The sequence below is a fragment of the Caldicellulosiruptor acetigenus genome (assembly GCF_026914305.1).
In the GTDB taxonomy this organism is placed as follows: domain Bacteria; phylum Bacillota; class Thermoanaerobacteria; order Caldicellulosiruptorales; family Caldicellulosiruptoraceae; genus Caldicellulosiruptor; species Caldicellulosiruptor acetigenus.
This window is the reverse complement of record NZ_CP113866.1, coordinates 2153256-2210926: the sequence shown is the minus strand read 5'-3', so window position 1 is coordinate 2210926 and position 57671 is coordinate 2153256. Positions and strand designations below refer to the sequence as shown.

The 57671-nt window shown below is 36.7% G+C and carries 53 protein-coding genes, 1 tRNA gene, 1 other RNA gene and 1 pseudogene (2 of these 56 cut by a window edge); 38 read left to right on the top strand and 18 right to left on the bottom strand.

Translation table 11 applies throughout. The features are described 5' to 3' along the window. From OTK01_RS10875 to OTK01_RS10765, 23 genes are all read left to right on the top strand, one after another. A protein-coding gene (locus OTK01_RS10875; RefSeq protein ID WP_029228595.1) for an ammonium transporter crosses the window boundary here: on the top strand, positions 1 to 552 show its end. The gene continues 795 nt to the left of window position 1, outside the view; 552 of the gene's 1347 nt are visible here — the last part of the coding sequence; its start codon lies off the left edge, out of view; the stop codon is at positions 550 to 552. 44 nt (positions 553 to 596) lie between these two features. Then, positions 597 to 935 carry a P-II family nitrogen regulator gene (locus tag OTK01_RS10870; protein ID WP_013433019.1) on the top strand — a complete coding sequence of 113 codons (339 nt, stop codon included), beginning with the start codon at positions 597 to 599 and terminating at the stop codon, positions 933 to 935. 394 nt (positions 936 to 1329) lie between these two features. Beyond that, complete coding sequence (gene nifH / locus OTK01_RS10865; protein ID WP_174256039.1) at positions 1330 to 2154, top strand: nitrogenase iron protein; 825 nt, start codon at positions 1330 to 1332, stop codon at positions 2152 to 2154. A 24-nt stretch (positions 2155 to 2178) separates the two neighbouring features. After that, positions 2179 to 2496: a P-II family nitrogen regulator gene (locus OTK01_RS10860; protein WP_013431037.1), complete on the top strand. Its 318-nt coding sequence runs from the start codon at positions 2179 to 2181 to the stop codon at positions 2494 to 2496. 23 nt (positions 2497 to 2519) lie between these two features. Continuing rightward, complete coding sequence (locus tag OTK01_RS10855; protein ID WP_013403995.1) at positions 2520 to 2894, top strand: P-II family nitrogen regulator; 375 nt, start codon at positions 2520 to 2522, stop codon at positions 2892 to 2894. A 36-nt stretch (positions 2895 to 2930) separates the two neighbouring features. Next, positions 2931 to 4325 carry a nitrogenase component I subunit alpha gene (locus OTK01_RS10850; protein WP_029228637.1) on the top strand — a complete coding sequence of 465 codons (1395 nt, stop codon included), beginning with the start codon at positions 2931 to 2933 and terminating at the stop codon, positions 4323 to 4325. After that, the gene (locus tag OTK01_RS10845) at positions 4298 to 5677 is read left to right on the top strand and encodes a nitrogenase component 1 (protein WP_029228596.1); all 1380 of its coding nucleotides are present in this window, start codon (positions 4298 to 4300) and stop codon (positions 5675 to 5677) included. Before OTK01_RS10850 ends, OTK01_RS10845 begins: the two co-directional genes overlap by 28 nt. A gap of 25 nt (positions 5678 to 5702) precedes the next feature. Beyond that, a complete protein-coding gene (locus tag OTK01_RS10840; protein WP_029228597.1) occupies positions 5703 to 6992 on the top strand; it encodes a nitrogenase component 1 in 1290 nt (429 codons plus the stop codon). Between the two features lies 1 nt (position 6993). Then, the gene (locus OTK01_RS10835; RefSeq protein WP_013433014.1) at positions 6994 to 7794 is read left to right on the top strand and encodes a radical SAM protein; all 801 of its coding nucleotides are present in this window, start codon (positions 6994 to 6996) and stop codon (positions 7792 to 7794) included. A 21-nt stretch (positions 7795 to 7815) separates the two neighbouring features. Next, complete coding sequence (locus OTK01_RS10830; protein WP_014042545.1) at positions 7816 to 8142, top strand: NifB/NifX family molybdenum-iron cluster-binding protein; 327 nt, start codon at positions 7816 to 7818, stop codon at positions 8140 to 8142. 46 nt (positions 8143 to 8188) lie between these two features. Then, a complete protein-coding gene (gene modA / locus OTK01_RS10825) occupies positions 8189 to 8974 on the top strand; it encodes a molybdate ABC transporter substrate-binding protein (RefSeq protein WP_029228598.1) in 786 nt (261 codons plus the stop codon). 40 nt (positions 8975 to 9014) lie between these two features. Further along, complete coding sequence (locus OTK01_RS10820) at positions 9015 to 9779, top strand: molybdate ABC transporter permease subunit (protein ID WP_029228599.1); 765 nt, start codon at positions 9015 to 9017, stop codon at positions 9777 to 9779. 29 nt (positions 9780 to 9808) lie between these two features. Next, a complete protein-coding gene (locus OTK01_RS10815) occupies positions 9809 to 10798 on the top strand; it encodes a beta/alpha barrel domain-containing protein (RefSeq protein WP_029228600.1) in 990 nt (329 codons plus the stop codon). Between the two features lie 146 nt (positions 10799 to 10944). Beyond that, positions 10945 to 12117, top strand: coding sequence for an ABC transporter substrate-binding protein (locus tag OTK01_RS10810; RefSeq protein ID WP_029228601.1), 1173 nt, complete (start codon positions 10945 to 10947; stop codon positions 12115 to 12117). 141 nt (positions 12118 to 12258) lie between these two features. Further along, the gene (locus OTK01_RS10805; RefSeq protein WP_029228602.1) at positions 12259 to 14190 is read left to right on the top strand and encodes an aconitate hydratase; all 1932 of its coding nucleotides are present in this window, start codon (positions 12259 to 12261) and stop codon (positions 14188 to 14190) included. Between the two features lie 71 nt (positions 14191 to 14261). Further along, positions 14262 to 15269: an isocitrate/isopropylmalate dehydrogenase family protein gene (locus tag OTK01_RS10800; RefSeq protein ID WP_029228603.1), complete on the top strand. Its 1008-nt coding sequence runs from the start codon at positions 14262 to 14264 to the stop codon at positions 15267 to 15269. A gap of 28 nt (positions 15270 to 15297) precedes the next feature. Then, positions 15298 to 15993 (top strand): GntR family transcriptional regulator, encoded by a 696-nt coding sequence (locus OTK01_RS10795; protein WP_013433006.1) that lies wholly within the window; start codon positions 15298 to 15300, stop codon positions 15991 to 15993. Between the two features lie 96 nt (positions 15994 to 16089). Next, positions 16090 to 18315: a Mur ligase gene (locus OTK01_RS10790; protein ID WP_013433005.1), complete on the top strand. Its 2226-nt coding sequence runs from the start codon at positions 16090 to 16092 to the stop codon at positions 18313 to 18315. 77 nt (positions 18316 to 18392) lie between these two features. After that, positions 18393 to 18680 carry a hypothetical protein gene (locus OTK01_RS10785; RefSeq protein WP_013433004.1) on the top strand — a complete coding sequence of 96 codons (288 nt, stop codon included), beginning with the start codon at positions 18393 to 18395 and terminating at the stop codon, positions 18678 to 18680. Positions 18681 to 18727: 47 nt separating this feature from the next. Beyond that, positions 18728 to 18998: signal recognition particle sRNA large type (gene ffs, locus OTK01_RS10780), an RNA gene on the top strand. Between the two features lie 130 nt (positions 18999 to 19128). Then, the gene (locus OTK01_RS10775) at positions 19129 to 19536 is read left to right on the top strand and encodes a hypothetical protein (RefSeq protein WP_029228604.1); all 408 of its coding nucleotides are present in this window, start codon (positions 19129 to 19131) and stop codon (positions 19534 to 19536) included. Between the two features lie 150 nt (positions 19537 to 19686). Further along, complete coding sequence (locus OTK01_RS10770) at positions 19687 to 21363, top strand: GGDEF domain-containing protein (RefSeq protein WP_029228605.1); 1677 nt, start codon at positions 19687 to 19689, stop codon at positions 21361 to 21363. Beyond that, the gene (locus tag OTK01_RS10765) at positions 21347 to 23011 is read left to right on the top strand and encodes a nucleoside kinase (RefSeq protein ID WP_029228606.1); all 1665 of its coding nucleotides are present in this window, start codon (positions 21347 to 21349) and stop codon (positions 23009 to 23011) included. Before OTK01_RS10770 ends, OTK01_RS10765 begins: the two co-directional genes overlap by 17 nt. A gap of 51 nt (positions 23012 to 23062) precedes the next feature. Here OTK01_RS10765 and OTK01_RS10760 read toward each other — a convergent pair whose 3' ends face one another. Next, the gene (locus OTK01_RS10760; protein WP_029228607.1) at positions 23063 to 23941 is read right to left on the bottom strand and encodes a hypothetical protein; all 879 of its coding nucleotides are present in this window, start codon (positions 23939 to 23941) and stop codon (positions 23063 to 23065) included. A gap of 191 nt (positions 23942 to 24132) precedes the next feature. Here OTK01_RS10760 and OTK01_RS10755 point away from each other — a divergent pair, with 191 nt between their 5' ends. Beyond that, positions 24133 to 25821 (top strand): FAD-dependent oxidoreductase, encoded by a 1689-nt coding sequence (locus OTK01_RS10755; RefSeq protein WP_029228608.1) that lies wholly within the window; start codon positions 24133 to 24135, stop codon positions 25819 to 25821. On the opposite strand, the gene OTK01_RS10750 is transcribed toward OTK01_RS10755, so the two are convergent. Next, positions 25795 to 26400 carry a DedA family protein gene (locus OTK01_RS10750; protein ID WP_029228609.1) on the bottom strand — a complete coding sequence of 202 codons (606 nt, stop codon included), beginning with the start codon at positions 26398 to 26400 and terminating at the stop codon, positions 25795 to 25797. The two genes, OTK01_RS10755 and OTK01_RS10750, sit on opposite strands and share 27 nt — an antisense overlap. Before the next feature lie 312 nt (positions 26401 to 26712). On the opposite strand from OTK01_RS10750, the gene OTK01_RS10745 reads away from it, so the two are divergent. The 4 genes from OTK01_RS10745 (at position 26713) to OTK01_RS10730 (ending at position 30039) form a co-directional block, all read left to right on the top strand. Then, complete coding sequence (locus tag OTK01_RS10745) at positions 26713 to 27741, top strand: ubiquitin-like domain-containing protein (RefSeq protein WP_029228610.1); 1029 nt, start codon at positions 26713 to 26715, stop codon at positions 27739 to 27741. A 210-nt stretch (positions 27742 to 27951) separates the two neighbouring features. Next, positions 27952 to 28845 (top strand): beta-1,2-mannobiose phosphorylase, encoded by an 894-nt coding sequence (locus OTK01_RS10740; RefSeq protein WP_013431928.1) that lies wholly within the window; start codon positions 27952 to 27954, stop codon positions 28843 to 28845. Between the two features lie 74 nt (positions 28846 to 28919). Then, positions 28920 to 29897, top strand: coding sequence for a zinc-dependent alcohol dehydrogenase family protein (locus OTK01_RS10735; RefSeq protein WP_029228611.1), 978 nt, complete (start codon positions 28920 to 28922; stop codon positions 29895 to 29897). 50 nt (positions 29898 to 29947) lie between these two features. Next, a tRNA-Ser gene (locus tag OTK01_RS10730) sits at positions 29948 to 30039 on the top strand. Positions 30040 to 30103: 64 nt separating this feature from the next. Here the strand turns inward: OTK01_RS10730 and OTK01_RS10725 are convergent. Continuing rightward, on the bottom strand, positions 30104 to 30976 hold the full coding sequence (locus tag OTK01_RS10725) for a sensor histidine kinase (RefSeq protein ID WP_014042959.1): 873 nt from the start codon (positions 30974 to 30976) through the stop codon (positions 30104 to 30106). Beyond that, complete coding sequence (locus tag OTK01_RS10720; RefSeq protein WP_029228612.1) at positions 30963 to 31469, bottom strand: hypothetical protein; 507 nt, start codon at positions 31467 to 31469, stop codon at positions 30963 to 30965. The genes OTK01_RS10725 and OTK01_RS10720 overlap by 14 nt, the downstream gene beginning before the upstream one ends. Before the next feature lie 107 nt (positions 31470 to 31576). On the opposite strand from OTK01_RS10720, the gene OTK01_RS10715 reads away from it, so the two are divergent. Genes OTK01_RS10715 through OTK01_RS10700 form a run of 4 tightly spaced genes read left to right on the top strand, consistent with a single transcriptional unit; the run spans position 31577 to position 35529 of the window. Beyond that, positions 31577 to 32473, top strand: a complete 897-nt coding sequence (locus OTK01_RS10715; RefSeq protein WP_029228613.1) for a DUF2156 domain-containing protein — start codon at positions 31577 to 31579, stop codon at positions 32471 to 32473. A 56-nt stretch (positions 32474 to 32529) separates the two neighbouring features. Then, complete coding sequence (locus tag OTK01_RS10710; RefSeq protein WP_029228614.1) at positions 32530 to 33531, top strand: CotS family spore coat protein; 1002 nt, start codon at positions 32530 to 32532, stop codon at positions 33529 to 33531. Further along, positions 33522 to 34490 (top strand): protein kinase family protein, encoded by a 969-nt coding sequence (locus OTK01_RS10705; protein WP_029228615.1) that lies wholly within the window; start codon positions 33522 to 33524, stop codon positions 34488 to 34490. The genes OTK01_RS10710 and OTK01_RS10705 overlap by 10 nt, the downstream gene beginning before the upstream one ends. 46 nt (positions 34491 to 34536) lie before the next feature. Further along, on the top strand, positions 34537 to 35529 hold the full coding sequence (locus tag OTK01_RS10700) for a CotS family spore coat protein (protein ID WP_013431935.1): 993 nt from the start codon (positions 34537 to 34539) through the stop codon (positions 35527 to 35529). 66 nt (positions 35530 to 35595) lie between these two features. Here OTK01_RS10700 and OTK01_RS10695 read toward each other — a convergent pair whose 3' ends face one another. Genes OTK01_RS10695 through OTK01_RS10685 form a run of 3 tightly spaced genes read right to left on the bottom strand, consistent with a single transcriptional unit; the run spans position 35596 to position 37976 of the window. After that, positions 35596 to 36384: a type III pantothenate kinase gene (locus OTK01_RS10695; RefSeq protein ID WP_029228616.1), complete on the bottom strand. Its 789-nt coding sequence runs from the start codon at positions 36382 to 36384 to the stop codon at positions 35596 to 35598. Between the two features lie 24 nt (positions 36385 to 36408). Then, a complete protein-coding gene (locus OTK01_RS10690) occupies positions 36409 to 36729 on the bottom strand; it encodes a heavy metal-binding domain-containing protein (RefSeq protein WP_013431937.1) in 321 nt (106 codons plus the stop codon). 11 nt (positions 36730 to 36740) lie between these two features. Further along, the gene (locus tag OTK01_RS10685; protein WP_029228617.1) at positions 36741 to 37976 is read right to left on the bottom strand and encodes an LL-diaminopimelate aminotransferase; all 1236 of its coding nucleotides are present in this window, start codon (positions 37974 to 37976) and stop codon (positions 36741 to 36743) included. A 329-nt stretch (positions 37977 to 38305) separates the two neighbouring features. On the opposite strand from OTK01_RS10685, the gene OTK01_RS10680 reads away from it, so the two are divergent. Together OTK01_RS10680 and OTK01_RS10675 are read left to right on the top strand one after the other, a co-directional pair. Continuing rightward, a complete protein-coding gene (locus OTK01_RS10680) occupies positions 38306 to 38980 on the top strand; it encodes a 4Fe-4S binding protein (protein ID WP_029228618.1) in 675 nt (224 codons plus the stop codon). 216 nt (positions 38981 to 39196) lie between these two features. After that, positions 39197 to 41284, top strand: a complete 2088-nt coding sequence (locus tag OTK01_RS10675) for a ribonucleoside triphosphate reductase (protein WP_029228619.1) — start codon at positions 39197 to 39199, stop codon at positions 41282 to 41284. 231 nt (positions 41285 to 41515) lie between these two features. Here OTK01_RS10675 and OTK01_RS10670 read toward each other — a convergent pair whose 3' ends face one another. Further along, positions 41516 to 43246, bottom strand: a complete 1731-nt coding sequence (locus OTK01_RS10670) for an IS1634 family transposase (protein ID WP_029228620.1) — start codon at positions 43244 to 43246, stop codon at positions 41516 to 41518. A gap of 314 nt (positions 43247 to 43560) precedes the next feature. On the opposite strand from OTK01_RS10670, the gene OTK01_RS10665 reads away from it, so the two are divergent. Continuing rightward, positions 43561 to 44445, top strand: a complete 885-nt coding sequence (locus OTK01_RS10665; protein WP_029228621.1) for a hypothetical protein — start codon at positions 43561 to 43563, stop codon at positions 44443 to 44445. Positions 44446 to 44459: 14 nt separating this feature from the next. After that, a complete protein-coding gene (locus OTK01_RS10660) occupies positions 44460 to 45692 on the top strand; it encodes a WG repeat-containing protein (RefSeq protein WP_029228622.1) in 1233 nt (410 codons plus the stop codon). Positions 45693 to 45873: 181 nt separating this feature from the next. On the opposite strand, the pseudogene OTK01_RS10655 reads toward OTK01_RS10660, so the two are convergent. The 4 genes and pseudogenes from OTK01_RS10655 to OTK01_RS10640 form a co-directional block, all read right to left on the bottom strand. Further along, positions 45874 to 46260, bottom strand: a pseudogene (locus OTK01_RS10655) (ISL3 family transposase). Beyond that, the gene (locus tag OTK01_RS10650) at positions 46244 to 46318 is read right to left on the bottom strand and encodes a hypothetical protein (protein ID WP_232841693.1); all 75 of its coding nucleotides are present in this window, start codon (positions 46316 to 46318) and stop codon (positions 46244 to 46246) included. Before OTK01_RS10650 ends, OTK01_RS10655 begins: the two are co-directional and overlap by 17 nt. Before the next feature lie 281 nt (positions 46319 to 46599). Beyond that, positions 46600 to 46902, bottom strand: coding sequence for a hypothetical protein (locus tag OTK01_RS10645; protein ID WP_029228624.1), 303 nt, complete (start codon positions 46900 to 46902; stop codon positions 46600 to 46602). 39 nt (positions 46903 to 46941) lie between these two features. Further along, positions 46942 to 47136 carry a hypothetical protein gene (locus OTK01_RS10640; RefSeq protein ID WP_029228625.1) on the bottom strand — a complete coding sequence of 65 codons (195 nt, stop codon included), beginning with the start codon at positions 47134 to 47136 and terminating at the stop codon, positions 46942 to 46944. Positions 47137 to 47534: 398 nt separating this feature from the next. On the opposite strand from OTK01_RS10640, the gene OTK01_RS10635 reads away from it, so the two are divergent. After that, entirely contained in the window at positions 47535 to 48485 is a 951-nt protein-coding gene (locus OTK01_RS10635; protein WP_029228626.1) for an ROK family protein, read from the top strand. A gap of 26 nt (positions 48486 to 48511) precedes the next feature. Then, positions 48512 to 49156, top strand: a complete 645-nt coding sequence (locus OTK01_RS10630) for an SGNH/GDSL hydrolase family protein (protein ID WP_013433239.1) — start codon at positions 48512 to 48514, stop codon at positions 49154 to 49156. A gap of 71 nt (positions 49157 to 49227) precedes the next feature. Here the strand turns inward: OTK01_RS10630 and OTK01_RS10625 are convergent, their stop codons facing one another. The 6 genes from OTK01_RS10625 to glgB form a co-directional block, all read right to left on the bottom strand. Further along, positions 49228 to 49947: a hypothetical protein gene (locus OTK01_RS10625; RefSeq protein ID WP_029228627.1), complete on the bottom strand. Its 720-nt coding sequence runs from the start codon at positions 49945 to 49947 to the stop codon at positions 49228 to 49230. 148 nt (positions 49948 to 50095) lie between these two features. After that, on the bottom strand, positions 50096 to 52558 hold the full coding sequence (locus OTK01_RS10620; RefSeq protein ID WP_029228628.1) for a glycogen/starch/alpha-glucan phosphorylase: 2463 nt from the start codon (positions 52556 to 52558) through the stop codon (positions 50096 to 50098). Between the two features lie 26 nt (positions 52559 to 52584). Beyond that, a complete protein-coding gene (glgA, locus tag OTK01_RS10615; RefSeq protein ID WP_029228629.1) occupies positions 52585 to 54021 on the bottom strand; it encodes a glycogen synthase GlgA in 1437 nt (478 codons plus the stop codon). Next, entirely contained in the window at positions 54018 to 55160 is a 1143-nt protein-coding gene (gene glgD, locus OTK01_RS10610) for a glucose-1-phosphate adenylyltransferase subunit GlgD (RefSeq protein WP_029228630.1), read from the bottom strand. The genes glgA and glgD overlap by 4 nt, the downstream gene beginning before the upstream one ends. Positions 55161 to 55181: 21 nt before the next feature. Further along, positions 55182 to 56360 carry a glucose-1-phosphate adenylyltransferase gene (locus tag OTK01_RS10605; RefSeq protein ID WP_029228631.1) on the bottom strand — a complete coding sequence of 393 codons (1179 nt, stop codon included), beginning with the start codon at positions 56358 to 56360 and terminating at the stop codon, positions 55182 to 55184. A gap of 13 nt (positions 56361 to 56373) precedes the next feature. Beyond that, positions 56374 to 57671: the 3' portion of a 1,4-alpha-glucan branching protein GlgB gene (gene glgB, locus OTK01_RS10600; RefSeq protein WP_029228632.1), read on the bottom strand. 655 nt of this gene lie beyond the right edge of the window; the window shows 1298 of its 1953 coding nt (coding positions 656-1953); the start codon falls outside the window, past its right edge; the stop codon is at positions 56374 to 56376.

Here is a 57671-nt window from a genome sequence, read left to right as displayed (position 1 = left end):
GGCGATATTGCTGTCAACACCAACCTGGCAGCTGCGATGGGTGCAAACTTAGCAATGATATACACATGGCTAAAGTACAAAAAACCAGACGTTAGTATGACACTAAACGGTGCTTTGGCTGGCCTTGTTGCAATCACAGCAGGCTGTGCATCTGTCAACCCATGGGGTGCAGCAATAATAGGCGGGCTTGCAGGTATATTGGTTGTAGTGGCTGTTGAGTTTATCGACAAGAAACTCAAGATAGACGATCCAGTTGGTGCAATTTCTGTGCACGGCGTATGTGGAGCTTTTGGAACACTGATGGTCGGACTTTTTGCTCTAGATGGCGGACTTTTCTATGGTGGAGGAATAAAACAGTTTTTGGTTCAGCTTGCTGGTGTTGCATCAACATTTGTATGGACCACTGTGACAGCTTTTATCCTCTTTGCAATCATCAAAATAACAGTTGGACTCAGAGTTTCTGAAGAAGAAGAGATAGAAGGTCTTGACGTTGCAGAACATGGTGCAACAGCGTATAGTGACTTTGTAATGAAGTCTCAGACAGTAAAGTAAGTTTTGGGTTTAAGACAAATTTTATTTGAAAAGGGTGAAGGTTAATGAAAAAGATTGAGTGTATCATTAGACCTGAAAAGCTTGAAGAGGTAAAGGATGCTTTAAATCAACTTGGAATTAAAGGCATGACAGTGTCACAGGTTATGGGCTGTGGTCTTCAAAAAGGAAGAACTGAATATTACAGGGGTGTGGAGATTAATATAAATCTTTTGCCAAAGGTCAAGATAGAGCTTATTGTAAAGGACTCAGAAGTGGATAGAATTGTTAATACCATTGTTAAAGTAGCACGCTCTGGAAAGATAGGCGACGGCAAGATATTCATTTATAACGTAGAAAATGCAGTGAGAATAAGAACTGGCGAACAGGGCGAGACAGCAATTTAAACTTTCCCTTACCCCTTGAGTTTATAATTTGGCAACAGCAGGCATCCAAAACACCCCCAAATTGAATAAAAAGCTTCTGCCTTGTCTCTTGCGCCCCTCTTTTTTAAAAAAAAGTGAATAGCGTGTTTTGTGCCTGCCATTGCCATGTGTTATCGTCATGACAAGGCTTAGATGTCTGCTGTTGCCCTTTTTCATAGATTTTAGCTCATTCTTGTTGAAAATACAGGGGGAGAAGAATAAAAAGTGCTTCCTCTACCTTGCAGCTACTTAGTAGATTTGCACAAATCATCTCCCCCTGGCTCGCAAAAAAATTGATTTATTATCCCATTTTTAAGTTTACCATATCAAAACACATAATTCAACAATTTTAATCTTGCTGAAAGGAGGCAATTAGATTATGAGACAGATTGCTATTTATGGAAAAGGTGGAATTGGAAAATCAACAACAACTCAAAACACAGTTGCAGCTCTGGCAACTCTTGGTAAAAAGGTAATGATTGTCGGATGTGACCCAAAAGCTGACTCAACACGCCTTATTTTAGGTGTCAAGTCTCAGGTAACGGTTATGGACACTGTGCGAGAGGTGGGTGAAAGCAATGTCAAGCTTGACAAAGTGATGTTCACTGGTTTTGGTGGAGTTAGGTGTGTTGAGTCTGGTGGGCCAGAGCCTGGTGTTGGGTGTGCTGGACGTGGTGTTATAACGGCAATCAACCTTTTAGAGGAGCTTGGAGCTTTTACTGACGACCTTGACTTTGTGTTCTACGATGTTCTGGGCGACGTTGTGTGTGGTGGTTTTGCAATGCCAATCAGAGAAGGCAAGGCAAACGAGATATATATTGTTGCATCTGGTGAGATGATGGCACTTTATGCCGCGAACAACATCTGCAGAGGAATACTCAAGTTTGCTGAAACAAGTGGTGTTAGACTTGGTGGTATAATTTGCAATTCGCGTAGGGTTGAAAATGAAAAAGAACTTTTAGAAGCATTCTGCAAACGTCTTGGAACACAGCTTATAAAGTTTATCCCGCGTGATAATATTGTCCAAAAAGCTGAGATTAACAGAAAAACTGTTATTGAATACGACCCAGAGAGCAATCAGGCAAAAGAGTATTTGGACTTGGCAAAAAGGATAATTGAAAATGACATGTTCGTCATTCCAAAACCCATGCCAATGGATGAGCTTGAAAAGCTAATTGAAGAGTATGGACTGGCAGATTAGAAAAAAAGGAGGTTTTGAATAGTTATGAAGATGATACGAGCAATAATTAGGCCAGAGATGCAAGAAAAGGTTGTGAGAGCACTTGACTCAAACGGTTTTGTTTCAATGACAAAGATTGATGTATTTGGACGTGGAAAACAAAAAGGTATCAAAACAGGGAACATCGTCTATGACGAACTTCCAAAGACAATGATCATGATGGTAGTAGAAGATAATGACTGCCAAAAAGTGGTTGATATAATCTTGCAAAATGCGTATACCGGCAATTTCGGTGACGGCAAGATATTTATAAGCCCTGTTGAAGAAGCTTATACCATCAGAACGGGAGAAAAGGGTCTGTAGTAAGAAGGAGGTATTTTTTGAAAATGAAAGAGATTGTAGCTATTATCCGAATGAACAAAGTGGGTGTGACAAAAGATGTGCTGGCTGCAGCGGGGTATCCCGCTGCCACATTCCAAAAAGTCATGGGGCGTGGCAAACAGCGAGGGCTGGTTGGTGAGGTAAAAGCAGTGGAGGTTGACAAAGCTACAGAGATGGTTCTTTCATCCACCGCTATGGAGTTTATTCCCAAAAGAATGGTTACAATCATTGTAGATGATAGAGACGTTGAGAGGGTTGTCAATATCATTATGGCTGTAAATCGCACAGGTCAAATTGGCGATGGAAAGATATTTGTTCTTCCTGTTGAAGATAGCATAAGAATCAGGACAAGAGAAAAGGGCTATGAAGCCCTGATATAAAAAAGCCTATCTTTAAATAAAAGGAGGTTGACAGTCATGCCATTTGTGACTTTGGACTGTGACAGGTGCATTGAAGAAAGAGGAAAACACACATATATAACTGACAGGAACAATCCTGTTGTACCTGTGTGCAATGTAAGAACCATCCCGGGTGACATGACAGAGCGTGGTTGTGCATTTGCAGGAGCAAGAGGTGTTGTTGGAGGACCTGTTAAAGATGTAATTCAGATAGTCCATGGGCCAATTGGCTGTGCATATTATACGTGGTCATCACGAAGACACCTATCCGATAGTGAATTTCATAGAAAGTATTGCTTTTCAACTGACATGCAAGAAAAAGACATAGTTTTCGGTGGGGAAAAGAAGCTTTACAATGCAATAATTGAAGCAAACCAGCAGTTTCCTGAAGCCAAAGCGGTATTTATATATGCAACATGTCCAACTGCCCTAATTGGTGATGATTTAGAAGCTGTTGCCAAAAAAGCTTCAAAAGCAATAGGAAAGCCAGTCATTGCATTTAATTCACCGGGTTTTTGCGGTGTTTCTCAGTCTAAAGGTCATCATATCGCAAATCACACAATCTTTGAAAAAATTGTTGGGACAAAAGAACTTGAAGACCCAACACCGTATGACGTTAATATCATAGGCGAGTACAACATTGATGGAGATTATTGGGTGCTTGAGAAGCTATTCACAAAGATTGGCTTGAGGATTATAACAGCATTTACTGGAAACGCTTCCTATGATAATCTGTGTAAGATGCACTATGCAAAGCTCAACATTGTCCACTGTCAGAGGTCAGCAACATACATTGCAAGGCTTATGAAAGAAAAGTACGGCACGCCATTTATCAGGGTAACACTTTTTGGAATTACCGAAACAATTAATTCTCTCAGGGAGATAGGAAAGTTTTTTGGAATTGAAAAAAAGGTGGAAGAAGTGATTGAAGAAGAGCTAGAAAGTATTATGCTAAGGCTTGAGTTTTTCAGAGAAAAGCTTCGCGGCAAGCGTGCAATGATTTACGTTGGAGCACCAAGAGTCTGGCACTGGATACCGCTTATGCGTGACCTTGGGATAGAAGTTGTTGCATGTGCTACAACATTTGGGCATGAGGATGACTATGAAAAGATAAACGCAAGAGCAGACGATGGAGTTTTGGTGATCGATAATCCTAACGAGCTTGAGCTTGAAGAGGTTATAGAAAAGTATAAACCCGATATATTCCTCACAGGATTGAAAGAGAAATACCTTGCACACAAGATTGGTGTTCCATCTTTGAACTCACATTCTTACGAAAATGGGCCATATGTAGCTTTTGAAGGTCTGGTCAATTTTGCAAGAGACCTTTACAAGTCACTCTATGCTCCAGTTTGGAAATTCGTTGACAGGAGGTGGGCATCACAATGGCAACAAAACTTGATAGTCCGCTAATTTCGAAAGCAAACAGACATGTTACCATAAATCCTCCAAAGATGTGTCAACCAATTGGTGCAATGTATGCAACGCTTGGTATTGACAAGGCAGTGCCCCTTGTTCAAGGTTCTCAAGGATGCTGCACTTATGTTCGATACCAGTTCAACAGGCACTTCAAAGAACCTGTGAACATTGCAGTGACATCTTTCCACGAAGATGCGGCTGTGTTTGGTGGAAGAAGAAATCTTATAGAAGGAATAAGAAATCTTGTTTTTAGATATGCGCCAAAGGTGATAGGTGTTGTCACAACATGTTCAAGCGAAACCATAGGAGACGATATAGAAGCTTTTATAAAAGAAGCATATAAAAAGGTGAGAGAAGAACTGGGTGATGAGGTTGCACAAAGCGTATTTGTTGTGCCAATTCATACACCAAGCTATGCAGGAACACATGTCAAAGGCTATGATACAGCAACAGTTTCGTATATCAAATACTTTGCAAAGTCAAAAGAGCCAAATCAAAAACTGTATATTATTCCAGGAATGATTAATCCCGGCGACATCGAAGAGGTAAAACACCTTCTGAGTTTAATGGGTGTAGAATACTCAGTTTTATTTGATATTTCAAAAACCTTAAACTCACCACTGATGCCTCCAAAACCGCTCTATCCAGAAGGTGGCACGCCATGGCAGGAGCTTGAAGACTGTGCAAACGGGAAAGCCATCTTAGCTCTTTGTCCTCATGCAGGTGGCACTGGTGCAAGTTATTTGGAAAGCGAGTTTGGTGTAAAAAGTATCCTTGGTCCGTTCCCGGTTGGAGTAGAAAATACAGATAAATTTATTGAGAATGTTGCTTCTATCTACGAAATCGAAATTCCAGAAGAAGTCAAAGTTGAAAGAGGTCTTCTTTTAGATGCTATGGCAGATACTTGCCAGTATACAATGATGAGAAGGGCAGCTGTGTTTGGTGACCCTGACATTGTAATAGCTGTTACAAGGTTTTTGTGTGAACTTGGGATGGATGTAAAGGTGGTGGAGACAGCAACGACTTCTCCTACCTTTGCCGATGAGATAAAGAAAATCTTTGATGAATATAACATTGAAGGTGAAATTCTTGTAGACAGCGACCTTTATGAATTTGAATACTTAGCAAAAGAGGCAGGGGTTGAAGTCATACTTGGCAACTCAAAAGCAGTTGAAGTTGCAAAATCAGTAAAATGCCCTGTTGTGAGAATAGGCTTCCCTGTATACGACAGGGTTGGATATTTCAGATATGGAATAACAGGGTACAAAGGAAGCATCTGGCTTTTGGATTTGATTGTAAATACAATCTTAGATTATTCTTATCCACATGACAAACTTCACCAGTAAACAAGAAGAAAAGTGGTGAATTAAGATGGCTATAAAAGCTTTTTTAGAGCAAAGACAGGGGCACATTGTACAGAGCGGAATACCTCAGTGTTCAAGACCAACAATTCCAGGTGTGATGTCCCAGCGCGCTTGCACCTATTATGGGGCGCGCTGGGTTCTTGCCCCTGTAAGAAATTCAACTCACATTGTGCACGCACCTGCTGACTGTGCATATTATGGTCAGAATGTAAGAAAGAAGAATTATTTAATACTTTCAACTGATATGAATGAAAAGGATGTTATCTTTGGTGCGCATGAAAAGCTTGAAAGGTGTATTGAAGAAGCAGCAAAAATCTTTCCTGAACACAGTATGATATTCGTATATTCAACATGCACATCTTCACAGATTGGTGAAGAAATAAAATGGGTTGTAGAGAAAGTAAAAGAAAAAGTACAAAAACCTATCATTCCTGTTGAGGTTCCTGGGTTTGGAGGGTTTTCGCAGTCAGACGGGCACCACATAGCTCAGAAGGCTATTATAAGTTATCTTTCAGAGTATTGCAAAAAAGAAAGTACACAGCCATTTTCTGTAAACATAATTGGTGAATACAATGTGGCAGGAGAGACGAGGGTTATAAAAAAACTGTTAGAAAAGATAGGAATAGAAGTTATATGCAGCTATACAGGTGATTGTGATGCAGATCTTATGCAAAAAAGCACATCTGCTGCATTGAACTTGCTTGTTTGTAAAAGCTCTGGGCTTTTGCTTACTCAGTTTATGAGAGAAAGATACTCTATTCCTTTTGTAGATGTTTCATTCTATGGACTTAGCAATACTGTAAATTCTCTTAAAAAGATTTCGAAGTTTTTTGGTATTGAACATAAAGTAGAAATGGTCATTTCAGAAGAGTATGAAAAAATAAGAGATAAGCTTGAGAAATATAAAAAGAAAATTTTTGGCAAAAAAGCGATTATTCTTCTTGGAGGTTCAAGGATAGGTTTTATGGCTGGTGCGTTTAAAGAAGCAGGACTTGAAATCTGTGTATGTGGCAGTCAGTTTGGATGCAATATCGATTATGAGGCAGCACGCTTTGAGCTTCCTTCTGCACTTTTTATCGATGATTTTAATTGTGCAGAAATAGAGGAAATTCTCTTGAGAATAGAACCTGATGTATTTATTGGCGGAACAAGAGAATGGTATCTTGCACACAAGTTTGGAGTACCTTTTTTGGTATTTCCTCAGGAGACAAAACCATATGCATGTTTTGAAGGCTTTTTAAACATGTGTGAAGATTTGTTCAAAGAAATACATGCACCTGTATGGAGGTTGATTTGAGATGGAAAGTAAACTTCTTGGTCACCCATGTTTCAATAAAGATGTCATATATAAAATTGGCAGAATACATCTTCCTGTTGCAAAGTCTTGCAATATCAAATGTAATTACTGTGACAGGAACATCTCATGCATAAACGATCACCATCCTGGCGCATGCTCAAAAGTGTTAAGTCCACAAGAAGCGCTTAGAAGGTACAAGGATATTACAAGTAGAGACAGAACTATAAAAATAGTAGGAATTTCTGGACCGGGCGATCCTCTCTTCAATCAAGAAACATTTGAAACTTTTGAGCTTATAAGAAATTATGATGCACAGGCAGAGTTTTGTATAAGCACAAATGGGCTTTTATTAGAAGATTTGGCGGAAGTGCTTTTAAATTACAATGTCAAATATGTGACAGTCACGGTCAACGCAGTAGATAGCAATATTGCTCAAAACATTTATGAATTTGCCATGTACAATGAACTTCTATATTTTGGCAAAGAGGCGGCAGAGCTCATTGTCCATAAACAACAATATGGTATCTACAGAGCTTCTGAGCTTGGGCTTATGGTAAAGGTAAATACAGTTTTAATACCTGGAATAAATAACCATCACATTGAGGAGGTCGCTGCAAGAGTCAAAGCTCTTGGTGCTAAAGTGATGAATATAATGCCGCTCATACCATATGCAAAATTTTCTGATATTGAAAGACCATCTTGCAGTGTTCTTGCTCAAGCGAGAGAAAAGTGCAGTAAAATAATCCAGCTTATAACCCATTGCAGACAGTGCAGGTCGGATGAAGCTGGATTGCTTGTGTGAAAAAATGGTGGTGATAAAAAGATGAAGAAAAAGAGAGTAGCAATTGCAACAAGTGATGGAAGACTTGTAAATAGACATTTTGGGAATAGCGAAAATTTTCTAATAGTTGATCTTTTCAGCGATGGAAGCTGTGAACTTATATGTGTTAGAGAATTTAAAGACAAAGAAGAAGATTGTTCTAATGAGCAGAGGATAGAAAAAAGAATAGATATGCTAAAAGACTGTGATGTAATTGTAGCAAACAGGATTGGGCTTTGTGCCTTGGAAAAACTATCTGACAAAATTGTCTTGGAAAGACAAGGGTTTATAAAAGATGCTTTGAGAGAGATTATGGAGCTTTTTATGTAAAGTAAGCTGGTCTTGCATTTTGCAAAATGAAAGGAAGATGCAAGAAATGATAAAAAAACTTTTTATTTTTAAGATGCGATGTGTCTATTTTTTTATAATAGCCTCTATTTTATTATCAACAGTTTCTAATGTATCTTTTGGCAAAGATAAAACCAAAAATGAAAGTTTGATTGTTTTTGTTCCTAACACGTTGGAAAGTATTGTAAAAGACATTTCTAAACAGTTCGAAAAACAAAAATCATGCAAAGTTATTCTCAATGTTGCGGGAACCCATGTGCTTGTCACACAGCTAAAAAATGGAGCAGAATGTGATGTATTTTTTTCAGCAGACAAAAGGTATATCGATAGTCTCAAAAAGGCCAAATATATAGATAAATATGAAATTTTTGCTAAATCAAAACTCTGTGTAATATCAAGTTCTCCAGACGTAAAAAAGTTTGAAGATATTTCAAAAAAGGGGATAAGGCTTTGTATAGCCGACCCTGTATCTCCAATTGGTATGTACACAAAGATGGTAATTGACAAGATAAAAAATGATAACAAGAGTCTTTACAGCGATATAATAGGCAACATTATTTCGCAGGAGTTTGAGCTCACTAATGTAATTCAAAAGGTAAAGGTTGGTGAAGCTGACGCGGGGATTGTTTATTTTACTGATGCAAAACTTACAAAGCTCAAGATAATAACCATTCCAGAAAAATATAATGTAGTTGCAAGCCACTATGTTGCAGCTGTAAAGAAAACTAAAAATCCAAAGCTTGCAAAAGATTTTATAGCTTTTATTAAGACCAAAACCATTGCAAAGCTATTGAAAGAAAAGGGATATGAATGATTGGGCTTTTTTAAATAATCCCAAAAGTGTGTGAATGAAGATGAAAAAGATATTCTTTTTATCAATTCCGTTTTTGCTGTTTTTGCTCTTGCCTTTTATAAACCTTATCTTTGTTGTGCCATATAGCACATTAATAAATGCTTTAACAAAAGAAGAGACCATGACTGCATTTGGTCTTTCATTTTTTACTGCTGCGATTTGCTCTGTTTTGGCATTTTTGCTGTGCACACCGTTTGCCTATTTGCTTTCATCTTTGAAAAAGAAAAATGAGTTTCTCGAGATTTTAATTGATTTGCCAAATGTTCTACCGCCAATCATAACAGGAGTTTTGCTTCTTTTACTTTATGGAAGGATGGGTTTTTTAGGCAGGTATTTGAGCAAAATTGGTTTTGAGATTCCATTTACTACATCTGCGGTTGTCCTTGCCCAGCTATTTGTTTCGATGGGATATTATTTAAAAGTCTCATATACTTCATTTTTAGCAGTGGATAGACAGCTCAAAGAAGAAGGGTACATCTTAGGATTGGATGAACTGGGGCTTTTGTTTAAAGTGTATTTGCCTGTTTGCAAAAAAGGGATTGTGATAGGGATACTTGGGACCTTCTCACGAGCGCTTGGTGAGTTTGGGGCAACAGTTGTTTTTGCGGGGAATGTCTACGGCAGAACACAGACAGTTTCTCTTTATATTTATAAACTTTATGCTCAAAATCAGGATGAAGTTTACTGTGTAAGCTTTATTATGATAGCCATCTCATACCTTCTACTTTATATTACCAAAAAGCTTTTGAACAATGTTGATTATTGAAGTTTAGAAAGTTAGAGGAGATGGGGACTATGATCAAAATTGAAAATGAGGAATATGAGATTCTATCAAGGAACGCGCCAAATTATTTTAAAGATATATTTCCGTACACCTCAATACCAAAGATACCTTTTGAAGATACACCCGTTTCTTTAGATATTCCAGAAAATCTTTGCATCTCAGATAGCACATTCAGAGAAGGTCAGCAAGCAATTTCGTATATAGGAGAAGATAACGTGGAAAGGATTTTTGAATATTTCCATTATATAGATAACGAAACCGGAACAATAGAATACTCAGAATTTTTCCTTTATACAAACTATCACAGACGATGCGTTGAAAAGTGTTTGAAGAAAGGGTTCAAATTTCCACGGGTGGTGGGGTGGGTGAGATCTAAAAAGGAAGAACTAAAGATTGCAAAAGAGTTGGGGCTTGATGAGGTTGGAATTTTGATGCCAGCATCAGACTATCATATTTACAAAAAGTTTGGCAAGACAAGGCTTGAGGTTGCAAAAGAGTATATAGATATAATTGAAGAAGCTCTGGCTTTGAACTTAAAACCAAGGGTTCACCTTGAGGATATTACAAGGGCTGATATCCAAAACTTTGTGATACCTTTTATTATGTTAATTGAAAGTAAAACAAAAAACGTGGGCATAGAGATTCGTTATAAACTTTGTGATACATTGGGATTGGGTGTTCCATACGAGTATGCAAGCTTGCCCCGAAGTGTTCCAAGGCTTATAAACGTCCTGCGGCTACATTGCGGTCTTTCCCATCAAAGACTTGAGTGGCACGGTCACAATGATTTTTATAAGGCACAGGCAAACGCAGTATGTGCATGGCTGTTTGGAGCATCAACTGCAAATTGCTGTATCAGGGGCGTGGGTGAGAGAACAGGCATAGCTTCATTTGAAGTTTTGATTCTTGATCTTATTCAAATAAAAGAGGAGCTTGGAAAAAAACTGAATTTTGAAGCTTACTGGGAGCTTGAAGAATATGTGAAAAGATTGGAATTGTGAAATTAAGGTATTGAAAAATGATAAGTTTTATGCTAAAATATTTCCAACATAGTAATAGGCGAAAAGGCAAAGGGGCCTTTTGAAAGAGCAGTCCTTTGCCTTTTTTGATTATTGTCACAAAATTATTAAAGGGAGGATGGTAGGACGTGAAAAGATTAAACTTTCAAAAAATTATTGGTATTATGGTAGTCCTGGTGCTTATCATTTCAGTTTTTTCATATGCTCAATCATCCAGCTCGAAAACTATACGACTTGGTGTGAATCTTGAGCTGTCAGGTGCTGTTGCTCAGTTCGGGCAAAGAAATTTGGAAGGGCTTAGAATGGCAATTGATGAAATCAATAGCAAAGGTGGAGTTTTGGGTAAAAAAATTGAGCTTGTTGTATATGATAACAAGTCTGACAAGACAGAAGCGTTAAATATTGCAACAAGGCTTGCGACAAAAGAGAATGTTTTAGCAATGTTAAGCCCTGTGACATCAGGGGCAACAAAATCTGCTTCAATTGCCGCTACAAGATACAAAGTTCCACTTGTATCAGCAACTGCTACTGATGATTCGGTTACAATTGATGAAAGAACAGGTAAGACAAAGGCATACGTTTTTAGAATCTGCTTTAATGACTCATTCCAAGGAAGCGTTATGGCAAACTTTGCACTAAAAACATTAAAGCTAAAAACAGCAGCAATTATCTATGATGCATCATCAGACTACAGCAAAGGACTTTACAAGAACTTCAAAGAAACATTTACCAAAGGTGGCGGGAAAGTAGTTGCTGAAGAGGCTTTCGTAAAAGGCGAACAAGACTTCAACGGAATCTTAACAAAGATAAGAGACAAAAAACCTCAAGCTTTATTTGCCCCTGTATACTATGATGAGGCTGGACTTATCATCAAGCAGGCAAGAGAGCTTGGAATGTGGATACCAATTTTGGGTTCTGACGGGTTTGACGACCCGAAGGTTGTTGAGAAAGCAGGAAGCAAATATGCAACAAATGTCTTTTTCTCAACACATTATTCCTCCCAGGACACAGATAAGCGAGTGCAAGAATTCAAGAAAAAATATCAAGCAAAGTATAAGATTGAACCAAACGCACTTTCAGCACTGGGTTATGATTTGGGCTACTTCATAGCAGATGCAATAAAAAGAGCCAACTCTACAACAGACAGAGAAAAACTGCGCAGGGCACTTGAAAACACAAAGAACTTTGTGGGAGTTACTGGAATTATCTCAATAGATGCAAAACATAATGCAAAGAAGTCTGCGGTTATAATCGAGATTAAAAATGGTGTTCAGACATTCAAACAAAAACTAAATCCTTAAAAATTTTGTCCCCTTTCTGGCATAAAGCCAGGAAGGGGATTTTTAAATTCACGCTCTTGTATACAGGTATACTTTAATGCTATAATATAAAAGGTATTTTTAACAATCACAATCAAAGTTTTTTGGGAGGTTTTAAGGCAGATGGGTTTGACGGTTGCGCAAAAAATTATAAAGCAGCACCTTGTAAAAGGTGAAATGATACCCGGAAAAGAGATTGCAATCAGGATTGATCAGACACTTACTCAAGACTCAACAGGTACAATGGCATATCTTCAGTTTGAAGCAATGGGTATTGACAGGGTAAAGACTAAAAGGTCTGTTGCATACATTGACCACAACACTCTTCAGACAGGACCGGAGAATGCAGATGATCATCTATACATACAGACAGTTGCAAAAAAACATGGAATATATTTTTCCAAGCCCGGAAATGGAATCTGCCACCAGGTTCATTTGGAAAGGTTTGCAGTTCCAGGACAGACACTTTTGGGTTCGGACAGCCACACACCAACAGCTGGTGGAATAGGCATGCTTGCAATTGGTGCAGGTGGTTTGGATGTTGCAGTTGCAATGGGTGGTGGCGAATATTACTTAATTATGCCAAAGATTGTAAAAGTAAACCTCAAAGGCAAGCTCCAACCTTGGGTTTCTGCAAAGGATATTATTTTGGAGCTTTTGAGAAGGCTCACAGTCAAAGGCGGCGTGGGCAAGATTTTTGAATACACAGGTGAAGGTGTAAAAACTTTATCTATACCAGAGAGAGCTACAATTACCAATATGGGAGCAGAACTTGGTGCAACAACTTCTATATTCCCATCTGATGAGGTGACATACGAATTTTTGAAAGCACAGGGGAGAGAGGTTGACTTTGTTGAGATTTTGCCAGACCCCGATGCACAGTATGATGAGGAAATTGAGATAGATTTATCGAGCTTGGTGCCGCTTGCAGCATGCCCGCACAGCCCTGACAATGTTGTGCCTGTGAGCGAGCTAAAAGGTATAAAGGTTGACCAGGTTGCAATTGGAAGCTGTACAAACTCATCTTACAAGGACCTCATGAAGGTTGCAAAGATTTTGGAAGGAAAAACTATTGCAGAGCATGTATCGCTTGTCATATCTCCAGGTTCAAAACAGGTTCTGAACATGCTTGCTCAAAACGGTGCGCTGGCATCAATGGTTGCAGCTGGTGCAAGGATTTTAGAGTGTGCATGTGGTCCTTGTATAGGAATGGGTCAAGCACCAAGAACAAATGGTATTTCGCTCAGAACATTTAACAGAAACTTTGAAGGTAGAAGCGGCACACCTTCTGCAAAAGTTTACCTTGTCTCACCTGAGACTGCTGCAGCTTCTGCCATCACAGGGTATATCACAGACCCAAGAACCCTTGGTGATGAGCCACAGGTTGAGATGCCAAAGAGTTTTTTGATAAATGACAATTTAATAGTGCCACCTGCTGAAAATCCAGACGAGGTTGAGGTTATAAGAGGACCGAATATAAAACCGTTCCCACAAGGAAAGCCTTTGCCGGATGTTGTTGTAGGAAAAGTTTTGATAAAGCTTGGAGACAATATCACAACAGACCACATTATGCCTTCAAATGCAAAGCTTTTGCCATACAGGTCAAACATCCCGTATTTGTCTGACTACTGCTTGACACCATGCGATCCTGATTTTCCTAAAAAAGCACGCGAAAATGACGGTGGGTTTATAGTAGGTGGAGTAAACTATGGACAGGGTTCTTCAAGAGAACATGCAGCACTTGTGCCGCTTTATTTGGGTATAAAAGGGGTTTTGGCGAAGAGTTTTGCACGAATTCACATGGCAAATTTAATAAACAACGGAATCATTCCAATGGTGTTTGAAAATCCGAGCGATTATGATACAATTGAAGAGATGGATGAGCTCAAAATTGAAAATGCAAGAGAGCAGATAGAAAAAAGCGATGTTTTAATAATTGAAAATGTCACAAAAGGATTAAAATACAGAATGATTTTAAACCTGACAGACAGACAGCGTCAGATGATTTTGCATGGTGGACTTTTGAACCTTACAAAAGCTATGGGTATGAAATAAATAATGAAGAGGGGAATTAAATCCCCTCTTTATTGAGGTTGTCACAAATCTTGATGTGAGGAGGACAAAGAATGGCATACAGAATTACACTTATTCCTGGCGATGGTATTGGACCAGAGGTCACAGAGGCGGCAAGAAGAGTTTTGGATTCATCGGGTGTAAAAATAGAGTGGGAAGTTGTAGAAGCTGGCGAAAAGGTTATGGGGCAGTATGGGACACCACTTCCTGACCATGTGTTGGAAAGTGTTAAGAGAAACAAAGTTGCACTCAAAGGTCCTATTACAACACCGGTCGGGACAGGGTTTAGAAGTGTGAATGTTGCGCTCAGACAAGCTCTTAACCTCTATGCAAATGTAAGACCTGTCAAGTCGTACGAAGGTGTTCCTTCAAGATACACAAATGTGGATTTGATCATTGTAAGAGAAAACACAGAAGACCTTTATGCAGGGATTGAATACATGGCTGGAGATGATGCAGCAGTTGGTGTTAAAATAATAACAAGAAAGGCAAGCGAGAGGATTGTCAGGTATGCATTTGAGCTTGCAAGAAGAGAAAAGAGAAGAAAGGTTACAGCTGTTCACAAGGCAAACATCCAAAAACTTACAGACGGACTATTTTTAGAATGTGCAAGAAAGGTAGCGCAGGACTATCCAGATATAGAGTTTGAAGATATGATTGTTGATGCAATGAGCATGAAGCTTGTCCAAAGCCCAGAAAACTACGACGTTTTGGTTATGCCAAACATGTACGGAGATATCCTGTCTGACTTGGCAGCAGGGCTTGTGGGAGGTTTGGGAATAGCGCCAGGTGCTAACATTGGCGAAGATGGGGCAGTATTTGAGCCAATCCATGGTTCTGCACCAAAAAGAGCAGGACAGAACTTGGCAAACCCAACCGCAACTATACTTTCTGGTGTCATGATGCTGAGGTACTTGGGCGAACTTGAAGCAGCTGATAGAGTTGAAAAGGCGGTGGCTAAAGTTATAAAAGAAGGTAAAGAGGTTACATACGACCTTGGAGGCTCAACAGGTACAAAAGAGTTTGCAGATGCAGTCATCCGTGAGATGGAAAGGATATAAAAAATAAAGAGTTTGAAGGTGGTTTTTGATGGTATATAGTTATTCAGATGATAAAGATGCAAGATACTCCCCTTTGTATGAGAAGATTTTTGAAGTGATAAAAGAAAAGATTTTAATGGGAATTTTAAAGCCAGGAGACCCTCTTGTTGAGGTAAAACTTGCTGAAGAGCTTGGTGTTTCACGAACACCGATAAGAGAGGCGCTGCGCCAGCTTGAACTTGAAGGGCTTGTGTATTCTATTCCTCACAAGGGTGCGTTTGTTGCAGGTGTTACTGCTCAGGACATAGAGGATATATACACAATCAGGATGCTTTTGGATGGTCTTGCTGCGCGCTGGGCTGCTCAGAAGATTACGAAAGACGAAGAGGATGAGCTCACTGAAATCATAACTCTTATGGAGCTTTACACAAAGAAAAAAGATATTCCAAAGGTTATGAAAACTGATTCGCAGTTTCACCAGCTCATTTACAAAGCTTCAAAAAGCAAGCCGCTTGAACATGTTTTATCCACCTTCCACAGCTATATAATAAGGGCAAGAGCAACCTCTTTTGAGACACCTGGCAGGCTTGAGGAGGCTATGGAAGAACACAAACTCATATACGAAGCAATAGTCAGCAGAGACCCTGACAAGGCGGAAGAGTACATGAAACTTCATGTCAAAAACGCAGCAAAAAATCTAATTGAACAGAAGAAGAGTGAAGAGAGAACAGCGGCAGGGAAGTAACATTTTCCCTGCTTATTTTTTTTGCAGGTATTAGTCTTTTTTGAAGGGGGAAGAATACAGAATAAAAAGTAAAGAAGGAGAGAAACTTTTCTTGGGATGAAGATTGAAAATATCAAGGTTTACAATAACAGAAATATCTATTCAGACAAAAAGGTTGTGGTATTAAAGGTAAAAGGAAAACTCGAAGAGGCAAGAAACTTTGCTAAGCTTTGCATCCATATTCAAAACCTTATAGGATACAACTTGGTTGAGTACTGGGAATGCCTGAATTTTGATGACCATATAGAGGTTTTGATTGAACATGACAATCAAATGCTTGTACACAGGGTCATAGAGTTTGCCTTAGAGTGCATAGAAAAAGGAACCATCCCTGAACATTTTCCTGACAAGATTTCAAAGTTAAAAAAGCTCACAATTGAAACAGAACTTTCGCCAAATACAAGACTTTTGAAAAATGCCTGCACAAAGAGAGGTATCAGATTTACGAGAATTGGATATACAGATACATTCATGCTGGGTGAGGGGAAGTATGCAAAGCTTTTTGCTTCCATTATAAGTGAGCATGACTTTAGCAGGGTTAGTTTGTCAAGCGACAGAGAACTCCAACGAAGATTTTTAAAACTAAACTCTTTTCCAGTTGTACCATTTGAAGTAGTCTTTACTTCTGACCAACTGATGGACAGCATAAAAAAGCTGGGATTCCCAATTTCGATAAAAGGCTGCAAAAAAGACTCTCCAAACATAGTAAATATCAGAACAAATCAGCAGGCATTGGAAGCATTTGATATGGTAAAAAGCATGGATAGCAGAGTGATTGTTGAAAGATACGTACCGGGTAAAAGCTATAAAGTCCTGGTTGTAAATGGAAAAGTCGTGGCAGCTGTTGAAAGAACCTCTCCATACATTGTAGGTGATGGTAAGAGAAAAATTTCAGAACTTTTAGACCAAGGTGAGAAAAATAATAAATATATTCAAAAGAATATTTTAAAACAGGGATTTACCTTGGACGATATTTTGCCCAAGGGAATGAATGTCTTTTTAAAGGAACCGACCAGTTTTAAAACAGGGTGTATAACCACAGATGTTACAGAAAAGGTAGCATACGAAAACCAACAACTTTTTGTTAAGATTGCAGAAAGATTTGGATATGTAATGACCATCTTAGACTTTGTTACAGAAGATATTTCCCTGCCATATTCGGTTGTAGGTGGATATGTTGTTGATGTTGAAACAAGTTGTGACCTTCGTATATTTTCGCAGATATGTGGCTGCGATATTTTCAATACTATTCTGGATGTGTATTTTGAAAAGATGCCAAATCCATCTGTGCCGATAATTGCTGTGTCAGGGACGTACGGTAAGAGTACAATTTTGCAAATAATGAGGTACATTTTTCAAAGATGCGGTCTGGAAACATCCATTGATAGTGAAATAGAGAATTTCTATCTAAGAAATTTTGGGGACTTGTCGGACATAAAACTTGTTGAATTCAATCCAGAAAAATGTATTGATGAGATAGAAATAGAACCCGAGATAGGCATTATTACCAATACATTTTCTCAAAATCAGATAGAAAAAAACCTTTTGTTTTCCAGAAGCATTAAAGAAAATGGATATCTAATTTTGAACGTCAACGATGCTTATAAATACCTGTACAGTGCAAAAGCGAGATGTAAGATTGTATTTACATCTATTTCAAATCATCATCCAGATTTAAAGGCTCATATAGAGATGAAAAGACCCTGTGTGTATCTTGAGAATGATGTTGTGAAGATTTTCGATGGTCAGCAGGTTTTTTCGTTTTGCAACATCAGGGAGATTCCATATTCATACGATGGCAAGCTTATGTTTGCAGTTGACAATATTCTTCAGACAATAGCAGCACTGCATTTTTACGGTGTTGACAGTGAGATTATATATAGATTTTTGACTGAGTACAAGAACGATTCACATCAAAATCCAGGAAAATTTAATATATTTGATATAAATGGTGTCAAAGTAATTATTGACAGCCTTAATAAGAAGGAACACATGAAAATTCTTGCTTTGAGCCTCAGCTCAATAGGAATAAAAAATCTTTATTTTGTATGTGAAAAGAGACAAGAACAAAATCTGGACTTTATAGAGGACAGAGGTAAAATTATAAGCCGGCAAATAGAAAGGTTTTCAGATGTGGTTGAGATGGTGTCTGAAGGTATAAGGAGAGCCAAAAAGGGAGATGGTGTGTTTATTGTACTGCCAGAACCTTTAAATAGAGATGTTACATTTGAAATAAGAGAGGGGCTGGCAAAAAGGAAAAAGAATTTTGTGAACAATGCTTGAAAAAGACAATAAAGTTTAGTATCATATCCACTATGAGAAGTTTTAAAAATTTATGGTGATTAGGAGTTGATTTTGCTATGAGCCTACCACAGGTTTTCAAATATAGAGGAAGAGAAGTATACAAAATTAGAAATAACCTCATCCACTATGGAAATCCAGACGACAAATTTGTTGCAGTGTTTGTAGTGCTGGGAACTGAGGAATATAAAGGACACAAAATAGCATCACCTATTTCGGTTGAACTTCAGATAAACAATCCAAAGCTCACTGTGAAAGAAAGAGTTGTAAAAAAGGCTGAAGCCGACAATCTTTACAAAGCACTTGAACTTGCTCATGTGTGGCTTGTTCAGGCAAACGGCAAGTAAATTTTGGCAGTTGATTTTAGAAGGTTTTAAGAGTATAATAGAATTGGCTGTGCTATGACGGGGAGGTAGCGGTGCCCTGTAACCCGCAATCCGCTATAGCGGGGTCGAATAGCCAGACTGAGGTATAACCCTTTTGGCATTGAGGGCAGGCCGGGGTGAGGATGGTTGTGTCCTGCGCAACGCGAGGGCTGTGAACCCCGCCAGGTCCGGAAGGAAGCAACGGTAAGCAGTTTTTCGCGTGTGCCGCAGGGGTGCATGACAGGAGCCTGTCGGGTCTGCTATTTCACCAGGAGGGTTATATCGAAGCTGGTCGCACAGCCATTTTATTTTTTATATTTTTTCCAGGAAGATAAATCTAAAAGTTAATAATTTTATTGACAGGTACTTAATTATAGAATATAATATACAAAAATATAACAAAGGATTACAAAGGGAGGATACGATGCAAATGATAGTTCTTGAAGGACATGAACTTGTGACCTCCCAAGCACTGACAGTTCTAAAACCCTATGTAGGCGAAGCTCATCTTATCTCAAGTATTCTTGTTCTTACGCGTCTTCTTGAGCTTGAGAAGTTTTCTTTTTTTGGAAGTGAAAAGTCTTACCAGTGGCTCAAAAGGCTTCTTTTTCCAAACGTTTGCATAGAGTTCTGGCAGGAATCTCTTGACATTGTGTTTATCGATGTTACTGCTATAAAAGAACACTTTATAGATTTAAAGCATTTCAAAGCTTGGGTTGAGGCTTTGCATGCAAGTAAAAAAATCTTGCTCTATGAACTTTTCGCGGAAGGAAGTTCCCTCTTTGACCTGAGCAACTTTATCCTAATTGCTGATGAGATATTCAGAGTAGAAGAATAAAGAATTGGTCGAAAACCAAGGGAGATTTTCAAAAGTCTCCCTTTTAAATTTTTTATGAAGTAGAGTATAATAAAATCAATCCCTTCTTTTTCGGGAATATATTTAATATAGTGATTGAATGTACAGAACAAAATAAAGGAATGAGATATTGTGAGTGCTCAATTAGAATTTTGCCTTTACAAACTGTTTGAAATAGTTGGAGTTGTTGCAGTAAGTGGAATATTTATTGTGTCAGCATTTCTTGGTAAAGAAATAAAAAATACGCTAATTTATAGCTTTAGAAAGGTTTTTTTGTCACTTGTGGTTTTCAAATTCTTATATGTCCTAAATTTGGAGAAAGAAACAATAAGTAGCTTGGAAGGTATTCAAGCGCTTGTCTTTTTGAACATCTTTTCAAAGCTTCTTGTAATATATGCGCTTGTGTTTTCTGTTTTATGCAAAGAAAAATTAAAAGATTTCCTGTCAAAAACCTCACTGTGGATAAATGCAGCACTGATATTTATTGTTTTGTTGATATTTGAAAAAATAAAGGGTCAGAAGATTCCTGTTTTTTTACATTCTCAAACCTCTGCAAGTAGTTTGTACATTTTCAGCGAAGTTCTTATAGCAGTTGGTATTTTGGTGCTGATATATATGAGCTTTACTAACTTTTATTTCAAGCAAACAAAAAGCTTTAAAGTCTTTGTCTTAGCTTTTGCAGTTGGAGAAATAGTTCTAGCACTCTTTAAGAGGAAAGGGGTTCTTTTTTCAGAAGCAATCCAAAATGGAGCTATGCTTTACCTCTTTGTTGCTATCTTTCTTGTGATAGCAATGCAGAGAGTTAGGTTTTTACACAGCTTGGCAAAATTCAGCACAGAAGTCTTGAAAGAGAGGCTTGATATACAAAAGAGCTTTGAACTTCTTGTTGAATTCATCTATGAAGCGTATTCAAAGACATTTCCAAGAATTTGTTTTTATTACCAGGAGGAAGATGGGGATTATAAGCTTATTGTATCCAGAGATGAGAGTACACAGGATGACTTTGAAGATATTGATATAGAAATAAAAATTGACCAAAAGGTTACACAGATAACACAAATCAGTGTATTTACTATAAATGAATTCGAGAGTATGCTTGAATGTAAGGCTTTGAAGAATAAGATATCTCAAGTCTATCAGAGTGTAGTATATGTTCCTGTTCACAGATATAACAGGCTTGTAGGTTTTTTGATTTGCTATACAAAAATAAAAGACTTTAAAATGACTGATGAACTCAAAGATGGTCTTACAATCTTTATGAATTTTTCTCAGGCTCTTCTTTCTCAGATTGAGAGAATTGAGAAGATAAGGAATTTATCCACAGAGGATGAGCTTACAGGTCTTTACAACAGAAGGTACTTTATAAAGGAGTTGATTTTAGAGTCAATAGCTGCAGATAGGTACAAAAACAAGTTTTGTGTAGCTTTCTTCGATATGGATAATCTAAAACTTTTGAACGATTTTTACGGACATAGCGTGGGAGACAAAGCTATAAGGATGATTGGAAGAATTATAAGGGACAACACAAGAAAGACAGACATTCCAGCAAGGCTTGGAGGAGATGAATTTGCTGTTATATTCAAAAATTGCAGCAAAGATGCTATAGAAGATAGAATTAAAAATATAAAAGAATTGATTGAAAAAGAATCAGAGCTACAGCTTCCCAAAAAGATAAGAGTAAGCTGTGGAGTTGCTGTGTATCCAGACGATACAACCAGCCTTGATGAGCTTCTTAAGATTGCTGATATGAGAATGTACGACGAGAAACTAAAAAGCAAAGGGGGCGACTTTGATGCAGAAAGGCAGTAACACTGTCAGGATATTTTTTGAAGATGCAAATGTATATGAAGATGTAGAGGTTGGGGCAAATCTTTTGAGCTTTGTTCCAAGGTTTGAAAGTTATTTTAAATCTCCTATAGTTGCTGCAAAGGTTGACAATGAGATAAAAGAGTTAAAATATGTAATCTCAAGAGATTGCAAAGTAAAGTTTATTGACATGACACAGGAAGATGGTATGAGGATTTACAGAAGGAGCCTCATTTTTGTTTTGATTGTTGCAACTAGGATGCTTTTTAAAGAAGCTGTGAATGTTCAGCATTCTCTTTCAAAAGGGCTTTACTGTGAGGTTGAAAACAGAAAGCTAAGTAGCCATGACATAGAGCTTATAAAACAAAAGATGAAATGGATAGTTGAGCAGGATTTTCAATTCAGGAGAGAAAAGGTGTCAAAAGATGAAGCTGTGAGACTTTTTGAAGAAAAAGGGTTTTATGATAAAGCAAGAACAATAAAGTTTTCGGAAAACGAGCATGTGTATATTTACTACTGTGGAGATTATGTTGATTACTTTTATGGTCACCTGGTACCCTCCACAGGATATCTTAAAATTTTTGACCTGATTCAGTACCACGACGGTATGGTGCTTTTGTACCCTGATAAGTCAGACCCGTTTAAGCTTCAAGAGTTTATTGAGAACAAGAAACTGTTTGCAGTATACCATGAGTACAAAAACTGGGGCAGGATACTTGGGGTAAGTAGCGTTGGTGAGCTCAATGAAGTGATAGCAAGTGGGAAGATAAGAGAGTTTATAAGAGTCTCAGAGGCTCTTCACGAAAAAAAGATTGCATATTTGGCTGACCAGATTTCGCAAAATCCGCTGATAAAAGTTGTTTTGATATCCGGACCTTCATCATCCGGAAAGACAACCTTTGCACAAAGGCTTTCTATTCAGCTAAAAGTTAATGGCAAAAACCCTGTTTATATAGGTCTTGATGACTATTTCTTTGAAGATAAAGTTCCACTTGACGAAAATGGCAAGCCTGACTATGAATCGATTGAAGCTATTGATGTTGAGCTTTTCAATAAACAGCTAAAGGACTTGTTAGAGGGCAAGGAGGTTGTGCTGCCACGGTTTAATTTCGTAGAGCGAAAAAGGACGTTTGAAAGACCTGTCAAGCTTGAAAAGAACGACATAATAATAATTGAAGGAATACATGGTCTAAACAGCAGACTAACTCCAATGATACCTGACGAAAACAAGTTCAAAATATATGTGAGTGCCCTGACACACCTGAACCTTGACAAGCACAACAGAATCCAAACTACAGACTACAGGATATTAAGACGAATTGTAAGAGATGCAAGGACAAGAGGCGCGTCTGCTAAAAGAACAATTTCTATGTGGCCGTCTGTTAGAAACGGCGAGGAGAAAAACATTTTTCCATACCAGGAGATGGCAGATGCCATGTTCAATTCGGCGCTAATTTATGAGCTTGCGGTTTTGAAAAAATATGCTGTGCCGCTGCTCAGGACAATCACAAGAGAAGATGAGGAATATAGCGAAGCACAAAGACTTTTGCATTTTTTGAGCTTCATTCTTCCAATTGAGGATGAAAGGGAAATTCCACCACAATCTATCATAAGAGAGTTCATTGGAGGATCTTGCTTTTATGACTTTTAGAAAAAAGAAAAGGGGCTTTTTGGGATATTTTCCCTCAAGCCCCTTATGTTTTTAGAATGTCGCATTTGTTGAAGAGCTATTTGTGTTCTGGTTTATTCCCTGATTTGGCCAAAATCCTCTCATCTTAAATCCAAATCCACCCATCTTGCTACCATCCATTCCTGCAGCGCCTTTAAATTTTCTGCCAAATCCTCGTGGAGCAAATCCCTTTGAAAGGTCCCAGTTTGAGATTTTTGTTTTAACAGCTTCTTTCATTTTGTCTGCCTGATCTTTTGTTATTTTACCTTCCTGCAGGAGCTTTTCAATCTTTGCTGTTTGCATTGAGATTAATTTGTTTTTGAAGTCTGATTCAGAGATATTCTTGGACTTGATTAGGTCTGCAATGGTTTTTCCATTTTTCAGCTCATTTAAAAGACTATCCTTTGTCATGCCGAGGATTGTAGCAATGTCACTGAACATATCGAGGTTATAAATATCTTTTGAAAATGCTTTGACTTTAAAACCAAAGAAAGTTAGCTTTCCGTCCCAGCTGTCTATCTTCTGTTTTAAACTTTGCTTTAGCTGTGATGCTTTGTCGCTTGTTATTTTATTGTTTTTAACAGCTTCATCAATCTTTGCATAAAGGCTTTCTAAAAGCTTTGATTTGAACTGGTCAAGTGTCAGACCTTTGTCCTTTAAGATGTCTGTGAAAGACTTTCCGCTCTGAATCTGTTTTTGAATATCCTCTTTTTTCATGCCAAGGATGTTCTCAATTGTGCCAGCAATGTCAAGGTTTAAACCCGAATAATTTTTTCCAAAACATAGTTTTGTGAGATTACCCTTGAAAACTGTTGGGAGATTTGCTTTTGAAGACCCTGCAAATGCAAGGCTTACACTTAAAATCAGGATTGTAATAAGTCCTATACCAATTATTGTCTTTATCCTTTTCACAAAATATCACCTCTTTTCATTTTGAATTTTCTTTCAATTATATTATCCCACATAAAATTGGATTTTGTGTTTCGCAATTGTAAAAATATTTTTAAGGAAAATTTTTACACAAAGATGTGTTTTTAAATGGATAGCAAAAGGGTATATAAGAATCGAAAAAAGAGTTTTAAAAAGGATGGTGAAAATAAAAGATGAAGTATATAGTGATTGGTGCTGTTGCAGGTGGGATGACAGCTGCAATGAAGATAAGACGAAATGATGACAAAGCTGAAATTATTGTATATGACAAAGACACTGACATATCATATTCTGGTTGTTCTCTTGCATACTATATTTCGGGTGTGATAGATAACAGGAAAAGCATTGTTCCAAGAGATAGTCAATATTTCAAAAAATTCAATGTTGATGTGAAGACAGCTCATGAGGTTTTAAAAGTGGATGTGCAAAATAAGAAAGTGATTGTCAGGGATTTGGGTACTGGAAATATCTTTGAAGATAGTTTCGACAAGTTAATTATTGCAACAGGAGCACATCCTGTGATACCCCAGATTGATGGCACGCATCTTGAGGGCATATTTGTCCTTCGAAATGTCAAGGATGCAGATAGAATAAAAGAGTTTATAAACACCTATTTTCCCAAGAAAGCCTTGATAGTTGGTGGTGGGTACATTGGACTTGAAATGGCAGAGGCTTTGAAGGTTTTGGGGATGGATGTGTGCATTGTGGAAAAACAGGAAAATATTCTTCCAAACTTGGATAGTGACATGGCAAGGCTTGTTGAGAGCTATCTTGAACAAAAAGGTGTTATGATAAAAAAGAGCACCTCGGTTTTGAGGTTTGAAGGAGACAAGAGAGTAAAAAGAGCCATTTTGAGCGATGGAAGCAAGATGGACATAGACTTTGTTTTGCTTGCAGTGGGAGTAAGACCTTCTACCCAGTTTTTGGAAGGAAGTGGTATACAGCTTTTGCCAAATGGAGCTATCAAGGTTGATGAGTATATGAGGACAAACATTGAAGGAATCTTTGCAGCAGGTGACTGTGCTGCTGTGTATTTCAAGCTAAATGGCAAAACCATGTACGTGCCACTAGGATCTACTGCAAACAAGATGGGAAGAATAGCAGGTGAAAATGCAACAGGTGGTAGCATGAAGTTCAGTGGCATTTTAGCAACATCGATTTTTAAAGTATTTGACCTTACAGTTGCACAAACAGGTTACACAGAGAAGATGGCACAACAGGATGGAATTGAGTATGAGGTAGGGCACATTACAAAACCACATATAACAACAGCGTATCCCGGTGCTGAGAATATGACTATAAAAGCAATTGCAGAACTCAGTTCACGAAAAATTATAGGTGCTCAAATTGTTGGCACAAAAGGAGTTGACAAGAGAATTGACGTTTTGGCGACAGCAATCTTTGCAGGGCTCACAACAGATGACCTTTTCCAGCTTGATTTAGCTTATGCACCGCCATTTTCGTCTGCAAAAGACCCTGTTCACTATGTAGGCATGGTTATGTCAAACTTTCTTGACAAGAGAAAGTTTAACTGTACTCAAGAAAAGCTTTTGGAAAAGATGCAAAAAGGAGAAGATTTTGTTGTTCTGGATGTTAGAACACCTGATCAGTATAAAGTCAAGCACATAAAGGGTGCTGTAAATATTCCTCTTGAGATGCTGCAAAATAAAATGAATCTGCTTCCAAAAGACAAGCAGATAATTGTGTATTGTAACAGCGGGGTAAGTTCAAATATTGCCCAAAATATCCTTCAGCAAAATGGGTTTAGAAAGGTTTATAACCTTTCAGGTGGTATTTCGAACGTGACTTTAGAACAGCTGCTTGAGAGAAGTACCTCAAATTCGTCTCCTTCTTCTCCATAGCTTTAAAAATATGGTCCACGCTATTATCACAATACAAACTAACCCTAAAATAGCAAGCCAGAAAAGATGTGTGTCTTTTTTGTAAAGGAATTTGAAAAAGCTAAACCCATACCAATAAAAATACACATAGAACGTTGCCCAGATAGTATTTCCAATAAATGAAGATATGACATATTCATAGAAATTCATTTTACTAATTCCTGCCAAGAAAATAACGGGGGTGCGCGGAACTCCTATTATTCTTGCTACTGGCACAGCAAATATTCCATACTTTACAAAAAAGCTATTGACGCTCTCAAGCGTCTCTTTTTTTATTCTCAAAAGCCTCTCAAAAAATTTTATTATTTTCTTTCTGCCACTTCTGAGAAGAATGTTCACAGCAACATTTCCACAAAGATTTCCCAGAGATATCACCATTATCAATGTAAAAGGAGTGAATTTGCGAGAGTTTAAAAGTGCAACTGCGCCAAGGTAAGCAATCTGGGTTGGGAATGGAATCCCAAGTCCCTCTACAGCCAGTATCAAAAATATTCCCCAAAGTCCAAACCTATCAACCATGTATTTCAAAAGTTCAATCATATTTCCATCATCTCTTAAAACAAGTTTTTACACTATCTATTTTACTCTTTTTTTCATAGAATAAACAGAAAACAAAAAAGAGCATTCAAACCAATAAAATACTCTTAAGACACACAAATGGCATAAAAATTAGTTTAAAGTTGATAAAATTTTTGTATAGAATATGGGCAAAAGGTATAAAATTCATATATGAAAGGTGTTGCAAGTCAAGAAAATTTCTTGACTTTTAAGGTGATTTGACAAAAAATTTTTTTTAAATTAAAATAACAAAGAAGTTTTTGCTAAACAAATCCATTTTGTAGGAGGTTGATTATGAATAAATTCAAGTGCCTTGTGGCAAGGCCAAGGGATATGAAGAAGCTTATCCTGGCTTTTGTCATTGTATTTGTTTTGTCAGTCCTGCTTGGCGCCATGACTGCACAGGCACTGGTGAAAGAAGTTAGCATAACAATCGACGGCAAGACATTTTATTATAAAACCATCAAGTCCACAGTAAGAGAGGTTTTAGAAGAAAATCAAATTTACTTGACAAAAGATGACTATGTCTCGCCTTCTTTGGACTCAAAAATAAATGAGAATATCCAGATAATAATAAAAAGAGCTTTTGAAGTGAAAATACTTGTTGGCGACGTGGAAAAGGTTGTGTATATTCCAAGCGGTACTGTTGAGGATGCAATAAAAAAAGCAGGGATTGTCCTTGGAAAGTTGGACAAGGTAAATCTTCCTCTTTCTCAGCTTCTTGACAAGCCTACTGTCATTAAAATTACTAAGGTAACAGAGAAGGTGGTTGTGGAAAAACAAAAGATACCTTTCAGTACAGTTACAAAGATGAACTACAATATGGACTACGGGAAGCAAAAGGTTGTCCAGCAAGGGCAGGATGGTGTCAAAGAAAGAAGATATAAAGTTATTTTGGAAGATGGTAGAGAAGTTGAGAGAAAATTGCTTGAGGAAAGAGTTGTCAAAGCTCCAAAGCCTAGGATTGTTGAAGTTGGAGCAATAAGGTGGTTCAAGACGTCAAGAGGAGAGGTGGTCAGATACAGAAAAGTCTATACAATGATAGCAACTGCATATTCTTTGACCCCGAGTGATACAGGCAAAAGTCCATCTCACCCTGACTATGGCAGGACTGCAACAGGTCACAGAGTTCGGCGCGGTGTTGTTGCGGTTGACCCGCGGGTGATTCCGCTTGGGACAAGGCTTTATGTGGAAGGGTATGGTTTTGCAACAGCCCTTGACACAGGCTCTGCTATCAAGGGAAACAGAATAGATGTGTTTGTCGAAAAGGATGCGTATAAATTTGGTGTGCGGCGTGTAAAAGTTTATGTGCTTGCGAACTAAAAAATTGGAGAGAAAAAATAAGGCCTCCTTGACAAAAAGGAGGCTCTTTTGTTGTAAAAATGTAACATATCATTTTCCAAAATTTAAGGAAAGAAAATTACAGGTTATTTTTTCAATTGAAATTTTCATCGGTTGAATTAAAATTATGTGTTGAAGTTTCGAAAGAAAATTATGTGAGCAAAAAAACAAAAGGGGGCGCAAGATACTTTTATGTTTAAACTTCAAAGGGTGACAGACAAGCCAGTTTTAAAGCCAAAACAGGAAAATGAATGGGAGAGAGCAGCAGTTTTCAACGCAGCAGCAATATATCACAGAGGACTTTTTCATTTGATTTACAGAGCAACAAACATCCCACCTCACAAGGATTATGGTGAGTATGTATCTACCATAGGATATGCTGTGTCGACAGACGGTATTAACTTTTACAGACTTGACAAGCCTGTAATGGTTGCAGAAAACGACCAGGAAAGAAGAGGGATTGAAGACCCGCGCATAGTTGAGATTGATGGGACGTTTTACATGACATACACAGGTTTTGGTGGCAGGTATGATGGCGATTTTAGAATTATGCTTGCAAAGTCAAAGAACCTCATAAAATGGGAGAGAATGGGGGTTGCACTTGACGAGCCCAACAAAGATGCAGCTCTTTTTCCAGAAAAGATAAACGGCAGGTATGTTATGTTTCACAGAAGATATCCGAACATGTGGCTTGCGTTTTCTGATGACATGATAAACTGGACAGACCATGTTGAGATAATGACTGTAAGAGAAAATTCATGGGAGAGTAGCCGAATAGGTATTGCAGGACCACCGATAAAGGTCAAGTTTGGCTGGCTGGTGATATACCACGCAGCAGACCATAAAAACGTGTACAGACTTGGAGCAGTACTTTTGGACGCAAAAGACCCAACAAAGATTCTATCACGCTTTTCAGAGCCAATTTTAGAACCCGAGCTTTCATGGGAAGTTGATGGTTACATACCTAATGTTGTTTTCAGCTGTGGTCATGCAGAGGTTGGCGATGAGGTCTGGGTATACTATGGTGGTGCTGACACTGTAATTGGAGTTGCAAAATTTAACAAGGAGAAGATAAAATTTGATTGAAGTGACCTGCAAATTAGTGATAAACTTTATAGTAGAAAACTAAAAACTTCATCAAAGAGGGTTTAAAAGAAAAAATGAAGGCAGCCATATTTTATGGTAAGAGAAACTTAAAAGTAGAAGATGTTAGCTTGCCTGTACTAAAAGAAGGAGAAATTTTAGTCAAGGTTGAGGCGTGCGGTATATGCGGCACTGATATCCATATATTTAACGGCGAAGAAGGGTCTGCAAAGGTTACACCGCCAATAGTGTTGGGTCATGAGTTTTGTGGCACTGTTATTGATACAAAATCTAAGCTTTTCAATGTAGGAGACAAGGTGAGCATTGACCCTAACATCTACTGTGGAGTGTGCAGGTTTTGTAGAAGTGGAAGGCCTCAGCTTTGCGAAAACTTAACTGCACTTGGGGTGAACATAAACGGCGGGTTTGCGGAGTATGCCGTTGTGCCCGAGAAACAGGCGATAAAATTTGATAACATAGATTTTGCTGAGGCGGCACTGGCAGAACCTCTTGCTTGCTGTCTTCATGGTCTTGAGAAGATAAAGATTTTTCCTACCGACAAAGTTTTAATAATAGGCTTTGGTCCGATTGGTCTTATAATGCTTGAGCTTGTAAAAATGTATGGGGCTGACAATATCTTTGGCTATGAAGTAGATGAGTTTAGAAAAAATGTTGCTAAAGATTATGGAGTTAAAGCTATTGTTGATGAAGATTGCAGTGAAGAAAGCTTTGATGTGGTAATAGAGTGTGCAGGGACAAAAGAGAGTATCGAAATGGCGTTTAAAAAGCTGGGAAAAGGTGGCAGAGTTTTGGTTTTTTCTGTACCATCACCGACCGTAGCTACTGAAATTTGTCCATTTGAGATGTTCAGAAAGGAAGCACAGATTTTTTGGTCGTTTGTGAACCCATTTACACAAAAGCTTGCAATTGAACTTTTGCAACAAGGGAAGATAAACTTAAAACATGTTATCACACACAAAATTTCACTTGATGAGCTACTTGAGGCACTTTCAAAAAAGTTTGAGAATCAACTAAAAGTGATTGTCCAACCTTGACAAGCTCAAAAGCTTTGGGTATAATAAATAATGTGCCATTTAGAGGGTGCGGAGAAGTACTCAAGTGGTGAAGAGGCGCCCCTGCTAAGGGCGTAGGTCGGGTAAAACCGGCGCGAGGGTTCGAGTCCCTCCTTCTCCGCCAGGAAATGAAAGTAAAGCTTAAGTTAAAATAAAAATATAACCTCTTCAAGTGCAAACTGAAGAGGTTATATTTTTTTTGGCAGTGTGACTGTAAAGGTTGTGTATCCTTCTTCCATTTTGTCAAGAGCTCTGTACTCTGAAAAAACATCAATTTTGCCTTTATATTTCTCCACTGTTGATTTTACAATAAAAAGACCCAGACCGCTTGAATTTTTTGTGGAGTATCCGAGTTCAAATATTTTATCCTTTTTACATTTGTCTATGTATGACCCTGAATTTGTTACTGTAATTTTAATTTGATTACCTTCGTCTTCTATATTAAGTCCGACGTATTTTGACAATGAAGATTTTGCATAGTAAAATGCGTTGTCAATTAAGTTCCCGCAGATGTTTATAAGGTCCATTGAATCAAACTTGAGATTGCTAAAGTCTACGCTGTAATGGAATTCAAAATTTATATCATATTTTTCAGCCAAGGCACTTTTTGCAAATATCAAGGCAGAAAGCTCTGCACATCCAAGCCCGTAAAATTTTGATGTATTTTTGAGGTTTTCGCTGATTTGCTCAATATAACGTACAGCGTCATTGTATTTTCCAACACAAATAAGCCCCCATATAATTTGAAGGTGATTGTTAAACTCATGTCTCTGGGCTCTTAAGATGTTTATGAAGTTGTCCAGCGATTTTATATTGTCTTTATAAACTTGTGTTGTCTTTAGAATGCTTAGGGCTGAAAAAAGGTTTTTGACAGTGTACAAATTTAAGATTGCAAGCAGAGTAAAAGAATATATAACAAGTGTTCTTTGCCATTGAGGTATCTTTTGATGTTTTATGAATTCTGTATTTATAAAGTATATCGAATAGATGAGCAAAAACATAATAAGGGCAAGCAAAAAAAGCATTGATATCAAAAGCTTTATATGCTCATTTTTCTTCATACTTGACCTCATTCCCTTTATCAAGATGCGATGGCAGTATTTTGCAAATCTCAAATACCAGATAGTTTCTACTCTTTATAACGGCAAGAAGCACACTCATGATGGCTATCTCAATTACAAGTGTCGTGATATCACATGCAAACACCGATGGTGTGAGCGAAAGATTGTTGGCAATTGTACTTATTATTGAATAACCTCCAAATTTCAATGTCAGACACAAGGATTGCGAAATAAGCCCCAAAATGATACCATATAAGGGTAGAAGTCTGAGGTATAAGATATACAAAAGTATCAAGCACAATGTCATAAGTATAAGTCCCAGCATAAGATTTATATGGTTGCCAAATACAATGGTATCCCAGAAAGCTTGAATAAAACTCACAACCACAACTTTTTTTATGCTGTAACATATGCCAAACAAACTTAAAATCAGGCTTACAAGAAAAAATACTTTGAAGAAGTACAAACAGTACAACACTACATATGTAGCCATTGTCTACCATCCTTTATTTTTATGGATTGCAGAAACCTTCTATATGATATTATATATTTTATTTGTGTTTTATTCAAAACTTTTGTATCGATATGGGGGTAGAAAGTATGAAATTTTACAAAATAGACATTACACACAAAAGCATATTTGACCAATATTTTGCCGAATTTGAGCCTGAGATTGCTGACCTGACATTTACAAACCTTTTTATGTGGGACCCCTTTTATGATATTCATTTTACCGAAGAAGATGGATTTTTGCTCATCATGGCAAAGCCGTACAACCAGCCACCTTTTTTACATGGACCTGTGGGCAATGATTTAGACAAACTTCCCATTGTTATTGAAAAAGCCAGGAGATATTTTGAATCTGAAGGATATAATTTCATGATAAAGAGAGCTTCTAAAAAGACGGTAGATATGCTTTCTGCGTGTAAAATGGAGTTCAAAAGCATTTTTGAGAGAGACCTTTCTGACTATGTTTACAAAGTAGAGGATTTAGTAAATTTAAAAGGTAAAAAATATCATGCAAAGAAGAATCACATTAACAAGTTTTTAAGGCTATATTCAGGAAGGTACGAATGGAAAAAAGTAGATGAAGAAATTGTAAGACTTTGCTGGGACTTTGAATGTGAATGGTATGAAAAGAGAAACGGGAAAGAAGATATAGGGCTTACGTTTGAGAAAATGGCAATTGAAAGAGCAATAAGGAATTTTGATAAGCTCTCATATGAAGGTATGGTAATTTTTATTGATGGGAAAATAAAAGCCTTCACGTTTGGAGAGCCTTTAAATAAAAATACAGTGGTCATACATATAGAAAAGGCAGACCCGGATGTTGAAGGGCTTTATGCTTTTATTAACCAAAAATTTTTAGCAGAGTTTTGGCAGAATTTTGAGTTTGTAAACCGTGAAGAAGATTTAGGTAAGGAGGGGATAAGGAAGGCAAAGATGTCTTACCATCCCTTTAAGTTTGCCGAAAAGTTTACTATTCTTTTTGATTAACACTCAATACAGGTTTACCATATAATGAAATTGAGCTTTAAAAAAGATAGATTTTCATGGGAACACTTGAACTAAAGTTGGTTGAAGAGAATTATTCTATAAGGATAGAAAGAATAAAGCAAATAAAATCCAACGCCTATTTTGTAAAGACAAAAGATGGTAAAGAATATTTTTTGAAGGTCAGTAGAGTTGACAAAGAACATGTTGATTTTATTCTCAAGATTTTTTCACACCTGAAAAATACAAGTTTCAAAAGCCACCTGATTGATTTTCAGAAGACCATTGATGGTGGCTTTTATTTTTTAGATGAGCACAAAAAAGTTTATCTTCTATGTAAGTGGATAGATGGCAGAAGTGCAGATTTTAGAAATGTTTTTGACTTGAGAAGAGCAGTTTCAATCTTGCATCACCTTCATTTAGCCTCACTTTCTTTTGCTGAGGAAATGGAAGGCAGTTTTTATCCATCTTATCAGGAAGTGTTTCGGAGAAAGTATTCACAAGTTATCCAAATAAAGAATATTATACATCAAAAAGATAATATTGGCTATTTTGATGAGATATTCTTGAATGTTGTGAGCAGATTTGAAGACAGGTTTGTGGAAAGCATACATATGATGAAAAAAATAGAAGACTACTTCAAAGAAGAAAACCAGAGAGTATTAATTCATCATGACCCTGCTCATCACAATTTTATATTTTCTGAAAAAGGGATATATCTTATCGACTTCGATTATGCGATGGTAGATTATAGCGTACATGACTTTGTGAACCTCGGTGTGAGGGTTTTAAAAACAAATGATTGGGATATCAATGTATTTCGGATTTATTTAAAATGTCTGGACGATAAAAATATTATAAAGAAGTTCTGGCTTCAGACATTTTGGATTTTGATGTATTTCCCCCAGGAGATTTGGCAGGTAGGACTTCAGTACTATTTCGAAAAACAGCCGTGGACAGAAGAGTACTTTCTCAAAAGACTAAAAGGAGCAGAAAGAATACAAGCAGGAAAGGAGATGATAATAAATAAGATTGCAGGGGGGATTTTTAAATGGCATTGAAACAAAAATTTAAGCTTCACTATGGCTTTGACATAAAAGAGCTCAAGAAGTTCAAAGATGGCTTTCTGGTCAAGACAAGCAAAGCAGAATACCTTTTGAAAAAGACCAAAATGTCGCCTGCAGAAATTGTCTTTATATTTCACTGTCATCAGCATCTGAAAGACAACAAATTTGTTAATTTTGAGAAGATTGTTCCCACAAAAGATGGTTGTCCTTACCTGATATTTAACAGAAACACATATGTGCTCATAGAACATTTTAAAAAAGAGCCTATTGAGTTTTCTGAAAAACAACTGGCAAGTTTAGTAGAGTTTATAAATGCTTTTCATTCAGCTTCTAGCAACTTAAAATCTGCTGTAGGAGCACGATACAAGGTTCAATATGGAAAAGATAGAATTGCTGCACGAAATATGTATTCGATGTTCACCAAGCTAAAAGAAAATCCTCAGCTAATAAAAAGTGAAAGGCTTAGGAATATTATTTTGAGTACAATTGATACAAATATCGAATACGTAAAAAAAGCATTAGAAATTTTAGAAGATGATAGGTATCTTGAGGTGATATCGCGCAGCATGCAGGAAAATAGATTCATACATGGCAAACTTGCTATTTACAACATCCACAAATGTTACGGTAAATTAAGACTTGCCAATATGTTTGACTTAGAACTAAATGTCCGTGAAAAGGACATAGCCACGTTTGTGAAAAGCCTGCTCAAAATAGATAAAAATTTTGATTTTGAAGATTGCATAAGCAAATTTTATGTTACCTCATATGACAATTACAAAAAATGGTTAGTCTTAGCTATGATACTTCTGCCGTATGAGTATTTCTCTCTTCTCAAGAAAATTATTAGGTTTAGAGATTTGGACTGGGCATCTGAAGGATTTGAAGAGAAAATTAAAAGGATATGTGAAAAAGACCAGTACAAAGACAAAATATTAGCCTCCCTGCATTAAAAAAGGTGTTTGCTCATATAGTTTTTAATGGGAGGTGTTTTTTGTTATGATTGCTCTGAGAGAGGAGATAACTCAATTTTTTGATATAGAGGTTTTTTATTTTATGCCTATCCGTGACATTTTAGTTCTCTCCACCGACAGTGGGCTTAAATGTTTTAAAAGAGTAGACTATTCGGTGGAAACGCTTTTGTTTATTCACGGGGGCAAAGAACACCTTGTTTCAAGAGGATTTATAGACATTGACAGGTTTAACTTAAGCAAGGAAGGCCTGCCTTATGTTGTGTTGGGTGATGAAATCTATGTGCTGACAGATTGGATTGACGCAAGAGAATGTGAACTTGAAAATCCGATAGAACTGAAAGCTGCAACAGAAAAACTTGCTATGATGCACGAAGCCTCAATAGGATATACAAATGTTCCCGAAGGTGCAAGGGTCAGAGATGATTTGGGAAAGCTTCTTACAAGGTTTGAAAAGCGCTGCAACGAATTTTTGCGTATGAGAAAGATGGCAGAGAAAAAAAAGAGCATGTTTGATTACGAGTATCTATTTACATACTCATATTATTTTGACCTTGCAAAGGAAGCGCTTGAAAAACTTAAAAATTCAAATTACTTAAAACTTTGCGAGGAAGCAAAAGAAAAAAGAGGTTTCATTCACAGAGATTACTCTTACCACAACATTCTCTACACTCACGATGGTGATGTGTATATAATAGACTTTGATTATCTTACCTATGACCTTCGAATAGTTGACCTCACAAGCTTTATGCAAAAGGTGTTAAAAAGGATTCACTGGGATATAAAAACAGGTGAGAGTATCTTGAACTGGTATTCAAATGTATCGCCACTGAACAAAGACGAGCTAGAACTTGTCTATATAATCCTGCTTTTTCCCTACAGATATTGGAAAACATGCAACAGATATTATAATGGTAAAAAGAGCTGGTCAGAAAAAGCATTTACAAACAAGCTTCATGAAGTTATTGCAGAAAAAGAATTTCACTATGATTTTGTCAGGTGGCTTGAAAAACAGATATAAAAAGAAGGGGCAACAAAACCTGCTGTTTTTTAAGGTTTTATTGCCCCGTGTTTATTTTAGCATTTCTTAAACTGACATCTGTTTGTTTTTATAGTATATTATCCTGAGGCCTTCTAATGTCAAGGTAGGATTTACAATCTGAATTGTTTTTGACTCTTCAGCAATAAGCCTTGCAAGACCACCTGTTGCAATAACCTTTGCGTTTGCTTCATCCATCTCTTCTTTTATCCTGTTTACCATGTAGTCAACAAGACCAACATAACCATAGAGGATACCTGACTGCATAGCATGTACTGTGTTTTTGCCAATTACACTTGGCGGTTTTTGAAGTTCTATTCTGTGAAGCCTGCTTGCATTCGAGAAAAGTGCCTCTGCTGAGATTTTAATACCTGGTGCGATTGCACCACCTAAATATTCTGATTTTCTTGAAAGTGCACAGAAGGTTGTTGCCGTTCCGAAATCAATTATTACTGCAGGGCCTCCATAAAGTTCGTTTACTGCAACAGCATTGACAATTCTATCTGAGCCAACTTCTTTCGGGTTTTCAGTTTTGATGTTCAGTCCCGTCTTGATGCCTGGACCCACCACCATAGGGTTTATACCAAAATACTTTTGTATTGCCCTTTCGAACGAATACATTATTGGTGGTACCACAGATGAGATGATAACATCCATTATTTCAGCTGGATTTATACCACTGTAGGAGAGCATCTGTGTCATAAGTATTCCAAACTCATCTGCAGCCTTCTCTTTGTCAGTCTTCATCCTGTAACTTGCCATCAAATCTTTCCCTTTGTAAACACCGAACACAATATTAGTATTGCCAATATCAACCACTAAAAGTTTATCTTTCATTTTTTCTCTCACCTATTAAAGAGTTTATTCAACTACAACAGCAGTTCCTGTAACAGAAACCATGAGCATACTTCCATTTGCACCCAAAACCTCATAATCAATATCAATCCCAACAACTGCATTTGCACCAAGCATTGCAGCCCTATTTTGAAGTTCTTGCAGAGCTTCTTCTCTTGCCCTTATAAGCTCATTTTCATATGTTCCAGACCTTCCACCAAATATGTCTGTGATTGATGCAAAAAAGTCTTTTACCAGGTTAACGCCAACAATTACTTCACTGCTCACAATTCCTTTGTATTCCACAATTTTTTTGCCCTCAATAGAGGGAGTTGTTGTAACAATCATCAGAAAACCTCCTAAAATTCAAATTCCACATCAGAAAGTCTTCTCTTGAGCTCTTCCATAACTCTTATTTCGTCCTCAGGTGTCTTTGCTTCAAATGTGACAGAGAACCTCACAAAATGCCCTGCGTCGTCCCACGGAACTGTTGAGATGCACTTTTCTGTGATTAAGTATTCTGAAAACTCTTCAGCTGTCTCAAACCTTCGACCGTTTTTAATTCCCTTTGGAATCTCAACGTACAAGTAGAAAGAACCCTTTGGCTTTTGAGCATCAAAACCGAGATCTCTTAATGTTTTCACAAGAAGGTCATGACGGCGCGAATATTTTTCATTGATTTTCTCAGTGATCTCAGGATGCTCCAGTGCATAAATCCCTGCTTTTTGTATAGCCTTGAACTGACCAGAGTCGTTATTATCCTTGACAGCTGCAAATGCCTTTACAACAAGCTCATTTCCTGCAACAAATGCAAGTCGCCAACCGGTCATGTTGTACGCTTTAGAGAGAGAATGAATCTCAACACCAACCTCTTTTGCTCCTTCAACTGACAAGAAGGATAGTGGCTTGTAACCGTCAAACACCAAAGCTGCATATGCTGCATCGTGCACAACTATGATGTTGTTTTCCATTGCGAATTTTACGACCTCTTCAAAAAACTCTTTTGTTGCAACGGCACCACATGGATTGTTAGGATAGTTCAAATACATAAGTTTTGCCCTTTTTCTTATATCAGCTGGGATTGACGACAAATCTGGCAGGAAATTATTCTCTTTCAAAAGCGGGACGTTGTACACCTCACCGCCAAGCCACTTTGTTATTGTTCCCAAAACAGGGTAGCCTGGCACAGTCATTATTGTCACATCACCAAGGTTTATAAATGCATAGGGCAAAAGTGCTAAGGCTGACTTTGAACCAATCGCATGGTTTACCTCTGTTTCAGGGTTAATTCCTTTGACGCCGTACACTCTTTCTAAGTATTTGGCAGCTGCCACTTTAAATTCATAAATTCCATTGTCGGCATATCCTCTGTTTTCATCTTTTCCTGCCTCATAGGCAAGTGTTCCAATTATACCCATGTCAGCTTTTTCATCAGGTTCACCAACGCCCATATCAATGAGTTCCATGTCAGGGTGAAGCTCTTTTGCTTTTGCCTTTGCCCTTTTAATCTTTTCAAACTTGTAAAGTACAGTTTCTTTACCAAATTTGCTTCCGCCAATTCTCTCTGCAAACATGTTCTGAATAAAGCTTTCCACCCAAAATCCCTCCTTCAAAATTTGGTATAGCATTGTTTTATGGTATTTTTGATATGGTTATTCAAATTTTTTATTGCTGATCCAAGTCAATAAGGTCAAAAATAGATTTAGTGATATTTTAACATAAAACATCAGATTTATGAAAGGGTAATTTAGTTTCGAAATTTACAGCAAAACTAAACTGATTGTGCAATTTAGAAAATTTATTTTTCACATTTATTAGCAAATTTCATAAAGGCTTTCTAATTGACATACAATACCTACCCATGGTATAAAAAATACCTGGATTGCATATGATACAAAAGAAAAAGGTAAAGGGGGTATCTGACATGGAAGTTCTGGAAAGAAAAAATGAAAAAAGATTGAAAATGGACAAAAGTCACATTGCAAAGATATTTTTGACTTTTGCATTTTTTGGAGTTTTAATAGGCGGACTTTTTTATCCAAAAATAGGCTTGTTTGCATTTGTATGCATGATAGGTAGCGTTTTGCTAAGCTTTTACAAAGGAAGGTACTGGTGTTACAGGTTTTGTCCAAGAGGAGCGTTTTTAGATGAGTTTATTGCAAGGGCGAGCTTTAATAAAAGTATTCCTGCAGTTTTAAAATCAAGGTTTGCAAAAGCATTTATGCTTACATTTTTTATTGTGATGATGAGTGCAAATGCTATTTTGAGCGGGGGAGATTTAGAGAGGTTCGGAAAAGGTGTTGTGATGCTTTTATGGGTTACAACTTTGGTTTCAGCTATTTTGGGAATTTTATTTAGAGCAAGAACATGGTGTGTTATATGTCCGATGGGGACAGTCAGCGGAGTTGTAGGCAAAAAAAGAGGGACGCTCAAGATACATACTCAAAAATGTATAAGCTGCAAGCTTTGCAACAAAAATTGTCCGATGGAAGTTGAAGTTTGCAATTTTAAAGAAAATGGGAACATTGAAAGTGTAAATTGTATAAAATGCGAAAGCTGTAAAGTAGCATGTCCTAAAAACGCAATTGAAATGGCTTGAGTAAAAGGCGGGCAGCTTTTTTATAAGATGCCCGCCTTTTGTTTTTTAAAAAATTTTTTGTTCCCTCTTGCTTTGGAAATAAGGTTGGAATATAATATATTGTGCTGGATGAAAAATAACGACACAATATATAGTGGTTATTGATTCATTAAAAGACTTTTATGCTTTTAGAAACTTTTAAATTTTGAAAAAGCAAGTGAAGGGAGAAAGATAGTGATGATTACAAAGGTAATGAAAAGGGATGGGACAATAGTTGACTTTGACAGAAAGAAAATCGAAAATGCTATATTTAAAGCTGCAAAGGCTGTTGGTGGTTCTGACTATTCAATTGCTGAAAAGCTTACTGACCAGGTCATAGAGCTTTTGGAAAAGAAGTTTGGCTATTCAATTCCACATGTTGAAGACATTCAGGACATAGTAGAAAAGGTTTTGATAGAAAACGGTCATGCAAAGACAGCAAAGGCTTATATTCTCTACAGAAAACAGCACCAAGACATGAGAGAGTTCAAAAACCTGTTTTTGGACATTGAAAACACAGTTGACCAGTACATTGGAAAGATGGACTGGAGAGTCAATGAAAACAGTAACATGAGCTATTCTCTCCAGGGGCTGAACAACCACATATCAACAGCAGTTATTTCAAAGTACTGGCTAAACAAGATATACCCAAAAGAGGTTGCAGAGGCGCATATAAACGGTGATTTTCATCTTCATGATTTGGGTGTGCTTGGAGTATACTGCTGTGGCTGGGATTTGAGAGACCTTCTTTTAAACGGTTTTACTGGGGTTGAAGGAAAGGTTGCGTCAAAGCCGGCAAAACATTTTAGAAGTGCTCTTGGTCAGATTGTAAACTTCTTCTATACACTTCAAGGTGAGGCGGCGGGTGCACAGGCATTTTCAAACTTTGACACATACCTTGCACCTTTTATATACTACGACAAGCTCACATACTCTGATGTAAAGCAAGCTCTGCAGGAGTTTGTGTTCAATACAAACGTGCCAACAAGGGTGGGTTTCCAAAGCCCGTTTACAAATATAACCTTGGACTTAGTACCTCCTTCCACCTTGAAAGATGAGCCAGTTATTATTGGCGGGCAGATTATGGACAGGACCTATAAAGAGTTTCAGCGCGAAATGGATATGTTCAACATGGCATTTGCAGAGGTTATGATGGAAGGAGATGCAAAGGGAAGAATATTCTCATTCCCAATACCCACATACAACATTACAAAGGATTTCGACTGGGACAGCCCGGTTGTAAACAAGATAATGGAGATGACAGCAAAGTATGGCCTTCCTTACTTCAGTAATTTTATAAACTCTGATATGAAACCAGAAGATGCAAGGTCGATGTGCTGTCGCTTGAGACTTGACAATCGGGAGCTCAGAAAACGTGGCGGAGGTCTATTTGGTGCAAATCCGCTGACTGGTTCAATTGGTGTTGTTACAATTAACTTGCCAAGAATAGGGTACCTGTCAAAGTCCGAAGATGAATATTTTGAAAGATTGGCAAGACTCATGGACATTGCAAAGACAAGCCTTGAGATAAAAAGAGAGGTATTAGAGGACCTTACCGAAAAAGGTTTATATCCATATTCAAGATTTTATCTGCGCGACATCTATGCACGCTATGGTGAGTATTGGAAAAATCACTTCAATACAATTGGAATTGTTGGAATGCACGAAAGCCTGTTGAATTTCATGGGCGTTGGCATTGATACAAAAGAGGGAAGAGAGTTTGCTATAAAAGTGCTTGACTTCATGAGAGAAAGAATTAGAAAGTACCAGGAAGAGACAGGAATTCTTTACAATCTTGAAGCAACACCTGCAGAAGGAACATCATACAGGCTTGCAAGAAAAGACAAGCAAATGTTCCCGGACATAATTACATCAGGCAAAGACGAGCCATTTTACACAAACTCAACCCAGCTTCCTGTGGACTACACAGATGATATATTCACAGCTTTGGACCATCAAGAAGAGCTTCAGATTCGCTACACAGGCGGAACTGTTCTGCACGGCTTTGTTGGTGAGAAGATTGACGATATTGAGGTTTGCAAGGAGATAGTCAAAAAGATTGCATACAACTATAGAATTCCATACTACACAATAACGCCAACATTCTCTGTATGCCCGGACCATGGATATGTTGCAGGTGAACACTTTAGCTGTCCAACCTGCGGCAAAGAATGTGAGGTTTACAGCAGAGTGGTTGGATACTACAGGCCTGTCCAATGCTGGAATAAGGGTAAGCAGGAAGAGTTTAAGTTTAGGAAAGAGTATAAGATTGCTGTGAGAAGGTAAAGGTTTTTGTTATTAGTTTAATTTAAGAAAGGAACTGTCTTTTTTAACAGTGAAGACAGTTCCTTTCTTGTTTATTATATTACAAAATTAAATTGTACGTGCAATTTAAAGAAATATTGACAATTTTATTTTTGTAGATTAGAACCTGACTTTTGCAGATAGTTAAAATAAAAATAGCCTGCAATCCCTTGAGAATAAAGGATTGTAGGCCATTTAAGTTTTAGCAAAAAATCATAGTGAAAAATCACCTTTTTTTGTCTCACCCAAAACTTTTTTTATTTCCTTCAGTCTCAAAAATTTTTTACTGAAATCTATGTTTAAGTTCTTTCCAATCTCCTCAAGTACTTCATCAAAAAAATCAAATACGTAATAGTTTTCTTTAATATGGCTACATGATGCTTTTCTTAAACTCTCAAGTATCTCTGTCACACAGTATTTCCCTTGCAACCTATATTCTAATATCTTCGCAATTACTAAGGATATAAAACAGGTCAAAAAGTGAGCATTTATATGTTCCTCTAATGATAAATAAACAGGTCTACTTTCTATGTCGCTCTTTGTTATCTTGAATGCTTCTTCTATCTTCCAAAGCCCTTTGTATATGTTTATTATCTTCTCCGGTGACTCTTTATACTCGCTTGTAACAATAGCATAGTATCCGTCAAATTTTTCCTCTTCTTTCAGTTTCTCTTCATCCAAAGATAATTTCCTCTGAACACTTTCCAATATCTCACCTGTAGTGGGGTCAAATGCAAGATTCTTTACATACTTGGCTGCCCCATACGCTGTGGCTTTGTTGTATTTCCCCGGATTTTTAATCAAATCCATCGCTTTTACCAATGCTGCTTCTCTTTCTTGTTTCTCTTTCGCTGCATATTCCGGACTGTAAAAAACTACTTGAAGTTCATCGACTGTCTTCTTTATCTTCTTCCCACTTGCCGTTGTTATCTGTATCTCCCTTGGATAAAGTCTTGACTTTATTTTAAAACCTTCACCTTTTTCAATATATCCACTCTGGTCAAGCACATACTTCTGAAAATCTTTGTCCGCACCCCTGATAGAGTAACTTAGTATATATCCATTTTTAGCAGATAAAATATACCAAATATTGTCCCCTGTTGTTAGTCCCTTGTCTGCTACTACAATTATTCTACCCAAAGAATATTCTTTTTGAATTGTTCGCAAGGCTGGAATTAAAGTTGTCTTATCAGGCGCATTTCCTGGAAAGAGCTTGTATGTAATAGGTATGCCATTTGTATCCATAAATAACCCCATCTGTACAATAGGATCTGGACGATGTTCTTTTGACACACCTTTTCTTCTTAAGTCATCTTGCTTGTCAATCTCAAAGTAATAATTTGTAACATCATAGTAAACAAGCTCTGTATTACGGTTATAAAGCTTCTTTATATGTTCATGAATCCAAAGCAAAAGTGCCTCGCAGTGCTTATTAAATAGGGATAAACTTCGATATACATCGTCTAATGAAAAGTCAAACTTTTCAAAGAAAATATCTTTATTTTCAAAAGTTTTCTTTTTCGATGCAGGAAAGAGCAAACGAGAGTATACCAAAAGTTTTAAAATGCTATTAGCATCGTATTCTTCTTTTGAGTACCGCTGTTTATTTTTTATGAACTTATCTATCTGTAGCTCATGATAGATTTTACTTAAAGCCGCATAGCCAAAGTTTTTTCGAGCACTATAATTTAAAGGCATAGTTTCATTTAAAGAAATTTTGAGATTGATGGTAGAGTTTTCTTTATTCATTTCTTCGTTCATTTTACGAACTTCTTCGGTGAAAAAAGCGATGGGGTCATCGTATTGTTTTAGAAGTTCGTCAAGATAACCTAAGGAGCGGACAGTAGCTGTTCGAGATTGTTTAGTTTCTTTGTCATAGTAACTATTTACGATTGAAAGATAAGTTCTACCAGTTTTACGGTTTGTACTTTTTTTAAGATACAATTTAGCTACCTCAGAATTAATAGTTTAAAAGTATTATACCACATTTCGCCAGAAAACGCCATAAAAATTTGCTAAAAAATTAAAAATTTTTTAACTTTCTATCTCAGCAAAATCAAGCTTTTTAGATTGTGATAGTTATTTTTTAGCTGCAAAACTCTGGAGAAATATTGACAATTTTATTTTTGTAGATTAGAATAAAACTAAAGGTTAAAAAATAGAGGTGGTTTTTAAATGAGCTAAAATTAACGCAAATTTGATGGCCTGTATGTATTAAATTGTTAATATCTAAAAATACATGAAAAGGAGAGAAAATAATGTTGAGAAAGATAATGGTATCAATAATCCTAATCCTTTTAATTTTAATTTCTCAATCATATACTTATGCAAACAATGATCTGACATTAAGAGATTTAGGTATCGCAGATAGAGATATAAAAAATATGAGTGATGAAAAAAAGAATTTTTATAGCAATCTAAAAATTCTAAATATCAAAGAAGAAACAAAGTATTTTCAAATAGAGGTAAAGAAAAGTAACTGTGGAAGCAAAGAAATAAAAAATAAGAGTCAGAATAATAATGAGTATGAAACAAAGATTATTGAAATTACAAAATCTGATTTTGAAAAACAAGTTTTTCAATTGAATAAAAAAGTAGATTTTGATACTAATGCAAGTAGTACTGATAGTATCAATTTGTCATGGGTTAAGATGACAACAAAAATTGCACTAATTGAGGGTGATGAATATGTTGTAACAAATGACATATCATATTTTGAGTCAAACGGTTTTTTACAACCTGTAAACACTCATATTATAGGAATAGGAGTAGGTGCGAATTATTCTGTAATTAAAGATAGTGAGTATTTAAGGCACGAATATACATTATACTCATCTAATTTAGGTATCTATGAACCTGGGCAGTATGATTATTACTGGTCAGCATATGAGAAAAGTGCACAAGGATACGCATTTGTTATCCAAACGTATGAAACACAAATTAATAATAGAGCTTTTATGGCCTTGAGAATTAAAGCAAATGTATCAAACACAACTGTAGTTGATGCATATGGACATTATGCAAAATATACAAGAAGTGTAACACCAAGCATTTCATTTAGTATAAATGGTGCTTCCATAGATATAACACCAACTACTAATCTAATAAAAGCACCTAACACACATGTACAGCTTTATAGATAATGGAGTGAGTTTGCATGAAAAGAAGAAAAATCCGATTTTGCAACAAATATATTTTAATAACATTATTAGCAGCATTATTCTTAATTTTTATATTATTCTTATTTAGCATATTTTCATTTGCTTTTAAAAACAGTCCTTTGTTTATTGAACTAAATGAAAGATATGTTGTTGATGATTTGTCATACTTTTCTGAAGGTAAAGTGGCAGTAAAATTAAATGGTAAGTATGGCTATATTGATAAAAAAGGAAATAAGGTTACAAATTTTATATTTGACAGTGCTCTTCCTTTTGATAAAGGTTTTGCTAATATATGCAAGAAAGGAAAATGGGGATATATAGATACAAAAGGGCATGAGATAATTCCTTGTGTTTTTGATAGTTTTGGAGTAAAGTTTGCAGAAGGATTTCTTTTGAAGAAAAGAAATAAATGGTATTATGTAGAACCTGAAAAAGGAAAAATTAGCACATTTAAATATCAATATGATTTAATAAGCAGTATGAGCGAGGGATTATCCGCTGTTAAAAAAGGTCCAAGATGGGGGTATATAAATTCTAAAGGAGATATTGTAATCCCTCTTAGGTTTGAAGTGGCAGGGAGTTTTTCTGAAGGTATTGCACCTGTAAAAGTAAATGGAAAGTGGACTTATATTGATACAAAAGGGAATTTTATCACTGATTTATTTTTTGATGGCGTGAGTTCTTTTTATAAGGGAAGAGGACTGGTAATTAAAGAAGACAAATTTGGTGTTATTGATAAAAGTGGCAAAATAGTTATTAGTCCAAGTTATTCATGGTTAGGATTTTTCGTAAATGGACTTTCACCAGCAACTTTTGGTGGAAAGGTTGGAGTTGTAAATATTAACGGAGAATATATTGTGGAGTTTAAGTATGATTCTATAGGATATTTCTTTGACGGTTTAGCAGTTGCTAAAAAAGGGGATAAGTTTGGATATTTAGATACAAAGGGTAAAGAGGTTATACCGTTTGAATATGATTATGCAACTGACTTTATTGACGGTTTGGCTATTGTTCAAAAAGGAGATTATTCTATGGTAATAGATAAGATGAACAGGGTAAAGGCGAAGCTTAAAAGGCCAAACTTCTTTTCGAAAATTTCAGAAGGTATTGTAATGGTAGAAGATGATAAAGGTTTAAAAGGATTTTTCATCTTTAATTTAAGCAAAACAGATATGGTTAGTACAACCACAGGAAGATTACGTTTTAAAAATCTCAAATTGTTTCAATAAATATGTGAATGAAAAGGCTCTTTGTCAAGAGTTGGGGTGGGTATTCTGAATGCCCACCTTTTTAGTTTTATCAAGTATACATTTAATATCATATATACCTCTTATAGGGAAATGATTTTAAAAACTCAACTTCACCTTTCCCCACCTCTGCGGCGGGTTTTAAATATTCACTTCCCAATCCTTAACTACCACAACTGTATAAAATCCTCTTTCTAAATCTTTCAAAGTTCCTGTATCCAAAGCTATTTCTGTTTAACACCTTTATCTTGTTGTTAAAACCTTCTGCTCAAGCTATTTGTATACGGAACATCAAAAGATTCACTATTCTAGCGAAACCCAGTTCCTGAAAACCTTTTATACATCTATGAAATTCAGAGAGTCTACTTCTTTCTGCTGCCTCTATCCACTTTTTTAATTCAACCCTCACTTCTGCTGAATTGCTACTTTTCAAAACTTTCCTGAATTCTTCCTTAAGCCTATGCGCCTTCCTTAAATCCTGACTATACCAAAACATTACTTCTAATTCTTCTTTCTGCTCTGTTGTAAGTTCTTCATAGGACTTTAACAACAATCTCCTGCTCCATCATTGGTATGTCTTTTACTCTTTGGGTGCGATAATCGTGAATCTTGCTTGTAATATTACCACATCTAGGGCATTTATGAGGCTTTTGACCTGACTTATGTGCAGTTCTACTTCCCTTTCGTTTTCAATTATCAGGTAGAAGAATAATATCTTTTGATTTCAAAAGTTCAGCGATATAATTATAATCAAGCACTTACTCTGGATGCCTCCTTTCTTTTGTGTATTTTTTTATCCATAAAAACAATCTTATTATAACAGGCATTCAGAATAAGTACTATATTCTTTTCCTATTTATCCACCCCAATATTTATTATAGAGCCTATTTTATTTAGACATAACATCATATGTAACAGGTGTAGTATGATAACCAATGTCATAGATGAAAAAAAGATAATTTTCTACTTCTTTTATCTTTTCTATTTTTTCAACTTCTTTTCTTTGGTTTTGATAATTTACAGCAATATTTACATCCTTATTGCCATCTGTTTTTATAACCCCTCCTACAACAGTTGCGATTCGTAGAATACCATTTTTAACATCACTGTAGTTGGTATATACAATTACTTTATTTGAAATTATAGGCAGAACAATTTTAGAGACTTTATATGAACCGTTACTTTGTTTCATTATATTTACAAATCCTACATAATCTGTATTGCCTTTTTCCTATTTGAACAAGAATATCTTCCATTGATTTTGATTGATATTAAAGATTATATTCTCATCTTTAATTCCGTTTTTTAACATGACTCCGCTTATAGTATAGTTTGTATACCACAAAGAAAATACAGCAAAAGATATAATTGTAATTATAAAAATAATCAAGATATTAATGTGAGATTTCTTTGCAAATAAATTCATACTAAATTCCACTTTTTGAATATCATTCTAATTAATAAAGTAAGTTAGGGTAAGCAATGAATGGAGGAGGTGTTGAAAGTGTAGTTATGAATTATTAATTGAAGTTTTAGACATTATAAAATACACCTTCTTATTAAGTTCTATTTTTACTTGTTTTTTATGATAATACATTAATTTTGATGTCTTGTAAATTGTCATTATGCCTAATTATTATTTAATTATTTAGCTGTATACAACAAAAAGTGTAAAAAATTTTAAATCCTAATTTCCAAAATAATTTTACTGCAAATATCCTATACAAAACATCTAAAAATAGAAACACAAAAAGCTATTTTACTTAACCTCTTTTTGTTGATATAATAAAATCAAAATCTTAAGGATTGGAAAGGAGAGAGAAGGTGTATTACATAGGAATTGACTTGGGAGGAACAAACATTGCAGCTGGAATTGTTGATGAAGAAGGGAAGATTATAAAAAAAGGTTCTGTGCCAACAGGTGCACACAGGCACTACACAGAGATTATGAAAGATATGGCAGAGCTTAGCCTCAATCTTGTAAAAGAATGCGGACTTTCTTTAGACCACATTCACTCAGTTGGTATAGGAAGCCCCGGTACGCCTGACAATGAAAAGGGCATGATTCTTTACAGCAACAATATTGCGTTTTTGAACGTGCCTATGAGAGAAGAGATTCAAAAATATATTCCAAAGCCTGTAAACATAGAAAACGATGCAAACTGTGCAGCATATGGTGAGTATATAGCAGGCGGTGCAAAGGGTACAAGGATTTCGGTAACAATAACTCTTGGCACGGGAATTGGCGGTGGAATTATAATTGATGGCAAAATATACACCGGGGCACATCATGCAGGTGCTGAGCTTGGGCATATGGTGATTTGTGTTGATGGTGAGCAGTGCACATGTGGCCGAAAAGGGTGCTGGGAAGCGTATGCGTCAGCAACAGCTCTTATTCGCATGACAAGAGAGGCTGCTGCAAGAAATATAAACGGCACGATTATGAAACTTGTAAATGGCGACATTTCTAAGATTGATGCTAAGACTGCCTTTGATGCAAAGCGAATGGGAGACAGCGAAGGTGCAGCAATTGTTGATAAGTATGTAAAATATTTAGCAGAAGGGCTTGTAAATGTTTGCAATATATTCGAACCAGAAGTAATTTGCATTGGCGGGGGAGTCAGCAAAGAAGGGGAATACCTGCTTGGACCGGTAAGAGAGCTTGTTTATGAAAAGTTCTATTGCAAACAAATATCACCACCTAAAATAATTCCTGCTGTCTTAGGTAATGATGCAGGTATAATTGGTGCTGCACTTTTGGCAAAGCAGATTTAAAAATTACAAAAGAAGGTGAGTTTTTAATGTTGATTGAAAAAGGCTCAAAGCTTCTTTTTATTGGTGATTCTATCACAGACTGTGGAAGAGCAAGACCAGTTGGTGAAGGGCTACATTGGAATAATTTGGGGAATGGGTATGTTTCTCTTGTACAAGCTCAGCTTCTTTCAAAGTATCCTGAGAGCAAAATAAGAGTTATAAACATGGGTGTTGGTGGAGATACTGTAAGGCATCTCAAATCCCGCTGGCAGACAGATGTTTTGGATTTAAAGCCTGACTGGCTTTCTATCATGATAGGTATAAATGATGTTTGGAGACAGTTTGACAATCCACTTATTCCTGAGTGCCATGTGTATTTGGATGAGTACAAGTCTACCTTGGATGAGCTTATAAATCTTACAAAGCCAGACTTAAAAGGACTTGTTCTGATGTCGCCATTTATAATTGATGATAACAAAAATGATGCTATGAGGAAAAAGATGGATGAGTACAGATTTGCAATGAAAGAAATAGCTCAAAAACATAACGCTATTTTTGTAGATGTGCAAGAGGAGTTTGACAGGTTCTTAAAACATTATCATTCATATGCACTTGCGCTTGACAGAATCCATCCAAATTTAACAGGCCATATGATTATAGCCAACGCGTTTTTGAGAGCAATAGAATTTTAAACTAAAAAGGCAGGCTTTTTGGATTTCATCCTGATTTTCAGCCTGCCTTTTATAATTTAATTTTCTTTTTATCAATTTTGTGGTTTATAGCCTGGGTGATAATCTAAATTTTCTGAAGTTATCTTCCACTCGCCATTTTCTTTTGCTAAATTGTAATAATAGCGAATAACAGCATCTCTATTAATTAAAAAAGTTTTTTTGGGTAATTTTTTAATTTGTTCTTCTATTTCTTTCTTTTTCTTAATAATATCCTCTTCTTTACCAGATGTTATTTTATAAATATCAATATTGTTTATTTTATTCAACTCTGCAGGAGGAATTTTAGACTCATCTAAACCTGATAACACGGCTTTGTTTTCTTCATATACATCAACTACAACCATTGCAGTGTCTCCATTAATTTTTATTTCTAAAAATTTTATATCATTTATTTTATCTTCTGCTGTTCTAATACTTGATGAGGGATATGCTTCAGCAAGCACAGCGTTTCGGTAAACTTCTAATCTGTTTGCAAGCCATCCAGATTTGCTGCTAAAATATTTTTTGCATTCATCAGTAACTTCCTTAATCTTTTTTTCTATTACCTCAGCAGGAATTTTTATTTCTGGTGACTTTGTATATTCAGAAGGAAAAACAAGTTTTTCCCAAATCTTCAAAGCACCTATTACTGTTTTCTTTATTTCTTGTTCATTGGTTATATCTTGATTACTTTTGACCCCGATGCTTATTAATATTGCGCCAAACAAAACTAAAATAGAGATAATTGAAACCAAAACTTTCTTTTTATACATTTTTATCCCTCCATTTCATTTTCTTATTTTTAGATATAAGCCCTTGATTTGATTCTGCTGCCGTTATCTTACGTAACTTCAGCCTCCGATAACAGGTATGTTATACCATTTGTATATATCAGAACAATTAGAGAAACTAAAATAAGACCTAATTCGGGATTTCAACCCTTTTTATATGCCAAATTTCATCGGCATACTTTTGAATGGTATTGTCACTTGAAAAAATTCCAGATGCTCCTATGTTGATTATCATCATTTTTCGCCAGCGTTTGGTGTCTCGGTAGAGCTTATCAATTTTCATTTGAGCTTCGTGGTAAGAATCAAAATCTTTCAGCACAAAGTATTCATCGTTGTATGTTATCAAGTGATTGTAAATATCCATAAACTCACCAGGTGGCACATCAAAAAAGTTTCCGATTAACTGGTCAATGAGCCTTCTGATTCTCAAATCTTTCTGGTAAAGCTGACTGCTACTGTACCCGCCATTTTTGTAGTAGTCCAAGACCTCTTCAGCTAAAAGGCCAAAAATGACTATGTTCTCATCACCCACCGCCTCTTTTATCTCCACATTTGCACCATCTAAGGTTCCAATGGTAATTGCACCATTCATCATAAACTTCATGTTCCCTGTGCCAGATGCTTCTTTTGAGGCTGTTGAGATTTGCTCTGACACATCAGCTGCAGGGATAATCTTTTCTGCCAAAGACACACAGTAGTTTTCCAGAAACACCACTTTGAGCTTGTCTTTCACATCTGGGTCTTTGTTGACTTTCTCGGCAATTGAATTTATGAGCTTTATAATCTTTTTTGCAAGTATATAACCTGGTGCTGCCTTTGCTGCAAAGATAAAGGTTCGTGGATATATATCCAAGCTGGGATTTTCTTTTAGCATATTGTAAAGATGCAGTATATGAAGAGCGTTCAAAAGCTGGCGTTTGTATGCATGAAGCCTTTTTGCCTGCACATCAAATATAGAGCGCGGGTCAACCACAATGTTGTACTTATCTTTTATATACTTTGCAAGTTTGACCTTGTTATTAAATTTAATATTCGCAACAAGCTCCTGTGTGAGCTTATCTTCTGCAAAATCTTTGAATTTGAGCATGAGCATAGGCTCTTTTATCCACCTGTCTGTTTGCAAAGTTTCGGAGATGAGCCTTGCCAAATCCGGGTTTGCTTCAACAAGCCATCTTCTGTGGGTAATACCATTTGTTTTGCTGTTAAACTTTTCAGGATAGATGGTGTAAAAACATTTTAACACTTCATTTTTTAAAGTCTCTGTGTGAAGTTTTGAAACCCCATTTACAGAGCTGCTACCAATAACAGCCAAGTGCGCCATATTTATTTGGCCGTCATGGATGATAGCCATATTGCAAACTTTTTGCCAGTCCCCGCCAGTGCGTTCGAGCATCTCGCTGCAGAATCTTCTATTTATCTCTTCGATTATTGTATATATCCTTGGAAGAAGAGTTTTTACCATATCAATTGGCCACTTTTCAAGCGCCTCAACCATAATAGTATGATTTGTGTAGGCAACGGTTTTTGTTGTGATATCCCACGCCTCTTCCCACGGAAGTCCTTCTTCGTCAATCAGTATTCTCATAAGTTCTGGTATAACAAGTGCTGGGTGTGTGTCGTTGATTTGGATCATTACATAGTTTGGAAGCTCATAAATTGGTTTTCCACGTTTTTTAAATGTCCTTATAATACTCTGAACACCGGCTGATACAAAAAAGTATTCTTGTTTGAGCCTTAAAATCCTATTTTGCTCGTTTGTGTCGTCTGGATACAAAACTTGGGTGATGGACTGCACCATATACCTGTATTCCACGGCTTTAATATAGTCACCTCTTGAAAACGAAGCAAAATCAAATACATTTTCGAACGGCTCTGCACTCCAAAGCCTTAAGGTATTTACAGTATTGCAGCCATATCCAATTATAGGAATATCATAAGGTATTGCCCAAACGGGTTCGTAGTTTTCATGAAAAGCTTTCAGTTTTCCATCAACAATGTCAAAGCGCACTGTTCCACCAAACTTTACAACGCAGGCTCTGTCGCTTCTTTTTACCTCCCACACATACTCTTCAGAAAGCCAGTTGTCGGGCACTTCAACCTGATACCCGTTTTGAATTTTTTGTTCAAAAAGCCCGTATCGATATCTTATCCCGTTTCCATGACCAGGAAGACCCATTGAAGCCATTGAGTCCAAGAAACATGCGGCAAGCCTTCCTAAGCCTCCATTTCCAAGGCCCGGTTCTCTTTCTGCCTCTTCAATGTCTTCAAGAGTTATGCCAAGTTCGTTTAGAGCTTCTCTGCAGACATCGCGAATTCCCAAATTTATGAGGTTGTTGACAAGAAGTTTGCCAAGCAAAAACTCTATCGAAAAGTAATACACCTGTTTTACATCGTTTTGCTTGTAGTACTTGTTTGTCTGAAGCCATCTCTCAAAAGAGTATTCCTTTATAACCTCCCCAAGAGCAAGGTACTGCTGATAAGTTGTTGCTTCTTTTGGGTCAATTGCAAAGAGGGATATAATCTTTCGCTGAAAATCCTGCTTTATCTTTTCTTTGAGTTCTTCTTTTGAAAGGCCCTTAATTCCGCCTATCATTAAAAAATTTCCTCCCAATAAAATTTTTATGAATTTAAAAGACTTTCATAAACCTTTTGATATTCGTAGGCTGAGGCATTCCACGAATTGTCTCTTGTCATTGCTTGATGAACAATAGTCCTCCACTGAGCCTTGTCGGTATATATGGAAAGTGCGTATTTTATGATAGCAAAAAGTTCTGCCGGTTCATAGTTTGCAAAAGAAAATCCCCAGCCTTCGCCTGTAAACTGATTATATGGTTTTACAGTATCTTTAAGTCCACCTGTCTCTCTGACAATCGGCACACTTCCATACCTCATGGCAATCAGCTGGGATATTCCGCAAGGCTCTGTCAAAGATGGCATAAGATACATGTCAGAGCCGGCATAAATTTTTCGTGCAAGTTCTTCGCTGTAACATATATTTGCCGAAACCTTTGAAGGAAATGCACCTGCATAGTGTTTGAACATTTGCTCATAATGGTAATCACCAGCGCCCAAAATTACAAGTTGGATTGGCAATGTCAAAAGTTTATTTAAAATTCTTTCAATAAGTTCAATTCCTTTTTCTTTTGTAAGGCGCGAAACCATTCCAATTAGCACAATCTCATCAGATACCGGAAGATTCAACATTTGCTGGAGCCTGAATTTGTTTTCCTTCTTTCTCTCTACAAACGTATTTGCATCATAGTTTACAAATATAAATTTGTCTGTTGCAGGGTTATAAACTTCATAGTCAATTCCGTTGACAATACCTGTTAATTTTTCTCCAATCCCAGACAAAAGTCCATGTAGACCTTCGCCGTAAGAAAGTGTTCTGATTTCGTTTGCATATGTTTTGCTTACAGTTACAACCTTATCAGAGTAGATTATGCCTCCTTTTAAGAATGAAATTGCATCATAGAATTTGAGCCTGTTTTCATCAAAGTATTCATCAGGAAGGGAAAGGAGATCATGCATAACTTCTTTTGGGAATATACCCTGATATTTTAAATTGTGTATTGTGAGAACTGTCTTTATTTTTCGATGCTTTTCAGAATGCGTATAATGAGCTTTTAATAACACCGGGATTATGCTTGTGTGCCAATCGTTTACGTGAATGATATCCACGTCAAAGTCAAGATGATATACAGCTTCACATACAGCTCTTGAAAAGAATGAAAATCTTTCTCCATCATCATAGTATCCGTAATATCCAGGTCTTTTGAAATAATATTCATTGTCTATAAAATAGAACGGAACGCCATCCAAGTTTAAATACTCAATGCCACAATACTGGTTTCGCCAGCCAACAGAAACGGTAAAGTGGCACAGATGTTTCATCTTTGTAGAAAAGTCAGGACTAATATCAGCGTATTTGGGCATGATAACTCTTATATCAACACCTAATTTTCTCAATGCTTTTGGCAGAGCGTAGGCAACGTCTGCAAGACCTCCGCTTTTAGCAAAAGGGAATGCTTCAGACACTGCAAACAAGACGTTCATAATCTTTTCACCTCTTTTAACTGGCTTAAATTTATAAAACTTTGCTTTTCCATCACAAGAGGATTTTTGTTATGCCCGATCAATGTGGCATTTTCATCTATTACCACATTTTTGTCTAAAATGACATTTTTCAAAATAGCACCGCTTTTGATCATGCATTTTGAGAATATTATGCTATTTTCAACAATTGCATCTTTTTCTATTACAACTCCTCTTGAGATTATACTATTTTTCACTTTGCCTGCAATAAGGCATCCGTTTGATATAAAGGAATTTTCAACTTCACATGTGGAAAAATACCTTGTGGGTGGTGAGTCGTTTGACTTTGTATAAATGGGTCTTTCCTCTGAAAAAAGTTCACGTTGGATCTCAACATTTAACATGTCCATTGATATTTTAAAATATGAAGAAATAGAATTTATACATCCCACGTATCCTTTGAACTCATAAGCTTTTAAATTAATATTCTGAACATTTTTATAGATAAAATCTCTGAATGTTGTACAGTTACCATTTTCAAGACATGTCAAAATACAGTCAATCAAAAATTCTTTGCTGAGCACAAACATATCCAAAGATATGTTGACAGTTGTGCGTCTTCCTATATTTTTTCCAATTCCCATTACATTTGAATTCTGGTCAAGCATCAGGGTAGGAAGTTCAAGAAAAAGGTCATCTTCATTGGCAATCTTTTTATATACAACTGTCACATCAGCACCACTTTCTTCATGGAATTTAGCCACATCTTCAAAATCTATATTACAAATCATATGGGATAAAGTAAAAATTACCATTTCTTTTCTACTGCGAAGTAAAAATTCCATATTGCTTTTTAGAAGTTTTATATCACTTATGGAAGGCGGTTCATAGGAATAGTTGAAGATGTAAAGACCATCAACCTTGCGGTTCAAATCCCAGGGTTTGCCTGTTCCAACATGGTCTATCAAGGACCTGGACTTAGTTGGAGCCAGAATCCCAACGTTTGTGATTCCTGCATTGACAAGATTTGAAAGCACAAAATCAATAACCCTGTATCTGCCAAATATAGGAATTGAAGCTAACGGTCTTGTTGCAGTAAGGCTTTTGAGTTTACTTTCGTTTTCTGTAAGGCTCACAATACCTAAGTAATTTGTAAGCATTTTAATCTCCTCCAATAAAGATTATTCTGAAATTATGATGTCAGAGGTTACCTTTTTGTTTTCAGGAACAACTGCAATTTTCCCCGGTTTTCCAATAACCTTGCAGCCTTTTGTAACTCTTGCCCCTGAGCACACAATTGCATTTTCGACCATAGCACCATCTTCAATTGAAGCACTACTAAGTAAAACAGAGCTTATAACTTTGGCATTTTTGCCTACATACACGTTGTACGACAAAACTGAATTGTAAACCTCACCCCAGATGCTGCAACCTTCTACCACCATCGACTTTTTGACCTTTGCACAAGGGGCTATGTATTGAGGAGGATATGCGATTGATGAAGTATAAATCTTTGCTTCTTCGTTGTAAAGGTCTAAAGTGCAACTTGGTACGTTTAAATCACACTCTTCATTCAAAAGGTCCATGTTCGCCTCCCAGTAAGACTCAACTGTTCCCACATCCTTCCAGTAGCCCTTAAATCTGTATGCAAATAATTTTTCACCACCTTTTAACATCTTGGGAATTATATTTTTTCCAAAATCGTGTGCTGATTCTTCATCTTTTGCATCTTCTTTCAAGTACTTCTTTAGTTTATCCCAGTTAAATATGTATATCCCCATTGATGCAAGATTGTTTTTTGGATGCTTTGGCTTTTCTTCAAACTCGTATAACCTACCGTCTTCTTTTGTGTTCATGATTCCAAATCTTGAAGCTTCCTCAATTGGGACTTCAATACATGCAATTGTCACGTCAGCCTTTTTTTCCTTGTGGAATTTGAACATCTCTTGATAGTCCATGGTATAGATATGGTCGCCAGACAGTACTAAAAGATACTCTGGTGCGAACAACTCCACAAAGTTCATATTCTGATAAATTGCATCAGCAGTACCTTTGTACCAGTTTCCGCCACTGTCATTTGTGTGAGGTGGCAGGATGTAAACACCGCCTTTTGTGCGGTCCAAATCCCATGCAGTCCCGATTCCAATGTGACAATGTAATTTAAAAGGCTGGTACTGAGTCAAAACTCCAACTACGTCAATTGATGAGTTTGTACAGTTGCTCAAAGTAAAGTCAATTATCCGATACTTTCCCCCAAACTCCACAGCAGGCTTTGCATTTGTTTTGGTAAGCTCTTTAAGCCTACTTCCTTGCCCTCCTGCTAAAATCATTGCTATAATCTCACGCTTGGGACCGTTCATTTTAATCACCACCCTATGTCTGAATATTGTTGTCATTTTGATTCTTTTTTTCTTGAGTATTGAAAAATTCAATTGGTTTGAAAATCAAGCACGAAAGAGCAGGAAGACTAAATTCTATGCACTGGTTATATCCATGCCATACTTCATCAATTGTTTTAAGTTTTTCTGTGTTTACTATATTATTACCACCAAATTCAGCTTTATCACTGTTAAATACTTCCAAATATACACCTTTTCTTGGCACACCTATTTTGTAATTTTCATATGAAGCAAGGCCAAAGTTACAAATAACAACAAGAAAATCATCAGGGTCTTTTGAAAATCTCAGGTATGATATGACACTCTGTTGCCAGTTGTGAACATCTATCCATCTAAAACCATCCATTTTATGGTCAAGCTCCCACAGAGCTTTGTTTTCTAAATAGAACCTATTTAAACTTTTAACATAGTGCTGAAGCATGCGGTGCATGGGGTAGTCCAAAAGTAGCCAGTCAAGTGATGCATAAAATCTCCATTCAATGAACTGACCAAACTCACCACCCATGAAAAGGAGCTTTTTGCCCGGATGTGTGTACATATAGCCATAAAGAAGTCTTAAGTTTGCAAATTTCTGGTTGTAATCACCTGGCATTTTTTCAAGCAAAGATTTTTTTCCATGAACAACCTCGTCGTGTGAAAACGGCAGAATAAAGTTTTCAGAAAATGCGTACATTATGGAAAATGTCAAAAGATTGTGATGATGTTTTCTCTCGTTGGGATGTTTTTGCATGTACTTTAAGGTGTCGTTCATCCATCCCATGTTCCATTTGTAGTTAAAACCAAGCCCTCCATCGTATGTTGGATATGTGACCAAAGGAAATGCAGTTGACTCTTCGGCAATCATCAGGACATTTGGATATTTTGAGAATATTGCCTTGTTGAGCTTTTTTATAAATTCAATTCCTTCTATGTTTTCATGCCCGCCATATCTATTTTTCTGGTTGTTGTTCATGTAGATGATGTGAGAAACAGCATCTACCCTTATTCCGTCAATGTGATATACATCAAACCAAAACATTGCACTTGAAATTAAGAAGCTCTGAACCTGTGGCTTTGAAAAGTCAAATGTGGCAGTACCCCACGTGTAGTTTTCTCTCAAAAGCTCATCTTCATATTCATATAAAAACGTTCCGTCAAACCTATAAAGTCCATGCTCATCTTTGCAAAAATGAGCTGGTACCCAGTCAACTATTACTCCAATTCCATTTTGGTGCATAATATCTACAAAATACATAAAATCCTCAATACTACCGTAGCGTGATGTGAGAGAAA

What these genes read in the sequence shown, in the direction of transcription:
- OTK01_RS10745 (WP_029228610.1), top strand. Translation starts at nt 26,713, where the DNA reads ATGAATAAATTCAAGTGCCTTGTGGCAAGGCCAAGGGATATGAAGAAG.
- OTK01_RS10840 (WP_029228597.1), top strand. Translation starts at nt 5,703, where the DNA reads ATGGCTATAAAAGCTTTTTTAGAGCAAAGACAGGGGCACATTGTACAG.
- OTK01_RS10850 (WP_029228637.1), top strand. Translation starts at nt 2,931, where the DNA reads ATGCCATTTGTGACTTTGGACTGTGACAGGTGCATTGAAGAAAGAGGA.
- OTK01_RS10725 (WP_014042959.1), bottom strand. Translation starts at nt 30,976, where the DNA reads ATGAAGAAAAATGAGCATATAAAGCTTTTGATATCAATGCTTTTTTTG.
- OTK01_RS10680 (WP_029228618.1), top strand. Translation starts at nt 38,306, where the DNA reads ATGGAAGTTCTGGAAAGAAAAAATGAAAAAAGATTGAAAATGGACAAA.
- OTK01_RS10775 (WP_029228604.1), top strand. Translation starts at nt 19,129, where the DNA reads ATGATAGTTCTTGAAGGACATGAACTTGTGACCTCCCAAGCACTGACA.
- OTK01_RS10855 (WP_013403995.1), top strand. Translation starts at nt 2,520, where the DNA reads ATGAAAGAGATTGTAGCTATTATCCGAATGAACAAAGTGGGTGTGACA.
- OTK01_RS10705 (WP_029228615.1), top strand. Translation starts at nt 33,522, where the DNA reads ATGGCATTGAAACAAAAATTTAAGCTTCACTATGGCTTTGACATAAAA.
- OTK01_RS10620 (WP_029228628.1), bottom strand. Translation starts at nt 52,558, where the DNA reads ATGATAGGCGGAATTAAGGGCCTTTCAAAAGAAGAACTCAAAGAAAAG.
- OTK01_RS10660 (WP_029228622.1), top strand. Translation starts at nt 44,460, where the DNA reads ATGAAAAGAAGAAAAATCCGATTTTGCAACAAATATATTTTAATAACA.
- OTK01_RS10740 (WP_013431928.1), top strand. Translation starts at nt 27,952, where the DNA reads ATGTTTAAACTTCAAAGGGTGACAGACAAGCCAGTTTTAAAGCCAAAA.
- OTK01_RS10640 (WP_029228625.1), bottom strand. Translation starts at nt 47,136, where the DNA reads ATGAATTTATTTGCAAAGAAATCTCACATTAATATCTTGATTATTTTT.
- OTK01_RS10860 (WP_013431037.1), top strand. Translation starts at nt 2,179, where the DNA reads ATGAAGATGATACGAGCAATAATTAGGCCAGAGATGCAAGAAAAGGTT.
- OTK01_RS10800 (WP_029228603.1), top strand. Translation starts at nt 14,262, where the DNA reads ATGGCATACAGAATTACACTTATTCCTGGCGATGGTATTGGACCAGAG.
- OTK01_RS10645 (WP_029228624.1), bottom strand. Translation starts at nt 46,902, where the DNA reads ATGAAACAAAGTAACGGTTCATATAAAGTCTCTAAAATTGTTCTGCCT.
- OTK01_RS10720 (WP_029228612.1), bottom strand. Translation starts at nt 31,469, where the DNA reads ATGGCTACATATGTAGTGTTGTACTGTTTGTACTTCTTCAAAGTATTT.
- OTK01_RS10625 (WP_029228627.1), bottom strand. Translation starts at nt 49,947, where the DNA reads ATGTATAAAAAGAAAGTTTTGGTTTCAATTATCTCTATTTTAGTTTTG.
- OTK01_RS10795 (WP_013433006.1), top strand. Translation starts at nt 15,298, where the DNA reads ATGGTATATAGTTATTCAGATGATAAAGATGCAAGATACTCCCCTTTG.
- OTK01_RS10695 (WP_029228616.1), bottom strand. Translation starts at nt 36,384, where the DNA reads ATGAAAGATAAACTTTTAGTGGTTGATATTGGCAATACTAATATTGTG.
- OTK01_RS10785 (WP_013433004.1), top strand. Translation starts at nt 18,393, where the DNA reads ATGAGCCTACCACAGGTTTTCAAATATAGAGGAAGAGAAGTATACAAA.
- OTK01_RS10845 (WP_029228596.1), top strand. Translation starts at nt 4,298, where the DNA reads ATGGCAACAAAACTTGATAGTCCGCTAATTTCGAAAGCAAACAGACAT.
- modA (WP_029228598.1), top strand. Translation starts at nt 8,189, where the DNA reads ATGATAAAAAAACTTTTTATTTTTAAGATGCGATGTGTCTATTTTTTT.
- OTK01_RS10690 (WP_013431937.1), bottom strand. Translation starts at nt 36,729, where the DNA reads ATGATTGTTACAACAACTCCCTCTATTGAGGGCAAAAAAATTGTGGAA.
- OTK01_RS10815 (WP_029228600.1), top strand. Translation starts at nt 9,809, where the DNA reads ATGATCAAAATTGAAAATGAGGAATATGAGATTCTATCAAGGAACGCG.
- glgA (WP_029228629.1), bottom strand. Translation starts at nt 54,021, where the DNA reads ATGAACGTCTTGTTTGCAGTGTCTGAAGCATTCCCTTTTGCTAAAAGC.
- OTK01_RS10765 (WP_029228606.1), top strand. Translation starts at nt 21,347, where the DNA reads ATGCAGAAAGGCAGTAACACTGTCAGGATATTTTTTGAAGATGCAAAT.
- OTK01_RS10630 (WP_013433239.1), top strand. Translation starts at nt 48,512, where the DNA reads ATGTTGATTGAAAAAGGCTCAAAGCTTCTTTTTATTGGTGATTCTATC.
- OTK01_RS10605 (WP_029228631.1), bottom strand. Translation starts at nt 56,360, where the DNA reads ATGAACGGTCCCAAGCGTGAGATTATAGCAATGATTTTAGCAGGAGGG.
- OTK01_RS10820 (WP_029228599.1), top strand. Translation starts at nt 9,015, where the DNA reads ATGAAAAAGATATTCTTTTTATCAATTCCGTTTTTGCTGTTTTTGCTC.
- OTK01_RS10675 (WP_029228619.1), top strand. Translation starts at nt 39,197, where the DNA reads ATGATTACAAAGGTAATGAAAAGGGATGGGACAATAGTTGACTTTGAC.
- OTK01_RS10715 (WP_029228613.1), top strand. Translation starts at nt 31,577, where the DNA reads ATGAAATTTTACAAAATAGACATTACACACAAAAGCATATTTGACCAA.
- OTK01_RS10830 (WP_014042545.1), top strand. Translation starts at nt 7,816, where the DNA reads ATGAAGAAAAAGAGAGTAGCAATTGCAACAAGTGATGGAAGACTTGTA.
- OTK01_RS10700 (WP_013431935.1), top strand. Translation starts at nt 34,537, where the DNA reads ATGATTGCTCTGAGAGAGGAGATAACTCAATTTTTTGATATAGAGGTT.
- OTK01_RS10790 (WP_013433005.1), top strand. Translation starts at nt 16,090, where the DNA reads ATGAAGATTGAAAATATCAAGGTTTACAATAACAGAAATATCTATTCA.
- OTK01_RS10665 (WP_029228621.1), top strand. Translation starts at nt 43,561, where the DNA reads ATGTTGAGAAAGATAATGGTATCAATAATCCTAATCCTTTTAATTTTA.
- OTK01_RS10755 (WP_029228608.1), top strand. Translation starts at nt 24,133, where the DNA reads ATGAAGTATATAGTGATTGGTGCTGTTGCAGGTGGGATGACAGCTGCA.
- OTK01_RS10750 (WP_029228609.1), bottom strand. Translation starts at nt 26,400, where the DNA reads ATGATTGAACTTTTGAAATACATGGTTGATAGGTTTGGACTTTGGGGA.
- OTK01_RS10710 (WP_029228614.1), top strand. Translation starts at nt 32,530, where the DNA reads ATGGGAACACTTGAACTAAAGTTGGTTGAAGAGAATTATTCTATAAGG.
- OTK01_RS10870 (WP_013433019.1), top strand. Translation starts at nt 597, where the DNA reads ATGAAAAAGATTGAGTGTATCATTAGACCTGAAAAGCTTGAAGAGGTA.
- OTK01_RS10835 (WP_013433014.1), top strand. Translation starts at nt 6,994, where the DNA reads ATGGAAAGTAAACTTCTTGGTCACCCATGTTTCAATAAAGATGTCATA.
- OTK01_RS10735 (WP_029228611.1), top strand. Translation starts at nt 28,920, where the DNA reads ATGAAGGCAGCCATATTTTATGGTAAGAGAAACTTAAAAGTAGAAGAT.
- glgD (WP_029228630.1), bottom strand. Translation starts at nt 55,160, where the DNA reads ATGCTTACAAATTACTTAGGTATTGTGAGCCTTACAGAAAACGAAAGT.
- OTK01_RS10805 (WP_029228602.1), top strand. Translation starts at nt 12,259, where the DNA reads ATGGGTTTGACGGTTGCGCAAAAAATTATAAAGCAGCACCTTGTAAAA.